The organism is Pseudomonas sp. BN414 (genome assembly GCF_029871275.1).
GTDB classification, from domain to species: Bacteria; Pseudomonadota; Gammaproteobacteria; order Pseudomonadales; family Pseudomonadaceae; genus Metapseudomonas; species Metapseudomonas resinovorans_C.
The window spans coordinates 1-55,433 of record NZ_SSOL01000048.1; the positions used below are offsets into that span (position 1 = coordinate 1).

53 protein-coding genes and 2 pseudogenes are annotated in these 55,433 nt (G+C 64.5%); 29 read left to right on the forward strand and 26 right to left on the reverse strand.

The window, feature by feature from the left end; all coding sequences use genetic code 11:
• The 5 genes from E8E95_RS08645 to E8E95_RS08665 all read right to left on the reverse strand — a co-directional run.
• Nucleotides 1–443, reverse strand: a 443-nt coding sequence (locus E8E95_RS08645; RefSeq protein ID WP_280349464.1) for an OprD family outer membrane porin, incomplete at its 3' end; no start/stop codon positions are given.
• 87 nt (nt 444–530) lie between these two features.
• Nucleotides 531–2,303, reverse strand: a complete 1,773-nt coding sequence (locus tag E8E95_RS08650; protein ID WP_280349465.1) for an acyl-CoA dehydrogenase C-terminal domain-containing protein — start codon at nt 2,301–2,303, stop codon at nt 531–533.
• Between the two features lie 62 nt (nt 2,304–2,365).
• A complete protein-coding gene (locus E8E95_RS08655; protein WP_280349466.1) occupies nt 2,366–4,015 on the reverse strand; it encodes a cation acetate symporter in 1,650 nt (549 codons plus the stop codon).
• Nucleotides 4,012–4,341 carry a DUF485 domain-containing protein gene (locus E8E95_RS08660; RefSeq protein WP_179060937.1) on the reverse strand — a complete coding sequence of 110 codons (330 nt, stop codon included), beginning with the start codon at nt 4,339–4,341 and terminating at the stop codon, nt 4,012–4,014. Before E8E95_RS08660 ends, E8E95_RS08655 begins: the two co-directional genes overlap by 4 nt.
• Nucleotides 4,342–4,483: 142 nt before the next feature.
• Nucleotides 4,484–6,106, reverse strand: coding sequence for an acyl-CoA synthetase (locus E8E95_RS08665; protein WP_280349467.1), 1,623 nt, complete (start codon nt 6,104–6,106; stop codon nt 4,484–4,486).
• A gap of 201 nt (nt 6,107–6,307) precedes the next feature.
• On the opposite strand from E8E95_RS08665, the gene E8E95_RS08670 reads away from it, so the two are divergent.
• The 4 genes from E8E95_RS08670 to E8E95_RS08685 all read left to right on the forward strand — a co-directional run bounded on the left by E8E95_RS08670 (nt 6,308) and on the right by E8E95_RS08685 (nt 12,601).
• Nucleotides 6,308–8,560: a PAS domain S-box protein gene (locus E8E95_RS08670; protein WP_280349468.1), complete on the forward strand. Its 2,253-nt coding sequence runs from the start codon at nt 6,308–6,310 to the stop codon at nt 8,558–8,560.
• Nucleotides 8,561–8,584: 24 nt separating this feature from the next.
• Nucleotides 8,585–9,220 (forward strand): response regulator transcription factor, encoded by a 636-nt coding sequence (locus E8E95_RS08675; RefSeq protein ID WP_280349469.1) that lies wholly within the window; start codon nt 8,585–8,587, stop codon nt 9,218–9,220.
• 603 nt (nt 9,221–9,823) lie between these two features.
• Entirely contained in the window at nt 9,824–11,188 is a 1,365-nt protein-coding gene (locus E8E95_RS08680) for a glutamine synthetase family protein (protein ID WP_280349470.1), read from the forward strand.
• A gap of 99 nt (nt 11,189–11,287) precedes the next feature.
• On the forward strand, nt 11,288–12,601 hold the full coding sequence (locus tag E8E95_RS08685; RefSeq protein WP_280349471.1) for an FAD-binding oxidoreductase: 1,314 nt from the start codon (nt 11,288–11,290) through the stop codon (nt 12,599–12,601).
• A gap of 200 nt (nt 12,602–12,801) precedes the next feature.
• Here E8E95_RS08685 and E8E95_RS08690 read toward each other — a convergent pair whose 3' ends face one another.
• The 8 genes from E8E95_RS08690 to metG form a co-directional block, all read right to left on the reverse strand.
• On the reverse strand, nt 12,802–12,981 hold the full coding sequence (locus E8E95_RS08690; RefSeq protein WP_179060931.1) for a hypothetical protein: 180 nt from the start codon (nt 12,979–12,981) through the stop codon (nt 12,802–12,804).
• 108 nt (nt 12,982–13,089) lie between these two features.
• A complete protein-coding gene (gene nth, locus E8E95_RS08695; protein ID WP_280349472.1) occupies nt 13,090–13,728 on the reverse strand; it encodes an endonuclease III in 639 nt (212 codons plus the stop codon).
• A complete protein-coding gene (locus tag E8E95_RS08700) occupies nt 13,725–14,297 on the reverse strand; it encodes an Rnf-Nqr domain containing protein (RefSeq protein WP_280349473.1) in 573 nt (190 codons plus the stop codon). Before E8E95_RS08700 ends, nth begins: the two co-directional genes overlap by 4 nt.
• Entirely contained in the window at nt 14,294–14,902 is a 609-nt protein-coding gene (locus E8E95_RS08705) for an RnfABCDGE type electron transport complex subunit G (RefSeq protein WP_280349474.1), read from the reverse strand. Before E8E95_RS08705 ends, E8E95_RS08700 begins: the two co-directional genes overlap by 4 nt.
• On the reverse strand, nt 14,899–15,906 hold the full coding sequence (locus E8E95_RS08710) for an RnfABCDGE type electron transport complex subunit D (RefSeq protein WP_280349475.1): 1,008 nt from the start codon (nt 15,904–15,906) through the stop codon (nt 14,899–14,901). The genes E8E95_RS08705 and E8E95_RS08710 overlap by 4 nt, the downstream gene beginning before the upstream one ends.
• A gap of 90 nt (nt 15,907–15,996) precedes the next feature.
• On the reverse strand, nt 15,997–17,373 hold the full coding sequence (rsxB, locus tag E8E95_RS08715) for an electron transport complex subunit RsxB (RefSeq protein ID WP_280349476.1): 1,377 nt from the start codon (nt 17,371–17,373) through the stop codon (nt 15,997–15,999).
• Nucleotides 17,370–17,924: an Rnf-Nqr domain containing protein gene (locus tag E8E95_RS08720; protein WP_280349477.1), complete on the reverse strand. Its 555-nt coding sequence runs from the start codon at nt 17,922–17,924 to the stop codon at nt 17,370–17,372. Before E8E95_RS08720 ends, rsxB begins: the two co-directional genes overlap by 4 nt.
• A gap of 261 nt (nt 17,925–18,185) precedes the next feature.
• Nucleotides 18,186–20,219 (reverse strand): methionine--tRNA ligase, encoded by a 2,034-nt coding sequence (gene metG, locus E8E95_RS08725; protein ID WP_280349478.1) that lies wholly within the window; start codon nt 20,217–20,219, stop codon nt 18,186–18,188.
• 144 nt (nt 20,220–20,363) lie between these two features.
• Here metG and apbC point away from each other — a divergent pair, with 144 nt between their 5' ends.
• The 3 genes from apbC (at nt 20,364) to E8E95_RS08740 (ending at nt 22,456) form a co-directional block, all read left to right on the forward strand.
• Nucleotides 20,364–21,458: an iron-sulfur cluster carrier protein ApbC gene (gene apbC / locus E8E95_RS08730; protein ID WP_280349479.1), complete on the forward strand. Its 1,095-nt coding sequence runs from the start codon at nt 20,364–20,366 to the stop codon at nt 21,456–21,458.
• Nucleotides 21,459–21,551: 93 nt separating this feature from the next.
• Entirely contained in the window at nt 21,552–22,118 is a 567-nt protein-coding gene (dcd, locus tag E8E95_RS08735) for a dCTP deaminase (RefSeq protein ID WP_077527806.1), read from the forward strand.
• Nucleotides 22,119–22,252: 134 nt separating this feature from the next.
• The gene (locus E8E95_RS08740) at nt 22,253–22,456 is read left to right on the forward strand and encodes a hypothetical protein (protein WP_280349480.1); all 204 of its coding nucleotides are present in this window, start codon (nt 22,253–22,255) and stop codon (nt 22,454–22,456) included.
• A 3-nt stretch (nt 22,457–22,459) separates the two neighbouring features.
• Here E8E95_RS08740 and nadE read toward each other — a convergent pair whose 3' ends face one another.
• The 5 genes from nadE to E8E95_RS08765 form a co-directional block, all read right to left on the reverse strand.
• On the reverse strand, nt 22,460–23,287 hold the full coding sequence (gene nadE, locus E8E95_RS08745; protein ID WP_280349481.1) for an ammonia-dependent NAD(+) synthetase: 828 nt from the start codon (nt 23,285–23,287) through the stop codon (nt 22,460–22,462).
• A gap of 11 nt (nt 23,288–23,298) precedes the next feature.
• On the reverse strand, nt 23,299–24,504 hold the full coding sequence (pncB, locus tag E8E95_RS08750) for a nicotinate phosphoribosyltransferase (protein WP_280349482.1): 1,206 nt from the start codon (nt 24,502–24,504) through the stop codon (nt 23,299–23,301).
• A gap of 312 nt (nt 24,505–24,816) precedes the next feature.
• Complete coding sequence (locus E8E95_RS08755; RefSeq protein ID WP_280349483.1) at nt 24,817–27,360, reverse strand: penicillin acylase family protein; 2,544 nt, start codon at nt 27,358–27,360, stop codon at nt 24,817–24,819.
• 192 nt (nt 27,361–27,552) lie between these two features.
• The gene (locus E8E95_RS08760) at nt 27,553–27,747 is read right to left on the reverse strand and encodes an SEC-C metal-binding domain-containing protein (RefSeq protein WP_280349484.1); all 195 of its coding nucleotides are present in this window, start codon (nt 27,745–27,747) and stop codon (nt 27,553–27,555) included.
• A gap of 7 nt (nt 27,748–27,754) precedes the next feature.
• On the reverse strand, nt 27,755–28,255 hold the full coding sequence (locus E8E95_RS08765; RefSeq protein WP_179060918.1) for an LEA type 2 family protein: 501 nt from the start codon (nt 28,253–28,255) through the stop codon (nt 27,755–27,757).
• Between the two features lie 114 nt (nt 28,256–28,369).
• Here E8E95_RS08765 and E8E95_RS08770 point away from each other — a divergent pair, with 114 nt between their 5' ends.
• A complete protein-coding gene (locus E8E95_RS08770; RefSeq protein ID WP_280349485.1) occupies nt 28,370–28,939 on the forward strand; it encodes a hypothetical protein in 570 nt (189 codons plus the stop codon).
• Nucleotides 28,940–28,982: 43 nt separating this feature from the next.
• On the opposite strand, the gene E8E95_RS08775 is transcribed toward E8E95_RS08770, so the two are convergent.
• Both E8E95_RS08775 and E8E95_RS08780 read right to left on the reverse strand, forming a co-directional pair.
• Nucleotides 28,983–29,453: a YchJ family protein gene (locus tag E8E95_RS08775; RefSeq protein WP_077527813.1), complete on the reverse strand. Its 471-nt coding sequence runs from the start codon at nt 29,451–29,453 to the stop codon at nt 28,983–28,985.
• A 2-nt stretch (nt 29,454–29,455) separates the two neighbouring features.
• Nucleotides 29,456–29,953: a DUF6231 family protein gene (locus tag E8E95_RS08780; protein ID WP_280349486.1), complete on the reverse strand. Its 498-nt coding sequence runs from the start codon at nt 29,951–29,953 to the stop codon at nt 29,456–29,458.
• A gap of 130 nt (nt 29,954–30,083) precedes the next feature.
• Here E8E95_RS08780 and E8E95_RS08785 point away from each other — a divergent pair, with 130 nt between their 5' ends.
• The 4 genes from E8E95_RS08785 to E8E95_RS08800 all read left to right on the forward strand — a co-directional run bounded on the left by E8E95_RS08785 (nt 30,084) and on the right by E8E95_RS08800 (nt 32,752).
• Nucleotides 30,084–30,776 (forward strand): OmpA family protein, encoded by a 693-nt coding sequence (locus tag E8E95_RS08785; protein WP_077527815.1) that lies wholly within the window; start codon nt 30,084–30,086, stop codon nt 30,774–30,776.
• 95 nt (nt 30,777–30,871) lie between these two features.
• Complete coding sequence (locus E8E95_RS08790) at nt 30,872–31,597, forward strand: OmpA family protein (RefSeq protein ID WP_280349487.1); 726 nt, start codon at nt 30,872–30,874, stop codon at nt 31,595–31,597.
• A 122-nt stretch (nt 31,598–31,719) separates the two neighbouring features.
• Nucleotides 31,720–31,998, forward strand: coding sequence for a DUF1145 domain-containing protein (locus E8E95_RS08795; RefSeq protein ID WP_280349488.1), 279 nt, complete (start codon nt 31,720–31,722; stop codon nt 31,996–31,998).
• Nucleotides 31,991–32,752, forward strand: a complete 762-nt coding sequence (locus E8E95_RS08800) for a collagen-like protein (RefSeq protein ID WP_280349489.1) — start codon at nt 31,991–31,993, stop codon at nt 32,750–32,752. Before E8E95_RS08795 ends, E8E95_RS08800 begins: the two co-directional genes overlap by 8 nt.
• 33 nt (nt 32,753–32,785) lie before the next feature.
• Here the strand turns inward: E8E95_RS08800 and E8E95_RS08805 are convergent, their stop codons facing one another.
• The gene (locus E8E95_RS08805) at nt 32,786–33,250 is read right to left on the reverse strand and encodes a CopD family protein (protein WP_280349490.1); all 465 of its coding nucleotides are present in this window, start codon (nt 33,248–33,250) and stop codon (nt 32,786–32,788) included.
• A gap of 98 nt (nt 33,251–33,348) precedes the next feature.
• On the opposite strand from E8E95_RS08805, the gene dinG reads away from it, so the two are divergent.
• From dinG to E8E95_RS08835, 6 genes and pseudogenes are all read left to right on the forward strand, one after another.
• A complete protein-coding gene (gene dinG, locus E8E95_RS08810) occupies nt 33,349–35,493 on the forward strand; it encodes an ATP-dependent DNA helicase DinG (RefSeq protein WP_280349491.1) in 2,145 nt (714 codons plus the stop codon).
• A gap of 212 nt (nt 35,494–35,705) precedes the next feature.
• Nucleotides 35,706–38,033 (forward strand): beta-galactosidase, encoded by a 2,328-nt coding sequence (locus tag E8E95_RS08815; protein WP_280349574.1) that lies wholly within the window; start codon nt 35,706–35,708, stop codon nt 38,031–38,033.
• Nucleotides 38,034–38,115: 82 nt separating this feature from the next.
• Nucleotides 38,116–39,264, forward strand: coding sequence for a serine hydrolase domain-containing protein (locus E8E95_RS08820; RefSeq protein WP_280349575.1), 1,149 nt, complete (start codon nt 38,116–38,118; stop codon nt 39,262–39,264).
• 243 nt (nt 39,265–39,507) lie between these two features.
• A pseudogene (locus tag E8E95_RS08825) lies at nt 39,508–40,050 on the forward strand (OmpA family protein); the annotation flags it as partial.
• Nucleotides 40,051–40,167: 117 nt separating this feature from the next.
• A complete protein-coding gene (gene pdxH / locus E8E95_RS08830) occupies nt 40,168–40,815 on the forward strand; it encodes a pyridoxamine 5'-phosphate oxidase (RefSeq protein ID WP_280349493.1) in 648 nt (215 codons plus the stop codon).
• A 132-nt stretch (nt 40,816–40,947) separates the two neighbouring features.
• The gene (locus E8E95_RS08835; protein ID WP_280349494.1) at nt 40,948–42,084 is read left to right on the forward strand and encodes a glycerate kinase; all 1,137 of its coding nucleotides are present in this window, start codon (nt 40,948–40,950) and stop codon (nt 42,082–42,084) included.
• Nucleotides 42,085–42,090: 6 nt separating this feature from the next.
• Here E8E95_RS08835 and E8E95_RS08840 read toward each other — a convergent pair whose 3' ends face one another.
• Nucleotides 42,091–42,324, reverse strand: a complete 234-nt coding sequence (locus tag E8E95_RS08840) for a hypothetical protein (protein ID WP_280349495.1) — start codon at nt 42,322–42,324, stop codon at nt 42,091–42,093.
• Nucleotides 42,325–42,473: 149 nt separating this feature from the next.
• Between E8E95_RS08840 and E8E95_RS08845 the strand changes: the two genes are divergently transcribed.
• The 8 genes from E8E95_RS08845 to E8E95_RS08880 all read left to right on the forward strand — a co-directional run bounded on the left by E8E95_RS08845 (nt 42,474) and on the right by E8E95_RS08880 (nt 49,876).
• The gene (locus tag E8E95_RS08845; protein ID WP_077527826.1) at nt 42,474–42,938 is read left to right on the forward strand and encodes a glycine zipper 2TM domain-containing protein; all 465 of its coding nucleotides are present in this window, start codon (nt 42,474–42,476) and stop codon (nt 42,936–42,938) included.
• A gap of 227 nt (nt 42,939–43,165) precedes the next feature.
• Complete coding sequence (locus E8E95_RS08850) at nt 43,166–45,961, forward strand: monovalent cation/H+ antiporter subunit A (RefSeq protein ID WP_280349496.1); 2,796 nt, start codon at nt 43,166–43,168, stop codon at nt 45,959–45,961.
• Entirely contained in the window at nt 45,961–46,296 is a 336-nt protein-coding gene (locus tag E8E95_RS08855; RefSeq protein ID WP_179060896.1) for a Na+/H+ antiporter subunit C, read from the forward strand. The genes E8E95_RS08850 and E8E95_RS08855 overlap by 1 nt, the downstream gene beginning before the upstream one ends.
• Nucleotides 46,293–47,792 carry a monovalent cation/H+ antiporter subunit D gene (locus tag E8E95_RS08860; RefSeq protein ID WP_280349497.1) on the forward strand — a complete coding sequence of 500 codons (1,500 nt, stop codon included), beginning with the start codon at nt 46,293–46,295 and terminating at the stop codon, nt 47,790–47,792. Before E8E95_RS08855 ends, E8E95_RS08860 begins: the two co-directional genes overlap by 4 nt.
• Nucleotides 47,789–48,286 carry a Na+/H+ antiporter subunit E gene (locus E8E95_RS08865; protein ID WP_077527830.1) on the forward strand — a complete coding sequence of 166 codons (498 nt, stop codon included), beginning with the start codon at nt 47,789–47,791 and terminating at the stop codon, nt 48,284–48,286. The genes E8E95_RS08860 and E8E95_RS08865 overlap by 4 nt, the downstream gene beginning before the upstream one ends.
• On the forward strand, nt 48,274–48,543 hold the full coding sequence (locus E8E95_RS08870) for a K+/H+ antiporter subunit F (RefSeq protein WP_280349498.1): 270 nt from the start codon (nt 48,274–48,276) through the stop codon (nt 48,541–48,543). The genes E8E95_RS08865 and E8E95_RS08870 overlap by 13 nt, the downstream gene beginning before the upstream one ends.
• Entirely contained in the window at nt 48,540–48,887 is a 348-nt protein-coding gene (locus tag E8E95_RS08875) for a Na+/H+ antiporter subunit G (protein WP_280349499.1), read from the forward strand. Before E8E95_RS08870 ends, E8E95_RS08875 begins: the two co-directional genes overlap by 4 nt.
• An 83-nt stretch (nt 48,888–48,970) precedes the next feature.
• Nucleotides 48,971–49,876 (forward strand): DMT family transporter, encoded by a 906-nt coding sequence (locus E8E95_RS08880; RefSeq protein WP_280349500.1) that lies wholly within the window; start codon nt 48,971–48,973, stop codon nt 49,874–49,876.
• Here E8E95_RS08880 and gap read toward each other — a convergent pair whose 3' ends face one another.
• Together gap and E8E95_RS08890 are read right to left on the reverse strand one after the other, a co-directional pair.
• On the reverse strand, nt 49,877–50,875 hold the full coding sequence (gap, locus tag E8E95_RS08885) for a type I glyceraldehyde-3-phosphate dehydrogenase (protein ID WP_077527835.1): 999 nt from the start codon (nt 50,873–50,875) through the stop codon (nt 49,877–49,879).
• Nucleotides 50,876–50,946: 71 nt separating this feature from the next.
• Nucleotides 50,947–51,618: a hypothetical protein gene (locus E8E95_RS08890; protein WP_280349501.1), complete on the reverse strand. Its 672-nt coding sequence runs from the start codon at nt 51,616–51,618 to the stop codon at nt 50,947–50,949.
• A gap of 69 nt (nt 51,619–51,687) precedes the next feature.
• On the opposite strand from E8E95_RS08890, the gene E8E95_RS08895 reads away from it, so the two are divergent.
• Entirely contained in the window at nt 51,688–52,083 is a 396-nt protein-coding gene (locus tag E8E95_RS08895) for a DUF488 domain-containing protein (RefSeq protein WP_280349502.1), read from the forward strand.
• A 6-nt stretch (nt 52,084–52,089) separates the two neighbouring features.
• On the opposite strand, the gene E8E95_RS08900 is transcribed toward E8E95_RS08895, so the two are convergent.
• Nucleotides 52,090–52,689, reverse strand: coding sequence for a short chain dehydrogenase (locus tag E8E95_RS08900; protein WP_179060889.1), 600 nt, complete (start codon nt 52,687–52,689; stop codon nt 52,090–52,092).
• Nucleotides 52,690–52,810: 121 nt separating this feature from the next.
• Here E8E95_RS08900 and E8E95_RS08905 point away from each other — a divergent pair, with 121 nt between their 5' ends.
• Nucleotides 52,811–53,725 (forward strand): LysR family transcriptional regulator, encoded by a 915-nt coding sequence (locus E8E95_RS08905; protein WP_280349503.1) that lies wholly within the window; start codon nt 52,811–52,813, stop codon nt 53,723–53,725.
• Nucleotides 53,726–53,788: 63 nt separating this feature from the next.
• On the opposite strand, the gene E8E95_RS08910 is transcribed toward E8E95_RS08905, so the two are convergent.
• The gene (locus E8E95_RS08910; protein ID WP_280349504.1) at nt 53,789–54,223 is read right to left on the reverse strand and encodes an HIT family protein; all 435 of its coding nucleotides are present in this window, start codon (nt 54,221–54,223) and stop codon (nt 53,789–53,791) included.
• A gap of 198 nt (nt 54,224–54,421) precedes the next feature.
• On the opposite strand from E8E95_RS08910, the pseudogene E8E95_RS08915 reads away from it, so the two are divergent.
• Nucleotides 54,422–55,261 (forward strand): annotated as a pseudogene (locus tag E8E95_RS08915) (TonB-dependent receptor); the annotation flags it as partial.
• Between the last annotated feature and the right edge of the window lie 172 nt (nt 55,262–55,433).

The window sequence follows — 55,433 nt, forward strand, 5'->3', positions numbered from 1 at the left end:
TCGTTGGCCAGCAGCACCGGCAGCTTGGGCATCAGGGTGCCGAGCTTGAGGGTGCTCTTCGAGGCGCGCAGTTTGGCGGTCAGGCCCAGTTCGCCGTATTCGTCCTGGGCGCTCTTGGGGGCTTCGCGATCTCGCTTGAGCAGACCGGAGCCGGCACGGTCGGGGCTGGAGTCCAGCTTCACGCCCAGTAGGCCGATGGCGTCCAGGCCGACGCCGATGCTGCCCTCGGTGAAGCCCGACTCGTAGCGCAGGAGGAAGCCTTGCGCCCATTCCTCGGCCTTGGACTGCGGCGCGGCGTGCTGGCGGAAATCACGATTGAAGTAGAAGTTGCGCAGTTCCAGGCTGGCTTTCGAATCCTTGATGAAGTCCGCTGTGGCGGTGCCGGATAGACCGAGGGCGCCGCCGGACAGCAGTAGGACGGTGGTGAGGGGGTTACGGGTCATCGTGATTCCTCTTGTTGTTGTTTTTTCAGGTACTGCGGAATAAAAAAGCGCGGCCCAAAGGAGCCCAGGCCGCGCCACGCTCAAACGTCAGAACTGTTCGCTGGAAAGGCCGAAGAGCGGCTCGGCGCCAGTGCGGATGCTGGCCTCCAGGGCGAGGGTGCGCGGCAGCAGGCGGCGGAAGAAGAACTCGGCGGTGGCCCGTTTGGCACCGTAAAAGGCCTCGTCCTCGGCTTGACGCGCCTCGGCTACGGCAGCCATGCGCGCCCATAGCCAGGCGTAGGCCACATGGCCGAAGAGCTGCAGGTATTCCACCGAGGCAGCGCCCACTTCGTTGGGGCTGCGGCTGGCCTGGGCCAGCAGCCATTCGCTGGTGCCCTCCAGGCGCCCGAGTGCTTCCAGCAGCTCGGCGGAGTAGGGCGCGGCGGGTTGGCTGGCGAAGGCGCGCACCTCGGCGCAGAACAGCTTGAGCGCGGCGCCGCCATTGGCCACTACCTTGCGGCCGAGCAGGTCGAGGGCCTGGATGCCGTTGGTGCCTTCGTAGATCTGCGCGATGCGTACATCGCGTACCAGTTGTTCCTGGCCCCATTCGCGGATGTAGCCGTGACCACCGAACACCTGCTGGCCGAGCACGCAGCTGTCCAGGCCGGTGTCGGTGAAGAAGGCCTTGGCCACCGGAGTGAGCAGGGCCACCAGGGCCTCGGCGCGCGTGCGTTCGTCGCTGTCATCGGTGTACTTGGCCAGGTCCAGTTGCTGGCCGACATAGCAGGCGAAGGCGCGGCCGCCCTCGGTCATGGCCTTCATGCTGAGCAGCATGCGGCGCACGTCGGGGTGATGGATGATCGGGTCGGCCACCTTGTCCTGCGCCACCGGGCCGGTGGGTGCGCGGCTCTGGATGCGCTCGCGGGCGTAGGTCACGGCGGCCTGGTAGGAGGCGTCGGCGCAGCCAATGCCCTGGATGCCGATGGACAGACGCTCGTAGTTCATCATGGTGAACATCGCCGCCAGGCCCTTGTTGGCTTCGCCGATCAGCCACCCGCAGGCGCCGTCGAAGTTCATGACGCAGGTGGCCGAGGCCTTGATGCCCATCTTGTGTTCGATGGAGCCGCAGGACACGGCGTTCTGCTCGCCCAGCGAACCATCCGCACTGACCATGACCTTGGGCACCAGGAACAGGGAGATGCCTTTCGGACCAGCCGGCGCGTCCGGCAGCTTGGCCAGCACCAAGTGGATGATGTTCTCGGTCAGGTCCTGTTCGCCGCCGGTGATGAATATCTTGGTACCGGTGATGCGATAGCTGCCGTCGGCCTGGGGTTCGGCCTTGGTGCGGATGATGCCGAGGTCGGTACCAGCCTGTGGTTCGGTGAGGCACATGGAGCCGGCCCAGCGCCCTTCGTACATCGGGGGCAGGTAGGTCTGTTTCAGGTCGGCACTGGCGTGGGCGTCGATGGCCAGGCAAGCGCCGGAGGACAGCGCGGAATACAGGGCGAAGCTGGAGTTGGCGGCATAGAGCATTTCCTCGAACTGCACGGCGAGCATCTTCGGCATGCCCAGGCCGCCGAAGTCCGGATTGCCGGAAAGCCCTACCCAGCCACCCTCGATGTAGGTGCCGTAGGCCTCCTTGAAGCCTGCCGGGGTGCTGACCACACCCGCGTGCCACTGCGCGCCTTCTTCGTCGCCGCTGCGGTTGAGCGGGGCGATGAGCTGCCCGGTGACCTTGGCCGCTTCTTCCAGGATTGCGTCGGCGGTATCGGCATCGACCCGTTCGGCCAACGCAGGCAGGCGCGCCCAGAGGGACGGGGCGTCGAAGACCTCATGCAGGACGAAGCGCAGGTCGCGCAGCGGGGCGTTGTATTCGGGCATGGCGAGGAACCTCTGTTACGGCGATTGCGGGAAGGCACGGCCCGCAGGCCGTGCCGGATGGATCAATGGCTGCTGGCGGCCGCAGCTCCCAGGCCGGTCTGGGCGCGGACGAATTGGTCGGCGTAGGCGGCCCGCTCGCGGCTTGCGCGGGCGCTGCGGTCCAGGCTGGAAACCAGAACGATCACCGCGAAGGCCAACGGCATGGAGAACAACGCCGGGTGGTCATAGGGGAAGATCGCCTTGGCATGGCCGAGCACCGTCACCCACACCGCTGGCGAGAGGATCACCAGCACCAGGGCCGACACCAGGCCGACGAGGCCGCCGCAGAGGGCGCCACGGGTGGTCAGGCCCTTCCAGTACATGGCCATGATCAACACAGGGAAGTTGGCCGACGCGGCGACGCCGAAGGTCAGGCCGACGAGGAAGGCGATGTTCATCTGCTCGAACAACAGACCCAGGCCGATGGCCACCAGGCCCAGGCAGACGGTGGCGATGCGGCTCACGCGCATTTCATCCTTCTCGCTGGCACGGCCTTTCTTCAGCACGCTGGCGTAAAGGTCGTGGGAGATGGCCGAGGCCCCGGCCAGGGCCAGCCCGGCGACCACGGCGAGGATCGTGGCGAAGGCCACGGCGGAGAGGAAACCGAGGAACAGGTTGCCACCCACGGCCTGGGCCAGGTGCATGGCGACCATATTGCCGCCGCCTACCAGGGCTCCGCCCAGCTTGCCGTCGACGAAGTACTGCGGGTCGGTACCAACGATGACGATGGCGGTGTAGCCAAGCACGCACACCACCAGGAAGAAGAAACCGATGAAGCCGGTGGCGAACAGTACCGAGCGGCGGGCTTCCTTGGCGTTGGGCACAGTGAAGAAGCGCATGAGGATGTGCGGCAGGCCGGCGATGCCAAACACCAGGCCGAGGGACAGCGAGACGGCATTGATCGGGTCGGCCAGCATCGAGCCGGGGCCCATGATGCCGTTGCCGATGGCATGGGTTTCCACCGCGCGACCGGCCAGCTCCTCGAAGCTGAAGCCGAACTCGCTCATGGCCATCAGCATCAGGGTGGTGCCACCAGCCAGCAGCAGGACAGCCTTGACGATCTGCACCCAGGTGGTGGCGATCATGCCGCCGAAGATCACGTAGACCAGCATCAGCACACCGACCACCACCACCGCCAGTTGATAGTCCAGGCCGAACAGCAGCTTGATCAGCTGACCGGCGCCGACCATCTGCACGATCAGGTAGCAGCAGACCACGGTCAGCGAGCCGAGGGCGGCGAAGCTGCGTACGCGGGTCTGGTCGAGGCGGTAGGAGACGATGTCGGCGAAGGTGTACTTGCCCAGGTTGCGCAGGCGCTCGGCCATCAGGAAGGTGATCACCGGCCAGCCGACGAAGAAACCGATGATGTAGACGAAGCCATCGTAGCCCTTGGTGAATACCAGGCTGGTGAGGCCCAGCAAGGTGGCCGCGGACATGTAGTCACCGGCAATGGCCAGGCCGTTCTGGAAGCCCGAGATACCGCCGCCAGCGGTGTAGAAGTCGGCGGTGGAGCGGGTGCGGCGTGCGGCCCACCAGGTAATCGCCAGGGTGGCGAGGACGAAGACGAAGAACATGCCGATGGCATGCAGGTTGAGCGGTTGCTTCTGCGCGGTGATGGTGTCTGCGAAGGCGCTCAGAGGTGCCAGGGCGAAGAGGGCGAGGAGGGCTTTCATGCCTGGGCCTCCGCGAGGATTTCGGTGCTGAGGCTGTCGAAACGGGTGTTTGCGCTGCGCACGTACCAGGCGGTCAGCAGCCAGGAAAGGACGATGATGGCGGCGCCCAGCGGGATGCCTCGACTGAGGTGGCTGCCCTCGTAGAGTGGCATGTGCAACCAGCCGGGGACGAAGGCCACCAGCATGATGAACAGGTAGTAGACGCCCAGCACCACGGCGCTGAGCGACCAGGCGAGCACCGCGCGTTGGCGTGCCAGACGTTGGAACTTGGGGTTTGACCGGATGCGGTCGCAGCTTTGGACGTGAGGTGTGTTGTGGGTACTCATGACGGGCTCCGCTTGTTGTTGTTGTCGATGCCTGTTGCCGGCCGCCGCAGCTTTTTCGGGCATGCGACGGCCCTTGGTGGCAACCGCTGGCTGCCACCCTGTTCTTGAAGCGCTGCTGTGTCCGGCCGCTGCCGGAAGCGGGTTAGAGGTTCTTCGCCATATCCCGAAGGACGTACTTCTGGATCTTGCCGGTGGAGGTCTTCGGCAACTGGGTGAAGATCACCGTCCTCGGCACCTTGAAACCGGCCAGGTGTTCGCGGCAGAAAGCGATGATGTCGGCCTCACGCGTTTCCTGCTGGTCGGCCTTGAGGGTGATGAAGGCGCAGGGGGTTTCACCCCATTTTTCGTCCGGGCGCGCCACCACGGCCGCTTCCAGTACCGCTGGGTGGCGATAGAGCACGCCTTCCAGTTCGATGGTGGAGATGTTCTCGCCACCGGAAATGATGATGTCCTTCAACCGGTCGCGGATTTCCACGTAGCCATCCGGGTGCCAGACCGCCAGATCGCCGGTGTGGAACCAGCCGCCCTCGAAGGCTTCGCTGGTTGCGCTGGGGTTCTTCAGGTAGCCCTTCATGACGGTGTTGCCGCGCATGAAGATCTCGCCGATGGTCTGGCCGTCCATGGGGGCGGGTTCGAGGGTCTTCGGATCAGCCACCATCACGCCTTCCAGGGTGGGGTAGCGCACGCCCTGGCGGGACTTGATGCGGGCGCGCTCTTCCAGCGGCAGCTCGTCCCATTCCTCGTGCCAGGCACAGACGGTCACCGGCCCGTAAACCTCGGTGAGGCCGTAGACATGGGTCACGCGGATGCCCATTTCCTCTACGGCACCAATCACCTTGGCCGGCGGCGCGGCGCCGGCCACCATGGCGTTCACCGGGTGGTCGATGGCGGCCTTGGCCGATTCGGGCATGTTGACCAGGGCGTTGAGCACGATGGGCGCACCGCACAGGTGGCTGACCTGGTGTTCGCGAATCAGGTTGAGGATTTTCTGCGGGTCGACCCGGCGCAGGAAGACGTGCACACCTGCCAGCGCGGTTACGGTCCAGGGGTAGCACCAGCCGTTGCAGTGGAACATCGGCAGCGTCCAGAGGTAGACCGGATGGTTGCCCATGTTCCAGGTCATCTGGTTGCCAAGGGCGTTCAGGTAGGCGCCACGGTGGTGGTAGACCACGCCCTTGGGATTTCCGGTGGTGCCAGAGGTGTAGTTCAGGGAGATGGCCTGCCATTCATCCTCGGGCCATTGCCAGGCGTAGTCCGGGTCGCCTTCTGCCAGTAGCGCTTCGTAGTCCAGCTCACTCACGGCCACGCCCTCGCCGTATTCCGGGTCCTCGACGTCTATCACCAGCGGTGGGTGGTCGAGCATGCCGATGGCGGCGTGGATCACCTCATGGAACTCGCGGTCGGTGATCAGCACCTTGGCTTCGCCGTGCTGCAGCATGAAGGCAATGGCTTCGGCGTCCAGGCGCACGTTCAGGGTGTTGAGCACCGCGCCGATCATCGGCACGCCAAAGTGCGCCTCGAGCATCTGCGGGATGTTCGGCAGCATCACCGCCACGGTGTCACCCTTGCCAATGCCACGGCCGACCAGGGCCGATGCCAGGCGCCGGCAACGCGCATAGGTCTGCGCCCAGTTGCGGCGGATGGAGCCGTGGATCACGGCCGGGTAATGGGGGTAAACGGCGGCAGTACGCTCGATGAAGCTGAGGGGGGAGAGGGCGATGTGGTTGACGGCAGCAGGGGCGAGGCCCTGATCGTAGATCGACATGCTGGATACCCGGCGGCTGATTATTAGCTCTTCTGCACCGGCGCATCTGGAAGAGGCCGGTAGCTCTCTGGGGTGATTTATATACCAAGTTCACAATGGTATGGAAGTAGTTCTATAGTCATATAGTAAAAGTACTATATTATTTCTGTTCCTTCTGCAGGCCGGTATATCCTTGCCCACCCCCCAGCCGCTGGACTCGCCATGACCCAGACCCCGGTTCGACTTCACACTTGGCTGCGCCTGCAACGCGAGGGCGTGCCCCTGGCGGCCCGCGCCGATGCTCTGTGCAGGGCGTTGCGCGGTTGCGCTGAGGTGCGGCAGGCCTTCTATCTGAGCTGGCAATCCGGTGCGCGCATTTACAGCCATGAGGGCAGTTGCCAGCAGCTACCACCAGGGCAAGGTGATCCGCTGCAGGCCAGCGACGAACGTCTGGTCGAGCGTCTGGCAGAGGATGGGCGGCTGTCGTTGCATCAACTCCGCCAGCTCGATTGCTGGCTGGCTGGCCGCCTGCGCCGGGCCGCGATCAGCCATGGCCAAGCGTTCGACCTGACGCTGGAGATCGGCCAGCAGGGGCTGCTGCTGGTGGAAGTGCACGAAGACGTGGGGCTGGATTGGCTGGGCTGCGTGCACGAGTTACTCACCACTCTGCTCGGCAGCGTCAACGGCCTGTTGCGCGCTTCGCCGTTGCTAGGCCATGACCCGCAGCCGAGCCTGCTGGTGGATGCCGGGGCCGCCCCACTGGAACTGAACGCCGCGCTGCTGGCGATGCTCGGGGAAATGCCCATGGCCGAGGTGCTGCGCTTTTTGCCGGTGAACCATGCCTCCCTGGTGCGTGCCTGCCTGGCCCAGGAGCGCGCCATCGAAGGGGTGGAGGCCCAGTGCGGCGAACGCGTGCTGGTCTGGACCTATATTCCCGATCCGCGGGAGCAGCGGGTGTTGGCGCGCTGCCGCGAAGCGACCACGCAGATCCTCGCCGAGCGCGAGGCGGCACGGGCGCGTCGCCTCTACCGGTTGATCACTGAGAACACCACTGACCTGATTTCCCGGCATACCCCCGAAGGTCGCTTCCTCGACGCCTCGCCGGCCTCCTGGACCCTGCTCGGTTACTGGCCGGAAGAGCTGCGCGGACAGCTCGCCCAGTGCCTCTTTCATCCCCAGGAGCTGGCCCAATTGGTGCAGCGCGCCCGGGATGCGCTGGAGCAAGACGGTTACCACACCATGACTTACCGCATCCGCCATCGTGCAGGGCATTACCTCTGGTTCGAGACGGCCAGCCGCGCTATCCGCGAGACCTACACCGGGGCAGTGGTGGAGGTGGTCAGCGTGTCCCGCGACATCACCGCGCGGGTGCAGGCCGAGGAGAACCGGCGGCGCCTGGCCGAGGTGGTGGAGGCCAATACCGACCCTGTGCTGTTCGTCGACCCCGCTGGGCACATCACCTACCTCAACCCGGCCGCCCGCCGGGCTCTGAGCCTGGAGGCTCGACAGCCAATGCCGGCGCTGGCCGAGGTGATGCTGGCGGACGATCTTGCGCGCCTGCAGCGGGAGGGCTGGCGCACCGCCGAGCGCAAGGGGGTGTGGAGCATCGATTCGCGGCTGCTGCCACCGGACGGCGGCGCGTCGGTGCCAGTGTCCATGGTGCTGCTGGCCCACAGTACGGCGGGAGGCGAACGCTACTACTCGCTGGTGGCCCACGACATGACCGAGCGCGAGTTGCGCGAGGCCCAGCAGCGTCGCCACCAGGATGAGCTGGCGCATACCGCGCGGCTGGTGACCCTGGGAGAACTGGCCTCCGGCATCGCCCACGAGATCAACCAGCCCCTCGCCGCGGTCGTCAACTACGCCAGTGCCAGCCAGCGCTACCTGCAATCCCTGGGCAGCAACCCCAAGGCGGCGGAGCGAGTAGCCCAGGGGCTGGAGCGCATCACCGAACACGCCAACCATGCCTCGGAAGTGATCAAGCGGCTGCGGGCCTTCCTGCGCAAGGGGCAGCGCAAGATGCAGGCGCTGAACGTGGCCGAAGTGGTCCGCGAAGCGGTACGGCTGTGCGCCTGGGAGGCCAGCGCCTGCCAGGTGGCGATCGCCGAGCAATTACCGGACAATCTGCCGCCGGTTTACGCCGATCGGGTGCTGCTCGAACAGGTGCTGCTCAACCTGCTGCGCAACGCCATCGACGCCAACCGCGAGGCTCATCCGGGACGGGAATCGATGATCCGATTGGCGGCCTCGGCGCAGGACGGCCAACTGCTCATCGAGGTTTGCGATCAGGGGCCAGGGCTTGGCGAAGAGGAACTGGGGCGCATCTTCACCCCCTTCTACACCAGCAAGCCGGATGGCCTGGGCCTGGGGCTGTCGATGAGCCGCAGCATTATCGAAGGATTCGGCGGCGCACTGGACGGGATGCCGAACGGGGAGGGCGGGCTGCTCATGCGTTGCCGCCTGCCGCTGCAATAACAAGAAGGCAACAGGAGCGATTTGATGTCCAACAGTGGCGAACAGGTGGTCTATGTGGTGGATGACGACCAGGGCATGCTCGATTCCACGGTCTGGCTCCTGGAGTCGGTAGGCCTCAAGGCGCTGCCCTTCACCAGCGGCCGTGCCTTCCTCGACGCCTGCGATGCCAGCCTCGACGCCTGTGTATTGCTCGACGTACGCATGCCCGGAATGGGTGGCCTCAATGTTCAGGAGGAAATGCGCAGCCGCGGCCTGGACCTGCCGGTGATCTTCGTCAGTGGACACGCCGATGTGCCGATCGTGGTACGTGCCTTCAAGGCGGGCGCCCATGATTTCATCGAGAAGCCCTACAACGAGCAGCTCCTGCTGGATAGCGTGCAGCAGGCATTGTCGCGCGTCGACCACCAGCGCACGGTCTCGGGCGGCCAGGGCCAGTTGCAGGAGTGCCTCGACAGCCTGACTCCGCGTGAGCGCGATGTGCTGCTACCGCTGGTACAGGGCTACACCAACCGCGAGATTGCCGAGCAGTTGGACATCAGCGTGAAGACCATCGACCTCTATCGTGCCCGCGTGATGAAGCGCATGCAGGCCGAACGCCTGCCTGACCTGGTGGGCATGGCCATCGCAGCGGGCCTGGTTGACCCTCTGAAACTGCGTTAGGCCTGGTTGTATGCCGGGCCAGGTGGCGGGGCCCTGCGGTCCAAGAGCCTTGTAGGAGCTAGCTTGCTAGCGAAACGGGGCCATTCGCTGGCAAGCCAGCTCCTACGGGCAATGCAGCTACTTGCAACACTTAATGAAGACGCAGCCATTTCAATCACGGATGATCTCACACCCGCGGCCAGGTTTAATGTTTATCCGTTGCTTAACTAAAGATAGGAAAACCTGAATTTTATTCACCCATCCCGCCGTGCGAGCCTCCAACGCATTCCAATAACACGGCTTTTCCCATGGGTTGTTCCACCGCGCACCAATCGTTGCTGGCCGCCTTGCCCCTCGGGCTGGTTCGCGCCGCGCGCCGTGCTCCGGGAATTGCCCCGACGGTCCAGTTCTCCCGCAAGTGGGCCAGCCACCTTCTGATTTCCCTGCCGCTCGAACTCGCTTTCTGGGCGCTCTGGCATTGCCGTCACGCTCGTCCGCCGGATAGCGCTCTCGTCTGATCGGGCCGCCACCGCAGCGGCTACCTCACCCCAGAAAGAGAAATTCGACCCTTGCCCGCAGCGGCGAGGGTCAGATTGCGTGCCCACGGGCACTAAAGAGAGCGACATGACATTTGCCAGCGTGCAGGAAGCCCGGGATTTCCTCGAACAGAATCCGGATATCGACGCATTCGAAGTCTTCATCCTCGACGCCAATGGTGTGCCTCGCGGCAAGCTGTTGCATCGCGACGAGCTCCTCGCCGTTTACGAAAGCGGCCGTCCGTTACCCAGCACCATCCTCGGCCTGACCATGCACGGCGAGGATGTGGAAAACTCCGGCCTGGTGTGGGATGTGGGCGATATCGACTGCCGCGCCTATCCGCTGGCCGGCAGTTTGGTGCGCATGCCCTGGCGCAAGATGCCCACCGCTGCCGTACAGGTCAGCATGCACCCGCAGGAGGGGATGCCCGCCGCGATCGCCGACCCGCGTCATGTGCTGGTGGAAGTGATCGATCGTCTCAAGGCCGATGGTTTCTACCCGGTAATGGCCTGCGAGCTGGAGTTCTACCTGCTGGACCAGAAGCGCGACGCCGATGGCCGTCCGCAGCCGGCGCTGGATGCCGATGGTCATCGTCCGCGTGGCACCCAGGTCTACGGGCTGCGTGAGCTGGAGCAGATCGAGCCGTTCCTCGCCGATCTCTATGCAGCCTGCAAGGCCCAGGGCATTCCGGCGCGTACCGCGATCTCCGAATACGCGCCTGGCCAAGTGGAAATCACCCTCGAACACGGCGATGCGCTGCAAGCCATGGATCAGGCTGTGCGCTACAAGCGCCTGGTGAAGGGCGTCGCCCACGCCCATGGCATGCAGGCCTGCTTCATGGCCAAACCCTTCGCCGAGATCGCCGGCACCGGCATGCACATGCATGTGAGCCTGGCTGACGCCGAAGGCCGCAACCTCTACGCCAGCGAAGACCCCGCCGGTACCCCGCTGCTGCGCCAGTCCGTGGGGGGCATGCTCAAGAGCCTGCTGGATTCGCTGCTGCTGTTCTGCCCGAACGCCAACTCCTATCGCCGTTTCCAGGCCAACAGCTACGCGCCCCTGGCACCGACCTGGGGTGTGGATAACCGCACCGTGAGCCTTCGCGTTCCGGGTGGCCCGGCCAACAGCCGGCACATCGAGCACCGCATCTGCGGCGCCGACGCGAACCCTTACCTGGCGGCGGCGGCCATCCTGGCCGGCATCCATCGTGGTATCCGCGAGGACATCGATCCGGGTAACCCGATCGAAGGCAACGGCTACGCCCAGGCGACGGAGTTGCTGCCCACCGACTGGCTGACGTCGCTGTGCGCCCTGGAGCAATCCAGCTGGGCCCGCGACGCGTTCGGCACGGCCTTCCTGGGCGTCTACCAGGCGGTGAAGCGCGCCGAGTACCGCCAGTTCATGTCCGAAGTCGGTGAGCAGGACTGGCGCTGGTACCTCAACCAGGCCTGAGCCGGCGAACGACTGTCCGTTTCTGTTTGTGGGAGCGAATTCATTCGCGAATCGCTCCCCGGTATTGAAGGCCCCCAGAGGCCAAAAAGGATCCACCCCATGACCGCTGCAATCAAACACCCACTGCCCGCCGCCGAGCGCGCGCCCTCCTATTACTCCGCGACCCTCAACGAGGAGACCGCCTATCCCACCCTCGACGGTGAGGTGAATGTCGACGTCGCCATTATTGGTGGCGGCTTCACCGGCGTGGCGACGGCGGTGGAGATGGCGGAGCGCGGCTACAAGGTGGCCCTCGTGGAGACCCACAAGATTGGCTGGGGCGCCACCGGCCGCAATGGCGGCCAGGTGACGGGCAGCCTCTCGGGCGATGCGGCCATGCGCAAGCAGATGAGCCGGTTCCTGGGCAAGGATGTGGACGACTTCATCTGGTACCTGCGCTGGCGCGGCCACGAGATCATCAAGAGCCGGGTGGCGAAGTACGGCATCCAGTGCGACCTCAAGCACGGCCATCTGCATGCGGCGATGAAGGCCTCGCACATGGACGAGCTGAAGGCCTCCTATGAGGAAGCGGTACGCCGTGGCCTGGGCGACGATGTGACCCTCCTGGATGCGGCCGGCGTGCGCGAGCACCTGGACTCCGACCTCTACGTCGGCGCCATCAAGAACACCCGCAACATGCACCTGCACCCGCTGAACCTGTGCATCGGCGAAGCCAAGGCCGCTGCCAGCCTGGGCGCGCTGATCTTCGAACATTCCGAGGTGCAGGACATCATCCACGGCGATCGCCCCGCGGTGGTCACCAGCCGCGGCCGGATCAACGCCCAGCAGATCCTGCTGGCCGGCGACGTCTACCACAAACTGGAGCGCAAGAAGCTCAAGGGCATGATCTTCCCGGCCATGGGCGGGATCGTCACCACCAAACCCCTGGGTGACCTGGCCAAGGAACTCAATCCGCAGGACCTGGCGGTGTACGACTGCCGTTTCGTGCTCGACTACTACCGCATGACCGCCGATGGCCGCCTGCTGTTCGGCGGTGGCGCCAACTACTCCGGCCGCGATTCCCGCGATATCGCCGCGGAGCTGCGACCCTGCATCGAGCGCACATTCCCGAAACTCAAGGGCGTGGAGATCGACTTCAAGTGGAGCTGCGCCATGGGCATCGTGATGAACCGCATCCCGCAGCTGGGCAAGCTGTCGAAGAACGTCTGGTACTGCCAGGGTTACTCCGGCCACGGCGTGGCGACCACCCACATCATGGGCGAGGTCATGGCCAACGCCATGAGCGGCAGCCTGGAGAAGTTCGACACCTTCGCCCAATGCCAGCACATCCGCGTGCCGCTGAGCGAGCGCCTCGGCAACCACATGCTGGCGGTGGGCATGTGGTACTACCAGATGATGGAAAAGCTGCGCTGACCGATTTGTTGTGCGTCCTTACAGCCGGCCTCGTGCCGGCTTCTTTTTTTCTGGCTGCACTGAATGTTGCAAGTAGCTGCATTGCCCGTAGGAGCTGGCTTGCCAGCGAATGGCCCCTTTTCGCTAGCAAGCTAGCTCCTACAACCGCTAACGGACAACAAAAAGCCCCGCATTTGCGGGGCTTTTCGGGCAAGGCGCCATTACAGGTCGAAGTCGTAGTCGGAGAGCTGTTTCTGCAGGCGGCGTTCTTCGAGGTAGTTGTCGATGATGCGGCGCTTGGTCAGGTTGGTCTTCGCGGTTTCGGCCGGGGCATCCGAATCGTCGGCTTCCTCGGAGACGAATTCCTCTTCGAGTTCGATTTCTTCTTTGGCAGTGGTCATAAGGTTCACTCCACAATGCGGGGCGCTATTGGCGCACCTTATAACCACAAAGCCAGAGCCGGTAAAAAAGATTTTTTCAATCAGATACCTGAGCGATTCAATAGGACATCAATCGTCAGAAGTCTTCGCCTTGTATTCGCACAGATCTTCGATGCGGCACGCACCGCAGCGCGGTTTGCGGGCTACGCAGACATAGCGGCCATGCAGGATCAGCCAATGGTGGGCGTCCAGCAGGAATTCTTTTGGTACGAACTTCAGCAGCTTTTTCTCCACTTCCAGCACGTTCTTGCCGGGGGCGATGCCGGTGCGATTGCTGACCCTGAAGATGTGCGTATCCACGGCCATGGCGGGTTGGCGGAAGGCGGTATTGAGCACCACGTTGGCCGTCTTGCGACCGACGCCGGGCAGGGCCTCGAGGTCCTCGCGGTTGTCCGGCACCTGGCTGCCATGTTTCTCGATGAGGAGGCGGCAGGTCTCGATGACGTTCTTCGCCTTGCTGTTGTACAGGCCGATGGTCTTGATGTACTCCGACAGGCCTTCAACACCCAGCGCATGGATGGCTTCCGGGGTATTGGCCACCGGGTACAGCTTGGCTGTGGCCTTGTTCACGCCGACGTCGGTCGCCTGCGCGGAAAGGATGACCGCTATCAGCAGCTCGAAAGGCGTGCTGTAGGCCAGCTCGGTGGTGGGGTTGGGGTCATCGTCGTGGAGACGACGGAAGATTTCGTAGCGTTTTGCGGCATTCATTGGGAATCAGCGGTCCGGTTGGTCAAGTGGCGCAGCAATGCCAATAGCGTACCCAGCAGGATAAAGGCTCCGGGCGCGAGGGCGAACAGCGGAATGCCATCGGCACCGAACTGCAGGCGCCAGTCGAGCGCGACAGACCCCAGCAGCCAGTCGAAGTGGGTGAACAGGCTGGCATGTCCAAGGACTTCCCGCAGGGTACCCAGCAACAGGGCGAGTAACGTGAAGACAAGCCCGGCGTACAGGCCATCGACGGCGTCCGTGGACTCCATTGCGGCCAATTGCAGGCAGGGCACTACCAGCAGGTAGAGGTAAGGGCCGAGGGCGCGATGCAACTCGAAGGCGCCAGCCTGTAGCAGCAGGCTGGCCAGGCTCGCCAGCAGGGCGGCCAGCAGCAACGCGCCGAGCCAGTAGCCGGCATCTTGCAGATGGCGGCGCAGGATCGGCAGGACCAGGGCAAATACTGCCAGTACAGGCAAGCCAGCGAGGGCAATCCCCACGCCCTTGATCAGCAGGTCCGTGGCACCCAACAGCAGGGCCAGCCCTATCAGGTCGAAATGCCGGACGCTCATGGCGATGGGCTCCTGAGCAGTATTTGGCGATGGCCATCGAAATATTGCAGCGCGTGCTGGACGGCACTGACCACGGCGCGGGAGGTGATGGTGGCGCCGGCGATCTGGTCGAATTCGCCCTTGTCGGCCTTCACTCGCCATTCCGCTTCGGGATGGCCGGCCAGGGAGGCGTCGGCGAAGATTTTCAGCCAGGCGCTGCGAGCGGGTTCTATGCGGTCGCCAATTCCTGCGGTTTCCCGGTGGCCGAGAACTTTGGTGGCCAGCAGGCGGCCGTCTGGGCGTATGGCCAGCAGCAGGTGGATCGGGCCTTCGTAGCCCTTGGCAGTGGCCGGTAGCAGGACGGCGGTCGGCGTGCCTTCGCGTGTGGCGAGCCAGGCGCGGGTTGGCGCCGGATCGCCCAGCAGTTCGCTGGCGGGCAGTGCAATGGGGTGGGCCAGGGGATGGTTGTCGTAGCTACCTGGCGGGAGCAGGTCGAGCAGGGCGCGCTCATCGGCCGCCTGGCGTTCGGCGTCGATGCGGCTGTCGAGCAGTTGGCTGGTGGCGATCAACACGGCCAGGCAAAGCCCAGCCAATGTCGCCAGCCATGCCAGGCTGCGCCCGTTCATGGCTGCGTCTCCTGGCCGCGCGCGGCCAGGCGGTCGAGGGTCGGCACCACCAGGTTCATCAGCAGGATGGCAAAGGCCATGCCGTCCGCATATCCACCCCAGGTGCGTATCACATATACCAGCACGCCTGTACCGACTCCGAACAACAGGCGCGCGCGATCACTCCCGGCGCCGGACACCGGTTCGGTGGCGATGAAGAAGGCGCCGAGCATGGTCGCGCCGCTGAACAGATGGAGCAGGGGAGAACCATTGGAATCCGAACCGGAGCCGTTCCAGCACAGGAGGCTGACCACGAAGAGACCCGCCAGCAGGCCAACCGGCGCGTGCCAGCGAATCACCTTTCGTTGCAGCAGGAACAGGCCGCCCAGCAGGAACGCCAGATTGACCCATTCCGCACCACGGCCACCAAAGCTGCCAAAGGCGTGATGGCTGGCGAAGAGTTCGTCGATGGTCAGGCGGTTGTTGTGCTTGAGGCTGTCCAGCGCGGTGGCCTGGCTCCAACCATCCACCAGCCCGCCGCCGAAACCCAGCACCTGCTGCAGGGATTCACCCAGGCCGGGGTGCTGGCCGGGCGTGGGCCACTGGTTGAGCTGAGCCGGGAAGGCCACCAGCACCAGGGCATAGCCGAGCATGGCCGGGTTGAACGGATTCTGGCCAAAGCCGCCGAACAGCGCCTTGCCGAACAACAAGGCGAAGGCGCAGGCGCAGGCGGTCAGCCACCAGGGCGAGTAGGGCGGCAGGGCCAGCGCGAGCAGCACTGCACTGACCAGGGCACTGCCTTCACCTAGCAAGGGTTGGTTGAGGAGTGACGACTCCGGTAGGGCGGGCTGCTGGCGCAGGCGGCGCACCAGGGTCTCGCAGGCGAGGGCGACCGGCAGGGCGACCAGCAATTGCAGGACGCTGCCCCAGCCGTATTGCCAGAACAGCGCGAGAAGGCCCGGCAGGCAGGCGACCAACACCAGCTGCATGCTGGGGCGCGGGTCGAAGGCCGGGCGCGTGGTCATGGCCGGACTCGCAAGAAATTGTAGGAGCGAGCTTGCTCGCGAAGAATGCAATTCCACGTCCGTTCGCGAGCAAGCTCGCTCCTACAGGGGCTACAGCCGGGTCTGTTCATGTAACCTTTGCTCAGCCTTGTGCAGGCGTTCGCGGGCCTGGGCCAGCGCTGCCGGGTCGGCGTCGGCCTGGCGTTCCAGCTTGCTGACGTCGGCGCGGGCATAGGCCAGTTCGGTTTTCAGCGCGCGCACGGCCGGGTCCACGGGGCGCTTGTCGATGCGCTGGAGGTCCGGCGGCTGCTTGCCGGAGGCATCCTCGGCGGCGTGCAGGGCGGTTTCGGCATCGGCCAGCGCCTGGCGCAACGGAGCCAGTTCCGCTTCGCCGGCGCCGCGCTGTTCGGCGCCCTTGAGCTCGGCGCGACGGCTGACGAGGGCGATCTTCGCCTGTTTGAGGCGCGTTTCACCTTCCGTGGCTACCGGTGACGCTGGGTCGCCATGAGCAGCGTCCAGGCGTTGCTGTGCTTGGTCCACGGCGGCGCGCAGTTCAGCCAGCTGGGACTGTTGTTCGGCAGTGGGGGATTCGCCAAAGGCTTTCTCGGCCCGCGCCAGCTGGGTGCGGCTCATGGCGGCAGCGATCTTCGCCTGCTTGAGGGTGGCTTCGTCTGCCTGTGGCGCAGCGGCGTCCAGGGCCGCCTTGAGCGCGGCCTGGGCTTTCTCGTTGGCGGCACGCAGTTCGACGACCAATGCCTGCAGGTCGGACGTGCCGTAAACCTCCAGCTTGTCTTCGGCCTTCTTCAGCGCCACCTGAGCCATGGCGGCCTCGATCTTCAGGCGCTTCTGCTGGTCGCTAAGACTGGGGATGGCAGCCTTCTGCGCCTTTACCCGCTCGATGGCAGCCTGAACAGCGTCCAACGGCGCTGCGGTGGTGCTCTGCTGGGCCTGCGCGGCGCGGGCGGCACGGGCCTCGCGATCGGCACGGCGGCGGGCGTCGTCACGGGCGAGACGTGCATTGCGAAATTCGAAACGTTGGCGGAACTGGTCGGCGTGCTGGCGCTGGGCGCTGGCAGCCGGTTCGGCCAGGGGCAGGATGTCGATGCAGTCCACCGGACAGGGCGCCACGCAGAGCTCGCAGCCGGTGCATTCGTCGGTGATGACGGTGTGCATCTGCTTGGCGGCGCCGACGATGGCGTCCACCGGACAGGCCTGGATGCACTTGGTGCAGCCGATGCATTCTGCCTCGCGGATGAACGCGATCTGCGGCGGCACCGGGCCGTTGGGCGCATCCAGCGGCAAGGGCTGGACCTTCAACAGTTCGGCCAGGGCATGGATGGTGGTACTGCCGCCGGGTGGGCACTTGTTGATCGCCTCGCCCTGGGCGATGCCTTCGGCGTAGGGCTTGCAGCCGGGGTGACCACACTTGCCACACTGCGTTTGTGGCAGGAGGGCATCGATGCTCTGGATCAGGTTGGCCTGGCTCATTGCGCCCCCATGCCATTGAAGCCGAGGAAGGCCAGACCCATCAGGCCAGCGCACACCAGCAGCATCGGCGTGCCGCGGAACGCGACCGGCACCTTGGTTTCATCCACTTGCCGCAGCAGATCGTCCAGCAAGGTCAGCACCAGCCAGAAGCCCAGGCCGCCGCCGAGGCCCAAGCCAATCGTCGAGGCGAAACCGCTTTCGCTGCCGATCAGCATGGCGCCTAGTGCCGCACCGTTCGCCAGCAGCAGGGGCCAAAGGCCTTCGCGGGGCAGGTTTGGTCGCACACGGCCGACGCCTTCGAGGCAGAGCCAGGCGAGCGGGGCGAGCAAGGGCAGGTAGATGAACAGACGCAGCGCACCCAGCTCCAGCGGCGCCAGTACGAACTGGTCGAGCAGCCAGGCGAGCGGGGTGGCCAGGGCGATCAGGCCGCCACCCGCCAGGGCCAGCGCCCGGCTGCGCGGCTGACGCAGGCTGTCGGCGCCAAGGGGCAGGCCGAGGATGAGGTTGCTGGCCAGCGCTGCACCGAGCAGGGCGAAGATGAAGTCGGTCATAGGGACGGAGCGTCGCCAGGCTGAAAAAAGGGCCGCGTATTATCCGGAATGCAGCCGGAGCGGTACAGGGGGCAGCCGCGATGGCCGGCGCCCTGATACAAGGCTAGCTCAGGTCCATGCGGATTCGGTCGGCGGGCAGAAGTCAGCGATGGGTATCGCTTCGCTCCAGCGGAGCGCCGCCCGCCACATCCTACGTATGGAGAAGGGGCGAAGCTCTGAAGCAAAAACGCCCGCATAGGCGGGCGTTCTGCTGAGGCGCGTTTACTTCACGCGCTGACCGGGCTTGGCGCCGCTGTCGGGGCTGAGCAGGTAGATTTCCTCGCCACCGGGGCCGGCAGCCAGGACCATGCCTTCGGAGACGCCGAACTTCATCTTGCGCGCCGCCAGGTTGGCGACGTACAGGGTGAGGCGGCCTTCCAGCTTGCTCGGGTCCGGGTAGGCACTCTTGATGCCGGAGAAGACGTTGCGCTTGGCGTCGCCGATGTCCAGGGTCAGGCGCAGCAGCTTGTCAGCACCTTCGACGAACTCGGCCTTCTCGATCAGCGCGATGCGCAGGTCCACGGCGGCGAAGGTGTCGAAGGCGATTTCCGCCGCCAGCGGGTCCTTCGTCAGTTCGCCGTTGCCCTTGGGCGCCGACGCGGCGGCCAGGTCTTCTTTGGAAGCGGCGACCATGGCTTCGATCTTCGCCGGGTCGATGCGGGTCATCAGCGGGTTGAACGGGTTCAGCTGGTGGTCGGCCAGCAGCACCTTGTGGTCGTCCCAGCTCAGCGGAGCAACATTGAGGAACTGCTCGGCGGCGACGGCCAGTTGCGGCAGCACAGGCTTGAGGAAGATCACCAGCTGACGGAACAGGTTCACGCCAGCGGCGCAGACTGCCTGTACCTCGGCCTGCTTGCCTTCCTGCTTGGCCAGGGACCAGGGCGCCTTGTCGGCGATCCAGGCGTTGGCACGGTCGGCGAGCGCCATGATTTCGCGCATGGCACGGGCGAAGTCACGGTTTTCATAGGCTTCGGTGATGCTCGGGGCGGCGGCGGCGAACTCGGTGAACAGCTCTGGCGCGGCGTTCTCGGCCACCAGCTTGCCGGCATTGCCTTTGTGGATGAAGCCGGCGCAACGGCTGGCGATGTTGACCACCTTGCCCACCAGGTCGGAGTTCACCTTCTGCACGAAGTCCTCGAGGTTCAGGTCGAGGTCGTCGACGCTGCGGCTCAGCTTGGAGGCGTAGTAGTAGCGCAGGTATTCCGGCTGCAGGTGATCCAGGTAGGTGCGCGCCTTGATGAAGGTGCCGCGGGACTTGGACATCTTCTGGCCGTTCACGGTCAGGTAGCCGTGTACGTTCAGCGCGGTCGGCTTGCGGTAGCCGGCGCCTTCGAGCATGGCGGGCCAGAACAGGGCGTGGAAGTTGACGATGTCCTTGCCGATGAAGTGGTACAGCTCGGCGTTGGAGTCCTTGTTCCAGAAGGCGTCGAAGTCCAGTTCCGGACGGCGTGCGCAGAGGTTCTGGAAGCTGGCCATGTAGCCGATCGGGGCGTCCAGCCAGACGTAGAAGTACTTGCCGGGGGCGTCCGGGATCTCGAAGCCGAAGTAGGGCGCATCACGGCTGATGTCCCATTCCTGCAGGCCGGCGTCCAGCCATTCGGCGATCTTGTTGGCCACCGAATCCTGCAGGGCGCCGCTGCGGGTCCACTCCTTCAGCATGGCGTCGAAGTTCGGCAGCTTGAAGAAGTAGTGCAGGGATTCCTTGAGCACCGGAGTAGCGCCGGAAATGGCGGATTTCGGATTCTTCAGCTCGGTGGGCGAGTAGGTCGCGCCGCACACTTCGCAGTTGTCGCCGTACTGGTCGTCGGCCGCGCATTTCGGGCAGGTGCCCTTGATGAAACGGTCGGCCAGGAACATCTGCTTGTCCGGGTCGAAGTACTGGGTCACCGGGCGGGTGGCGATGTGGCCGGCGTCGCGCAGCTTGGTGTAGATGCTGCTGGACAGCGCGCGGTTCTCTTCCGAATGGGTGGAGTGGTAGTTGTCGAAGTCCACCAGGAAGTCGGCGAAGTCGGTGGTGTGCTCGGCGCGCACGTTGTCGATCAACTGCTCGGAAGAGATGCCTTCCTTTTCGGCGCGCAGCATGATGGCCGAGCCGTGGGCGTCGTCGGCGCAGACGTAGACAGCCTGGTTGCCACGCATCTTCTGGAAGCGCACCCAGATATCGGTCTGGATGTACTCAACCATATGCCCGAGGTGGATGGACCCGTTGGCATAGGGAAGGGCGCTTGTCACAAGGATCTTGCGGGGCTCGCTCATGGTGCTCGGCTACCGGATATGGAACAAAAGGGAAGTCGGCAACTATATAGGCCCGGCGCGATTTTTTCACCCGTGGACGACCCAGCGGTGAGGTGGTCGGGTAGGATAGCCGCCTGATTTGCTCGGTCTTTCCGGAGTCATGCGATGAGTAGCCTTTCCCGCGCCCAGGTCGAAGCCACCCTGCGCCAGTTCACCGATCCCCACCTCGATCAGGACCCGGTCAGCGCCGGCTGTCTGCGCGAAGTCGACATCCAGGGCGGCAACGTCCGCGTGCGCCTGGAGCTCGGCTATGCCGCCGGCCTGTTCAAGGCTGGCTGGGCACAGATGCTGAAAATGGCCCTGGAAAACCTCGACGGCGTCGACCGCGCCGAGGTTCAGGTGGATTGCGTCATCGAGGCGCACAAGGCCCAGGAGCAGGTGCCTGCGCTGGCCGATGTGAAGAACATCATCGCCGTGGCGTCCGGCAAGGGCGGTGTGGGCAAGTCCACCACCGCGGCCAACCTGGCCCTGGCGCTGGCCCGTGAAGGTGCGCGAGTGGGCATTCTCGACGCCGATATCTACGGTCCCAGCCAGGGCATCATGTTCGGCATTCCCGAAGGCACCCGGCCGAAGGTGCGCGACCAGAAGTTCTTCATTCCGTTGGAAGCCCATGGCGTGCAGGTGATGTCCATGGCGTTCCTGACCGACGACAACACCCCGGTGGTGTGGCGCGGCCCGATGGTTTCCGGTGCGCTGATCCAGCTGATCACCCAGACCGCCTGGGAAGACCTCGATTACCTGGTCGTGGACATGCCGCCGGGCACCGGTGACATCCAGCTGACCCTGGCGCAGAAAGTACCGGTGGCCGGCGCGGTGATCGTCACCACCCCGCAGGACCTGGCGCTGCTGGATGCCAAGAAAGGCGTGGAGATGTTCCGCAAGGTGAACATCCCCGTGCTGGGTGTGGTGGAGAACATGGCTGTGCACATCTGCTCCAACTGCGGTCACGCCGAGCATCTGTTCGGCGAGGGTGGCGGCGAGAAGCTGGCGGCCCAGTACGGCGTGGATCTGCTGGCCTCGTTGCCGCTTTCCATGGCCATCCGCATGCAGTCCGATGGCGGCAAGCCCACCACCATCGCTGACCCGGAAAGCCAGATCGCGATGATCTACCAGCAGGCGGCCCGCTGCGTCGGCGCGCGTATTGCGCTGTCCGACCAGGCCGCGACCGCCATGCCGAACATCACCATCAGCGACGACTGACGCTCCGGCCATCCGGCGGGGCCTTTGCCGAGGCTTCCGCCGGACTGTAAGATTCGCGGTCAAATTTTCAGCCCCCCTCACAGGACGCCCGCCATGACCATCAAATCGGATAAGTGGATTCGCCGCATGGCGCTGGAGCACGGCATGATCGAGCCGTTCGTCGAGCGCCAGGTGCGTGGTGCGGACGATAACCGGGTGATTTCCTACGGCGTTTCCAGCTACGGCTACGACGTGCGCTGCGCCGCCGAATTCAAGGTGTTCACCAACATCCATTCCGCCGTGGTGGACCCGAAAAACTTCGACGAGAAGAGCTTCGTCGACATCAACAGCGACGTCTGCATCATCCCGCCGAACTCCTTCGCGCTGGCCCGCACCGTGGAATACTTCCGCATTCCTCGCGACGTACTGACCATCTGCCTCGGCAAGAGCACTTACGCCCGCTGCGGCATCATCGTCAACGTGACCCCGCTGGAGCCCGAGTGGGAAGGCCACGTGACACTGGAGTTTTCCAACACCACCAACCTGCCTGCCAAGATCTATGCCCACGAAGGTGTGGCGCAGATGCTGTTCCTGCAGTCGGACGAGGCTTGTGAGGTTTCGTACAAGGATCGCGGTGGCAAGTACCAGGGCCAGCGTGGCGTGACCCTGCCCAAGGCCTGAGGCCGATCGGCAATGAAAGAACCGGGCTCGATGCCCGGTTTTTTTGTGCCCGGCGTCCGCAGGTCGGAAAGCTTGAATGCCCTGCGGTGGGAGGGGCTCTATGCAGGGAACTCCCTTCCACCGAGGAATACGGGATGCAAATCGACAAACTCATAGAGGCACTGTCGCCGGAATCCAGCTTGCTGCTGGGGACCGTTCTGCATGAGCTGCTGGCCGGACGGGATCCCTTGCATGAGGAGGGGCCGGGCGATCCGGATCAACCCGGCGAACCGGGCCAACCCCATGAGCCGGGGGAGCCCACCATTCCGGATGAGCCGCCACCGGCACCGGTGGTCTGAGGATCAGGGCACCAGCGGCAGGACGCGCTTGTGCTGGCTGTTGTCGTAGGTGCGGACGATGATGGCGTAGGCTTCGGGGCTGACCGGCTGGCCATGCAGGAAGGCGTCGATCTCGACGTAGGTCACCCCGTGGGCTTCTTCGTCGGGCTTGCCGGGGCGCAGTTCTTCCAGGTCGGCGGTGGGCACCTTGTGGACGGCGCTTTCCGGCGCGCCCAGGTAGCGGGCGATGCTGCGCACCTGGTGCTTCACCAGGCCGGAGAGCGGGGCGAGGTCGCAGGCACCATCGCCGAACTTGGTAAAGAAGCCCATGACCGCCTCGGCCGCGTGATCGGTACCGATCACCAGGCCGTTGTTGGCGTTGGCGATGGCGAACTGGGCGACCATGCGGATGCGCGCCTTGATGTTGCCGGCGACGAAGTCGCGGCGGGCATCGCTGAGGTGGTTCAGATGGGTGACCTGCTCGGACAGGCCGATCACGCTGTCGGCAATGTTCACGGTTTCTTCTTCGTCGGCGCGGATGAAGTTCATCGCCACCTGGGCGTCCGCTTCGTCGTGCTGGACGTTGTAGGGCAGGCGCACGGCGATGAAGCGGTAGCCGGCATCACCGGTCTCGGCGCGCAGTTCTTCGACGCTGAGCTGGGCCAGGCGGCCGGCGGTGGTGGAGTCGACGCCGCCACTGATGCCGAGCACCAGGACCTTGAGGCCGGACTTGCGCAGGCAATCCTTGATGAACGTCTTGCGGCGCTCGACTTCGGCCACCAGGGCTGCTTCGTCGGCAAAGGGCGGGACGACATCCAGGGCTTTGGCGATTTCTTGCTGGCGGTTGCTCATGTACGGAGTCCTTACTGGGCGTCGGTGACGCGGAAAACGTGTTTCAGGTAGGCGACGAAGTTCTCGTCGCGGCATTGGGTCTTGCCCGGCTCATCGGAAATCTTCGCCACCGGCTGGCCGTTGCAGGCGGTCATCTTGATCACGATGTTCATGGGGTCGACGCCGGGGATATCGCAGGTCAGGTTGGTGCCGATGCCGAAGCTGACCTGGATGCGCCCGCGCAGGGCGCGGTAGAGCGCGAGTGCTCGGGGCATGTCGAGGCCGTCGGAGAATACGAGGGTCTTGGTCTGCGGGTCTATGCCCAGCTTCTCGTAATGCGTGATGGCCCTTTCCGCCCATTGCAGCGGCTCGCCGGAGTCGTGGCGCAGGCCGTCGAAGAGCTTGGCGAAATACAGGTCGAAGTCGTTGAGGAAAGCCTGCATGTTGATGCAATCGGTCAGGGCGATCCCCAGCAGGCCACGGTATTCGCGGACCCAGCAGTCGAGGGCGGCGATCTGGCTATCGATCAGGCGCGGGCCGAGCTGCTGGTGGGCCATCAGCCATTCGTGCGCCATGGTGCCGATCGGCTTGATGTCGTATTCGCGGGCCAGGTGCACGTTGCTGGTGCCGACGAAACGGCCCGAGAAGTCGCGCTTGAGGATGTGCACGACTTCTTCCTGGACCCGGTAGGAGAAGCGCCTGCGGGTGCCGAAATCAGCCAGTTGGAAACCGGCCAGTTCCTCATCGGTGGCATTGGCGCTGAGCCAGTCGAGCTTGCGGTAGAGCCGCTCACGGGCCTGGATCAGCTTGACGTCGCGGTAGCGGTAGCGGTTGCGGACTTCACTGATGATCGCCAGCAAGGGGATCTCGAAGAGGATCACGTGCAGCCAGGGACCACGCAGGCGCACGCAGAGCTGGCCGTTGTCGATGCCCAGTTGCAGATAGCGCAGGTTGAAGCGGAACAGGCTGAGGAAGCGGATGAAGTCCGGCTTGATGAAGGGGATGCGCTCGAGGAAGTTCAACTGGTCGGGCGTGATCGAGATGTCCGCCAGCTGTTCGATCTGGAAGCGGATTTCCGCGAGGTAGGGCGTCAGGTCTTCATCGTTGCGGCAGCGCAACTCCCACTCGACTTCTGCGTTGGGGTAGTTGTGCAGCACCGCCTGCATCATCGTCAGCTTGTAGAAGTCGGTGTCCAGCAGGTTCTGGATGATGCGGCCGGAAAAGGCGCTGTCGGGCATGGTCGGTTCTCGGGGCTCCGGGCAAACCGTGGAAAGGGCGCAGGATGCGGCACGGGCGGGTGATACGCAAGGTTGCGGGAATGCTTGTTGTGGGGGCGAATTCATTCGCTGAACGGACCGAAGGGCCGTCTTGCGGAGTTGCAGGGGACGCTGCGCATCCCTTGCGAATGAATTCGCCCCCACAGGGAAAGCAGCCCTTGCCGGCGTGCAGACAAAAGAAAAGGCGCCCGGGGGCGCCTTGAAATGTGATCTATGGAGTAAGTCCACCAGATCAGAGCGATGGGGCGGTGGGAAGTTCCAACGCCGGCCAAATCATTTTTGCGGGGTCAGCATCAGGCGCTTGGTGCCGTAGATGGCATCGAGGTTCTGCGGCTGGAAGGGGAATTTCACGTAGCGTGCCTTCAGCCAGGCATCGATGCCGTCGGCGTAGTGCGGGCTCGCCGGGTTGCCGGACTGGCCGGAGCTGTTCACGCCGATCATGGGCTCGGGCTGGCCGAAGTCGACGACGATACGCATGGCCGGGATCAGCCAGGTGTCGAAGCCTTCGCCCCAGTGATAGGCCGAGACGTTGAGGGTGGTGTGATCACCACCGGCAGGGTAGGGGCCGCGATCCAGGTAACCCTTCAGGGCGTTGAGGCCGCTGCGTTGGGTCGCACTCATGTAGGGCGCGAGCTGGGTGCTCTCGGTAACCCATTCATAGGTATGCAACTTGCCCCATTGCCAGGACTTGCGGTCCGCTCCCAGGCGGCTTTCGGCGTAGCTGACGGCGGCGGCCAGGATGCGCGCGAGGATGGCCGGCTTGTCTTCCTTCTGCGGGGTATTCACGTCGTCCCAGAACGGGCTGTCGACCCGGCCCAGCAGGTGGTCAGCCTGGGCCGAGTAGGACAGGTCGGCCGTCTGCACCAGGGCGCGCCAGGCCGGATTGGTCTCCGGGCCCAGTTCGTCGAGGAAGATCTGCCGGGCGCTTTCGTGAAGGAAGGCGCCGTAATAGGCGGCGTCGGCGGACGTCGGGCTGAGACGACCGTCGAAGGCCAGCAGGCGGTCGAAACCTTCCTGTGCCTTGGCCCGGTCGGCGGGCGGCAGGGCATTGATCGCCTGCTTGAGCGGCTGGGTCATGCCGGGGTCTTGCAGCATGGCCTTGAGTTTGACCGGGAAGGGGCTGGTCTGGTCGTACTGCATGGCGATCATGCTCTGCCAGTCGTGCTTTCCACTGCCGCCGGCCAGTTCGGCGATGCGCTCGGCGCGTTCCGGGTAGTACCAGGAGTTGGACAACTGCACGCCATAGCCGCCCTGAACGGTACGGTGGTTGGCGGTGCCGAGCCAGCCCTGTGCCGGGTCCTGGTCGTACGGATGGAGCATCGGGTCGGCATAGCCGTCCCAGTCATAGCGACCGTCCCAGCCGGGCGACGGCAGCAGGCCGCGGCCTTCGCGGCGATTCGGGTAGCGGCCGGTGACCTGCCAGGCGATGTGCTTGTCGTCGGCGTAGAGGATATTCAGGCCCATGGCGCGGATGGAACGGGTGGCCTCGTGAGCCTGCTCCACCGATTGCGCGCGGGACAGGGCGAAGAAGGCGTCCAGTGACTGGTCGGCCTCGAGCTGGCTGGTCTGCAGGGCGATGCCGTAGCCGCTCTTGATTTCCAGTGGCTGCATCGGGTGTTTACGCTGGCCCAGCACCGAGTTCAGCAGCGGACCGTGGCGGGTCTCGTAGATCACCTCGCGTACCGGGCGCTCGCCCTTCACGAAGAAGGTTTCCATGCGCTCGCTGGCAGGTACCCACTTGCCGTTGGCCTGGTAGTAGAGGCGGCTGCCTTCGCGCTTGATCTTCTCGAGGAACAGGTCCTGGTTGTCGCCCATGACCATGGTCATGCCCCAGGCCAGCTTGCCGTTGTAGCCAGCGACTATGGCCGGCACGCCAGCGACGGAGACACCAGCGGCCTGGAATTTCGGCGAGCGGATCTGTACGAAGTTCCACACCGAAGGCATCGAAATGGGGAGGTGGGTGTCGTTGGCCAGGATGCTGCGGCCGGTTCGGCTCTTCTGCGGCGCGATGGCCCAGTTGTTGGACGCGGCGACACCGAGCATGTTGAGGGAGGCGATCTGGCTCGCGGCATCCTCAAGTGCGCTCAGGCCCGGAATCTGGCCACCCAGTTGCAGGCCCTTGAGTTTCTCCGCTTCTTCGAAGGGCAAGGGTTCATCCGGATAGATGGGTGTGAGCCAGGCCAGCTTGTCGGCACCAACCTTCTGCGCCAGGACCAGGGAGGCGATTTCTTCCTGCAGGTTCACGGCCAGGCCGAAGTTCAGCAGGGTGAACACCAGCACCGAGTCTTCGGGCTTCCAGTAGGCAGGTTTGTAGCCGGACTCGGCCAGGTCCATCGGCAGCTTGTCGCGGTAGCGATAGAGGTAGGCGTTGACCCCACGGGCGTAGACCGCGAAGAACTCCTTCAGGCGCGGCGAGGCGTTCTTGTAGAGGATGTCGGCGCTCTTGCGCAGGTTCACTGCGCGCATGAATCGGTCGATTTCCAGCACGCCGGGGCCGGCCATTTCGGCGAGTCGGCCTTCGGCCATCAGACGCAGGCCGACCATCTGGCTGAGGCGGTCGGACGCGTGCACATAGCCGAGAGTGAATAGGGCGTCGTGGAAGGTCGTGGTTTCGATCAGCGGCATGCCCAGCGGGTTGCGGCGGATCGACACGCTCTGCGCGAGGCCCTTCACCGGCTGGAAGCCGGAGGTGGGCGGCAGGCTGTCCGAGTAGCGGCTGTCCAGCCAGGACTGGCAGCCACTGAGGGCGATCATGGCGCCAGCGGCGGCGGCAACGCAGAACCGGGGAAGGAAGCGCTTGAAGGCTGGCGAAGCCATGGAACGGGCTCTCCTGAGAGGGGGCAATCGGATCAAACGCGCTACGTTAGTGAGCCGCCCCGCGCCGTGCAAGCACCGCCCGGACTACTTTTTCATAGCCGCGGGGTCACCTGCCCACGCCGTGCGGGGGCACGGACGCTGGCCGGAAACGAAAAGGCCCGCACTAGGCGGGCCTTGATGAGTGCTGCGGCATCAGGCGCCGTGGCACTTCTTGAATTTCTTCTGGCTGCCGCAGGGGCAGGGATCGTTGCGGCCCACTTCCTTCAGCGGGTTGCGCACCGGCTCCTGGGCACCATGGTTGCAGTGCGGGCCGTGAACATGGTGGTGATGATCGTGGTCATGGTCGTGGTTGCAGTTCGGACCGTGGACGTGGGGTTCTTGACTCATGAAAGTACTACTCCGGGATGTAACTGCCGGGGATTATCTCGCCATTGCGGCTCAGGTGCACGCTCTTGCCGAACATCAACCCGGTCTTGACCTCGCCCTGCAGGCGGTACTTGATCGGCTCGTCGGGTTTTTCCAGCAGCTTCACGATGTACTTCATGTGGCGCCACAGGTTGGTGCGAACCGGGACTTCGAAGGTCTGGCTGCCATGGGCGGGCACGGTGAACCAGGTGCTGGATTCGCCGGATGCCAGTTTCACCTCGTTGAGGTGAACGGTGTAGATCAGTCCGCGCACGGGCAGGCTGACATCGTTGGGGTTGTCTATGCGAAAACGCAGCACGAACTGTTGTTCCAGCAGTTTGGCGCGTACCACGTCCACCTTGATCAGGCGCACGTCGGGGTCCTGGAAGCTGCCGCTGATCCAGGTAGAGCATCCACTGAGGCCCGAAAATGGGAGGGCGAAGAAAAACAGTAGGCTGAGAATTCTTATCGTTTGCGCCTGGTAAAACATTGCAATACTCCAAGTGACGCTCCAGTGTAACAAGCAACTGCTCGGCCGCAACCAGTTGTGGGGGTAAAAAAAGCTGCGCCATACTGCTAGGTAATTTGGACAGGAGTGTTACCAATGGGGCGTTATGAGATCGCCTTCTCCGGGAAGTTGGTACCGGGGGCGCAACTGGAACTGGTGCAGGCCAATCTGGCCAAGCTGTTCCAGGCTGACGCCCAACGCGTTGCCATGCTTTTCTCCGGGCGGCGCGTGATTCTCAAGAACAACCTGGACGAAGCCTCTGCGGAGAAGTATCGCTCGACCCTGGAACGCGCCGGTGCGCTGGTCGAAGTGATATTCATGGAGCCGGAAATAGAAGAGGTGGAGCTGGCGCCGCCGCCAGAGCCCGAACCCCAGGTCCAGCCCGCACCCGCGATGAGTCCCGTGCAGCCTGCATCACCCGGCCGCTTGAAGGTGGTACCGCGGGATGAGTACATGGCGGCTTTCGTCGGCGTGGACGCGCCGGACTTCGGCATTGCGCCGGTTGGCGCCGACCTGCAGGATGCCAAGCCTCAGGCATCGGCACCGCGTTTCGACTTTTCCAGTTTCAGCGTGGCGCCCGTAGGCAGCGACATGGGGCAGCAGAAGAAGTCCCCATCAGGGCCGCCGCCCGACACCTCCCATCTGCGACTCGAAGAGCACAAATAGATAGAAGAAAGGCCCGCTATTGCGGGCCTTTTCTGACGTCGAATCAGAAATAACTCGCACAACATTTCTTGAACTTGAGACCGCTTCCACAGGGGCACGGATCATTGCGGCTCGCTTTCACCGGCACGGTCGGGTCGAGGAAGTACCAGTGGTTATCCGCCTGGACGAACGCTGAACGTTCACGATGGCTGTGCTCTCCACTCTGGTCATGCCAGCGCGCCGTAAAGGTAACGAAGGCGTGCTCCGGCTGGCCGCCGAGTAACTCATGGTTTTCCACCTCCAGCCCGAGCCAGGTGCTGCCGAGGCTCCAGGCGCGTATAGCTTCTATATCCAGCCCTGAGCGCTGGGCGGGTAGGGTGGTCTCCACGAGGTAGTCCACCAGGCCCAGTACATAGGCGCTGTAGCGCGAACGCATCAGCGCCTCGGCGCTGGCGGCAGGATGGCCAGCGTGATGGCGGCCACAGCAGACCTCGAGGAGATTGCCGCTTCCGCAGGGGCAGATTGCAGTGCTCATGGCTACCACCAGTACTTGCCGAAGTTTTGCGGGTTGGCCCAGAACTTCGCATTCAGCCAATCGGGGACCTGCTTGTACTCGCGTAGGTCGTAGGTGAACAGGGTGAGGGTTTGCTGCTCGCGGCGAAAGCGCTCGCTGGCCTGCAAGGCGAGGGAAAAGAAGTCGGTGTCCTGCCAGCCGCAGGCGCCGAGGTCTGCCAGCACCGCCACCCGGCTGGCATTCAGGTTGCGGATGCCGCCGAGCAGTTGCAGCCCGCTTCGCTTGGGCAGGTGCTCCAGGCAGTCCGCCAGCAGGGCAAGGTCGAAGCGGCGCGCGGCCTGTTCGGCTGGAAGCGTTCCGGCGGGCACGTGCACGATCTCGCTGTCAGGGTGCGCAGCGGCGAAGGCTTCCAGCGCCGGAAGCGGGCTGTTGCCTACCAGCAGGAGACTTTGCGGGGCATAGCGTTCGAGCAAGGCCGCAAGAGCCTGCTGCGGGGTGCGGGAAGAAAAGCTGTCAGTCATCGAAAATCCTCGAACAAGTGGAGCAAGACTAGCCCGAAGGCGAGTCATGGCCTAGTGCTGGCGGTTTCCGAGGCTGGCGTCTTTACTCCCTTATTGTCGGTATGGGCCGATTCTAAGAGGAGACTCGCTTATGAGCATTACACGGACAGCTTTACCCCTAATCCTGGTGACCAGCTTGTTGACCGGTTGCGCCGGTCTGCAGAAGACCGACTGGCCCAAGTGTGCAGCAGTAGGGGGTGTGGTAGGTGCGGGACTGGGTGCGATCGAGAGCAGTACATACGCTGGTTGGGGCGCCTTGATCGGCGCCGGCACGGCAGCTGCCTATTGCTGGGTACACGGCGATGGCGACGAAGATGGCGATGGTGTATTCGACAGCCGTGACAAGTGCCCTGGCACTCCGCCCGGCACCCAGGTCGACGCCGACGGTTGCCCGCTCAAGGCAGAAGAGCCTGTGGTGGAAGCAGTGGTCGTCGAGCACGAAACCATCGTTGTCCGTGACCTGCTGTTTGCCTTCGACTCCTCGAAACTCGATGCAGCGGATGAAGCCACCCTCGACAACGTAGCTACTCGCCTGAAGAACGAAGCACCTGACGCCAAGCTGACCATCACCGGTCATACCGACAGTGTTGGTTCCGACGCATACAACCAGGGACTCTCCGAGCGCCGTGCCCATGCGGTGGCTGACTATCTGGTGCGCAGCGGCATCTCGGCTTCCAATATCGTCGGTGTCGGTGGTGCGGGTGAAAGCCAGCCGGTGGCTGACAACTCCACCAAAGACGGTCGTGCCATGAACCGTCGCGTAGAGATCCAGATCGATCGTTAAACCCCGGTAAGCCTGCGGCGCACGCCTTGTGCGCCGGGGGTCTCGGGTCTTTACTCCTGTGTTACCGGCCTGGCCGGTGGCACAGGAGAATCATCATGGGCAACCAACTTCCCCGGGTTGCGATTTCACTTCTTCTGGTCAGCAGTTTCCTCTCTGGTTGCGCGTCCACGTCCAGCGATGGCAGTGCGGCGTTGAATCAGGGGAATTGGCCAATCTGTAGTCTGGTCGGTGGTCTCGTAGGTGGTGGGTTGGGCGCCGTGGAGAGTTCTGCCTGGGCAGCCGGTGGTGCCGCGGCGGGCGCCATTGTCGGTGGCCTCATCTGCTTCGCGCAGGACGGTGATGCTGACAGCGATGGTGTGTTCGATCGTCGCGATACCTGCCCCAACACACCCGCCGGAGCGACTGTCGACAGCCGCGGTTGCCCGCAACGGACTTATGCCCAGGCACCGGCGGAGCCTGTGCCGCCGCAGGACGAAGTCATCGTCCTCAGCGACATGGGCAATGTGCTCTTCGCTTTCGATTCCGCTGAATTGACCTCTGCCGCCAAAGATCAACTGGCAGCCGTTGCCAACCGGCTGACTGGCGCCAACCTAGTCGGCGCCAAGGTGATCGGCCACACCGACAACGTCGGCTCCGACCCTTACAACCAGGGGCTTTCCGAGCGCCGGGCGAGGAGCGTGGCGGACTTCCTGGCCAGCCAGGGCGTGCCGGCTGACAAGTTGACGACTGAAGGCATGGGCGAAAGCCAGCCGGTGGCGGACAACGAGACGGAAGCCGGGCGCGCGCAGAATCGCAGGGTCGAAATCCGGGTCGACCGCTGACGGATTTCCTGCGCTGTATCAACGAGTCTGTTGCAAGCCGATGCTTTTCCCGGCGACGCTCTGGTGCGTCGCCGGGCTTCGGCGTATGGTCCGCAAAACTCGAACAATGCCAGGAGGGAGGCATGCGTTTATTCATGGGGCTGGGCAAGGTGGTTGCCCTGTTGTTCTGGTTGGTCGTCATTGCCAACATCGCTTCACCGTTCACCAAACCATTCGACATGCTGCTCAACGGTGCCGGCATCCTGCTGATCCTGGTCCACCTGTTCGAAATCATGCTGTTCAATTCCTTGTTGCGCGGTCGTGCCAATCCCTGGCTGGATCGCCTGCAACTCCTCCTGTTCGGCGTCTTCCATCTGCTGACCATTCCGCGTCATCGCGGCAAGGAGGTACGCCATGCGTAAGCTTGGACTCCTGCTTGCACTGATCGCCCCTGTCGCCTTGGCCGAGGGCCAGGTGAAGGTGGACGCACACAACTTCCTCAAGCTGCCAACCCGAACGGGCAGCCTCAGCCTCGACCAGGTCGACGTCGCCGACTACGCCACGCTGCTGATTCCGGCCGGCGTGACCGAGCTGCGCATCGGCGAACTGCGTATGGGGCGCGAGGCCCGACTGGGTATCGCACCGTCCGAGAAGGCTTTTCGCCTTGAGGTGCAACGTGGCGAGATCGGCCCAGGCAGCCATATCACCGCATCGGGCGCGGCCGGCAGCATGAGCAAACCGGCCAGCGCGGGACGCAATCTCGAGCTGCGCCTGGTGGATGTCCATGTGAATGAAATGACCCTGGATGTGCGCGGCGGCATCGGCGCGCCGGGACGTCCGGGACTGGCTGGCGCCGACGGCGATGCTGCCGGTTGCCTCTGGGGTTCGGCTGGCCGTGGCTGGGATGGTCAACCCGGCGACGATGGCGAGGCCGGTGGCGCTGGCGGTCAGGTGCGCCTGGAAGTGCCGGAGTCCTTCCCGGTGGATCTGGTTCGCGTGCGTCTTGATGGCGGCGTCGGCGGCGCGGCAGGCGAGGGCGGCGCCGGTGGCCACGGCGGAGCCGGCAAAGGCTGCCTGCTGTACAAGGCCGACGGCGCCAAGAGCGGTCGCGCCGGGCAACCCGGCAAGCCCGGCACTGCCGGCAATACCGGCAGCGTCAAGGTCGTACGTTTCTGATCGAGGGAAGGCGCACAGGGATGTGCGCCTTATTCAGAAAGTCGGGCGAATGGCGACGATGGTCACCAGCGCCAGCCCGATCAGCAGATTGAACCCCACCACGCGACGGATGCGACCCAGCACCGCGCCACCTTCCGGCCAGTTTTCCGCATTCACCGCTGCACGCAACTGCGGCAGCAGCAGGGCGCTCACCCGCAGGAACAGCGCCAACATCGCCACATACAGCCCGATCATCATGTGCACGTAACGCGGCGCGGCTTCCATGCTGGCGTAGGACATATGCAGCATGCCCACACCGGAGAAGGGCAGTACCAGCACCGCCGGCCAGACCCAATAAAAGAAGCGGCGGAACACGTCCAGCCAGAGGCGCAGTCTCGCCGGGGGCTCCAAAGTCGCGACGGCGGCCGGTCGCAGGATCATCCAGGCGAAGAACATGCCACCGACCCATACCAGGGCGGCCAGCAGGTGCAGGGCGTAAAGGGCTGCGTGGGCAGTCATCCGGTCAACTCCATTCGGCGGGTAAAAGAAGGCGCGCTATCATAGCCGTCCTGTTAAAGTACTGAAAATTTATCCAGCTCTTCCCGCCGCAGTCACCCATGCTCAGCACCGAACTCAAGTCCCAGATCCAGGGCGCCTACAGCCGTTTTCTCGAAGCCAAGGGGCTGAAAGCCCGTTATGGCCAGCGCCTGATGATCGCCGAGGTTGCCAAGGCCCTGGGCGCCATTCCCGTGGATGACGAAGGTCACCGCGAGGGCGAGCCTGCCGTGGTGGCGGTAGAGGCGGGTACCGGTACCGGCAAGACCGTTGCCTACAGCCTGGCGACCATTCCCGCTGCGAAGGCCGCCGGCAAGCGCCTGGTGATCGCGACTGCCACCGTGGCGTTGCAGGAGCAGATCGTCCACAAGGACCTGCCCGACCTGATGCGCAACAGTGGCCTGAACTTCAGCTTCGCCCTGGCCAAGGGGCGCGGCCGCTATCTGTGTCTGTCCAAGCTCGACATGCTCCTGCAGGAAGGCCAGGCACAGAGTGCCACGGCCCAGCTGTTCGCCGACGAGGGCTTCACCATTGACGTCGACGAGAAGGGACAGAAGCTCCTCAACCAGATGATCGAACGCCTCGCCGGCAACCGTTGGGACGGCGATCGCGATTCCTGGCCTGAAGCCATCGAGGACCAGGACTGGGCTCGCGTCACCACTGACCACAGCCAGTGCACCAAGCGCCATTGTCCGAACTTCCAGCAGTGCGCCTTCTATAAGGCACGGGAAGGCATGACCAAGGTGGACGTCATCGTCACCAACCATGACATGGTGCTTGCCGACCTGGCGCTGGGGGGCGGCGCCGTGCTGCCGGACCCGCGCGAGACGCTCTACGTATTCGACGAAGGCCATCACCTGCCGGACAAGGCCATCGGCCACTTCGCCCATTACACCCGCCTGCGGTCCACCGCCGACTGGCTGGAACAGGTGGCGAAGAACCTCTCCAAACTGCTCGCGCAAAATCCCCTGCCTGGCGAGTTCGGTCGCCTGGTGGAAGGCGTGCCCGAGTTGGCCCGGGAGATTCGCACCCACCAGCAGTTCATGTTCAACGCCTGTGAAGAAGTCGCCGATTTCCGTGCCGGCGAAGACATGGAAGGCCGCGACCGTCCCCGCCATCGATTCGAGGCCGGCGTGGTGCCCGAGCACCTGCGAGATCTGGGCATCGAACTGAAAAAGGGTTTCTCCAGGCTGCAAGACGTTTTCACCCGGCTTACCGAGTTGCTCAAAGAAGCCATGGACGGTGAGGCCAGCACCGGCGTCGCCAGCCATCAGGCGGAAGAGTGGTATCCGCTGTTCGGCAGCCTGCTGTCTCGTGCCCAGGGCAATTGGGAGTTGTGGACGGCCTTCACCGTCGAAGACCCGGAAGACAGCCCACCCATGGCGCGTTGGCTGACCCTCGCCGAAAGCGGCGCGCTGCATGACATCGAGGTCAATGCCAGCCCCATTCTCGCCGCCGAAACCCTGCGCCGTAACCTGTGGAATGTGGCCTACGGTGCGCTGGTTACTTCCGCAACCCTCACCGCGCTGGGCAAGTTCGACCGCTTCCGGATGCGTGCCGGCTTGCCCAAGGTTGCCGTCACCGCCGTTGTGCCGAGCCCGTTCCAGCATGCCGATGCCGGCCTGTTGCGTGTCCCCGATCTGAAAGCCGACCCCCGCGATGCGACTGCCCACACTGCCGCCATCGTCCGTGAACTGCCCGCTCTGGTGGAGGGTGCGCGCGGCACGCTGGTGCTGTTCGCCTCCCGTCGGCAGATGCAGGACGTGTTCGAAGGCCTGGACCGTGATTGGCGCAAGCGCGTGCTGATCCAGGGCAACCTGTCCAAGCAGGAAACCCTGAACAAGCACAAGGCGCGGGTCGACGACGGCGAGCCCAGCGTGCTTTTCGGGCTGGCGAGTTTCTCCGAGGGCGTCGACTTGCCGGGTGCCTACTGCGAACACGTGGTGATCGCCAAGATTCCCTTCGCCGTGCCGGACGACCCGGTGGAAGCGGCGTTGTCCGACTGGATCGAGGCCCGTGGCGGCAATCCCTTCATGGAGATCGCCGTGCCCGACGCTTCCCTGCGCCTGGTGCAGGCCTGTGGTCGCCTGCTGCGTACCGAGGCCGACCGCGGCACCATCACATTGCTGGATCGGCGCGTGGTCACCCAGCGCTACGGCCGCGCGATCCTCGATGCGCTGCCGCCATTCCGTCGCGAGATTGCCTGAAACAGGACTGCCCTTGACGCTGAGCGCCCCCCATCTGCGATGATGCCGGGGTTTTTGCGGGTGCCCAGCGCACCTGCCTTGTCCCGCTTCGTTTTGTCGCACCGTTGGCGAGATACGAACTTTTGGCGGTCTATGCTCAGCATTCTCTTGGGAACTCCGGTCCGATGCTTTCGATACCAAAACGCCCCCTCGCCCTGGCCATCCTTTTCGGCATGTCGGGAATCCCCCTGATTGCCCAGGCCGAGACCCTGTTCAACTTCGTCCGCCCGCTGGATGCGGTGCAGGTGACCACCCAGGATGCCAGTCTGCCGAGCGTGACTGCTGAAACCACCGCCAATGGCGAAGTTCTGCGTCGCCTCACCTTCAATGCTGCCGAGAAACCGAGCCTGCGTCTCACTCCGCAAAACGGCAGTTGGGACTGGTCCAAGGCCGAGGCGATGAGCCTGCGCATCCAGAGCGCCCAGGATTGGGCGATCACGCTGGATGTCGCCATCGAGAGCACCGATGGCAAGGTCCTGACCACCCAGGTGGCCCTGCCAGCCGGACCAGCGCAGACCTTGCTGATCCCGCTGGCCGCGACGTCGCCCAATGCCCATGGGATGCGTGCGGCTCCACCGTTGCCCTGGACTGTCGATGGCAAGCGCTTGCTGCCGGCCACGTTGGTCAACGGCGAAGTCGACCGCAGCAAGATCGCTTCCGTGACGCTTTCCCTGAACCAGCCGACCGCCGCGCAGAATGTGTTGCTCAGTCGTTTTGGCACCGAAGAAAAAAACCAGCAGGAAGCTCTCTACCAAGGCCTGATGGACGCCTACGGTCAATACGCCCGTGCTGACTGGCCGGGCAAGGTGAAGAGCGACGAGCAACTGAAGAAGGGCGCCGGGGACGAAGCGAAACAGCTCGTCGACTGGATGGGCAAGTTGCCACAACAGGACACCTACGGTGGCTGGCTGGGTGGTGAGACCTTCGAAGCCAGCGGCTTCTTCCGTACCGAGAAGCGCAATGGCCGCTGGTTCCTGGTCACTCCGGAAGGCCATCCGTTCTTCTCGCTGGGCGTCAACGCGGTGACCCCTGGCCTGAGTCAGACCTACGTCGAAGGCCGGGAAGCCATGTTCAAGGCGCTGCCGAAGGACAACGAGCCCCTGGCCAATCATTTCGGCAAAGGCGACGACCGCGCCGAAACCGATGCCAACAAGGGGCGGGCGTTCAACCAGGGGCGGTGGTACGACTTCTACGGCGCCAACGTGGAGCGCACTTACGGCGGCAACGACCCGCAGCGCTGGGTCAGCCACAGCCTGGAGCGCCTCAAGGCGTGGGGCTTCAACACCGTCGGTAACTGGAGCGATCCGGCCTTCAACACCAGTGAGCGCATGCCCTACACCCTGCCGCTGTCCATCCATGGTGACTTCGCCACCATCAAGACGGGCTTCGACTGGTGGGGCGGCATGCCTGACCCGTTCGATCCGCGATTCGCGATGGCGGCGGAGCGCGCAATTGCCATCGCCGCACGCGATCATCGCGATGATCCCTGGCTCCTGGGCTTCTTCGCCGATAACGAACTCGCCTGGGGCGGCCACAGTGAAGACCCGCGAGCCCGCTACGCATTGGCCTACGGCACCCTGCGCCTGACGACCGACGTGCCCGCCAAGCGCGCCTTCCTCAAGCAACTTCGCGACAAGTACCGCAACCAGCAGGGCCTCTCGAAAGCCTGGGGCATCGATCTGCAGGCCTGGGAGCTGATGGAAGACCCGGGCTTCGAACCGCCGCTGCCGAATCCGGAACATCCGGCTATCGAGGAAGACTTCAAGCGCTTCCAGCGTTTCTATGCGGACACCTACTTCAAGACCATCGCCGACTCCATGAAGTGGCATGCGCCCAACCACTTGCTGCTGGGCGGTCGTTTCGCCGCCACCGTGCCGGAGGCCATCGAGTCCTGCGCGCAGTACTGCGACGTGATCAGCTTCAATCGCTATACGCGTGAACCGCAGCAGGGCCTGGACATGGACCTGCTGCGTCGCCTCGACAAGCCGCTGATGATCACCGAGTTCCACTTCGGTTCCCGTGACCGGGGTCCGTTCTGGGGTGGCGTCTCCGAGGTCTACAAGGAAGAAGAGCGCGGTCCGGCGTATGCCGCCTACCTCAAGAAGGCGGCTGAGGAGCCGCTGATCGTCGGTGCCCACTGGTTCCAGTACCTCGATCAGCCGGCCACTGGCCGCCTCCTCGATGGTGAGAATGGCCACCTCGGCCTGGTCGGCATTACCGACCGCCCATGGCAGGGCTTCGTCGAGGCCGTGCGCAAGGCGAACCTGGCGCTGGCCGCTGATATCAGCAAGCGTGCCCAGCCGCAGGCGCCCTCGAAGGAACAGCCCAAGACACCGGTGAAGGAACAGCCCAAGGAAACGGCCAAGCCTGCGCCGGCGGAAAAGCCAGCGGAGCCGCCGAAAGCGGCTGAACCACCGAGCGCCGAACCGGCCGATCAGCCTAAGGCTGACGAACCCGCCCAGCCTGAAGCGCCCAAGCAGGAGGAAGCCGGGAAGCCCTGATGGGCGACCCGTCTTCGGCACGGTTCACAAGGGGCGGCAAGGCTGGAACAATGCCGCCTCCATTTCTTTCAGGAGCATGCCGGTGCAGACCCAGGGCTATTTCGACTTGCGCTTCGAGGCGGCGAAAGACGCGTTCGCCGAACTCTTCGCTGACCCCCAGGAGCGCGGTGCGGCCCTTTGCGTTCAGGTGGGCGGCGAGACCGTGCTCGACCTCTGGGCCGGTGTGGCCGACAAGGATGGCCAGCAGGCTTGGCACAGCGACACCATCCTCAACCTGTTTTCCTGCACCAAGACCTTCGCCTCCGTAACCCTGTTGCAGCTGGTAGGCGAGGGCAAGCTCGAGCTGGATGCCCCCGTGGCGCGTTACTGGCCCGAGTTCGCCGCAGCCGGCAAGGACCGCATCAGCGTTCGTCAACTGCTCTGCCACCGCGCCGGCCTGCCGGCAATTCGCGCCTTGCTGCCGGCTGAGGCCCTCTACGATTGGACGGCGATGACCACCGCACTGGCTGCCGAAGCGCCCTGGTGGACCCCCGGTGAGGCTCATGGATATGCACCGATCACCTACGGCTGGCTGGTCGGCGAGCTGATTCGCCGGGCGGATGGCCGGGGGCCGGGCGAGTCCATCGTGGCCCGCGTCGCTCTACCCCTGGGACTGGATTTCCACGTCGGCCTGGCCGACGAGGAGTTCGATCGCGTGGCGCATATCGCCCGCGCCAAGGGCAACATGGGCGACGCTGCGGCGCAGCGCCTGCTCAAGAGCATGATGACCGAGCCAAACTCACTGAGTACGCGCTCGTTCACCAATCCGCCGTCGATCATGACCAGCACGAACAAGCCGGAATGGCGACGGATGCAGCAACCCGCGGCCAATGGCCATGGCAACGCGCGCAGCGTAGCGGGCTTCTATGCCGGCTTGCTGGACGGCGAGCTGCTGGACTCCGAGCTGCTCGCGGAGCTGACCCGCGAACATGCCCAGGGCGAGGACCTCACCTTGCTGACGTCCACCCGTTTCGGCCTCGGCTGCATGCTCGACCAACCCGACGTACCCAACGCCACCTATGGCATGGGCCGATACGCCTTCGGCCATCCCGGCGCAGGCGGCTCCACCGGCTTTGCCGACCCGGAACGCGAGCTGGCCTTCGGCTTCGTCACCAACACCCTCGGCCCTTACGTTCTGATGGACCCGCGCGCCCAGAAGCTGGCCCGTGTGGTCAAGGACTGCCTGGGCTGAGCCACTCGTCACCTCGACCGTTTTTTTCTTTGCTGAATAAAGGCTTGGCGCGAGAATTTAAGCTCGAATGAGAGATTAAAACGCCATCACTATTCGTGCTGGCGTGCGGCATTCAGCGACTACGGAATCCTGCCCATGAAGCTGTTAAAGATTTCCACCCTGATACTCTGTGTGTCTGCCTCCGGCTGCACCATGCTTGGCCCGCAGAAGGCCGAGGTGCCTGCCAAGCCCGAGCAGACTGTCTCTGCCAGCCAGTCCTGGTGGCCCTTCAGTGGCGATAAGAAGGCTAAACAAACCAAGGTCGCCAAAGTCGATAGCAAGGCGACCCAGGCCTGGCTCGATCAGTACGAACCGCGTCTGCGCGAGGCGGTGAAAGGCAGCAAGCTGGAAGTGGAGCGCCGTGAGAACGTGCTGGTGGTGACCCTGCCGGTCGACCCGTCGTACAACCCGGATCGCCCGAGCATGCTGCTGCCCGCCACTCTGGGCCCCATCACCAAAGTGGCGAAGCTGGTGGAAGGCGATACCAAGACCGCAGTGCTGGTCCTTGGCCACGCCGACAGCTCCGGCAACACTGAAACCAACCGCAAGATCAGCCAGGAGCGCGCCCAGTCCGTTGCCGCGATCTTCCGCCTGAGCGGCCTGCAGCGTGATCGCCTGCACCTGAAGGGGCTGGGTTCGGATATGCCGCGCGCCGCCAACGACAGTCAGCAAGGTCGTTCCCTGAACCGCCGTGTCGAGATGATCCTCACGCCGCAGGAAACCCTGGTTGCGCTGATTGCCCAATACAGCAAGCCGGCCACGCCGGAACAGTTGGGCAAGACCGAGAAGGTGGTTGCGGCAGATCAGGCCAAGTAAGCACGCCTTGGGTAAGCTATTGGCTTTCCGAACACAGGACTGCCAATCATGACCCAGACCCTGGCCGATATGCGCCGTGACTATGCCCGCGACGGGCTCAGCGAGGAGCTGGCTCCCGCCGAGCCCTTCAGCCTGTTCCAGAGCTGGTTCGGCGATGCAGTGAAGACCGAGCAACTGCCGGTCGAGCCTAACGCCATGACCGTTGCCACGGTCGACGCCGAAGGCCGTCCACATTGCCGGGTGTTGCTGCTGAAAGGGCTGGATGAACGCGGCTTCACGTTCTTCAGCAACTACGACAGCGCCAAGGGCGAACAACTCTTGGCCAATCCATTCGCCGCCATGACCTTCTTCTGGCCCGCCCTGGAGCGCCAGGTCCGTATCGAGGGCCGGGTAGAACGGGTAACTCCGGCCGAATCCGACGCCTACTACCAGGTACGCCCGCTGGGTAGCCGCCTGGGCGCCTGGGCATCGCCGCAGAGCCGGGTAATCAGCGATCGTGCGGAGCTCGAGGCCCTGCTGGCGGAAACCGAACAGCGGTTCCTCGATAACGCGCCGAGCTGTCCGCCGCATTGGGGTGGGTATCGCTTGCTGCCCGAGCGCATCGAGTTCTGGCAGGGGCGTCCGAGCCGCCTGCATGACCGCCTGAACTACCGGCTCGTGGACAACGCCTGGATTCGCGAGCGACTGGCTCCCTGACCTTTCCCGGGTAATGGCGCAGCTCATCGTTGGCTGCGCCCTCCGTCATCCTGCCCTTCGTCGCCATCTCTTCCGCCGCCTGTAACACCTACCATTAGCCTCGTGATTCCCGGCCCAGCCTGAGGTACGTCGATGAAAGTCGTCATTGCTCCCGATTCCTTCAAGGAAAGCCTGAGTGCGCCCGAGGTGGCCGCTGCCATCGCTCGGGGCTGGCGCTCGGTATTTCCCGAAGCCGAACTGGTGCAGAAGCCCATGGCCGATGGCGGTGAGGGCACAGTGGACGCAGTACTGGCCGCCACCGGCGGCGAACGCCGTGACGCGCGGGTGCAGGGGCCGCTGGGCGACCCAGTGCGCGCGCATTGGGGATGGCTGGGGCAGGGGCGCGCCATTATCGAAATGGCGGCCGCCAGCGGCTTGCACCTGGTCGCCCGCGACACCCGCGATGCCACGCGCACCAGCAGCTTCGGCACCGGCGAGTTGATTCGCCAGGCCCTCGATGCCGGCGCGACGCGGATCATCCTCGGTCTCGGCGGCAGCGCCACCAATGACGGCGGTGCGGGCTTGCTTACGGCACTCGGGCTGCGCCTGCTGGACAAGTACGGTGCGCCGCTACCGGCTGGCGGCGCGGCCCTGGCCCGGCTGGCGACGGTCGATCCGTCCGGTCTTGATCCGCGTCTCGCCGGCATCGAGTTCGAGGTGGCGGCGGATGTGGATAACCCGCTCTGCGGACCCCGCGGCGCTTCCCAAGTCTTCGGCCCGCAGAAGGGCGCCACTCCTGCCCAGGTCGAATCGCTCGATGCAGCGCTGCGGCACTACGCCGAGGTGATCGCCGCTCACCTCGGCGAAGACCATAGCCGGCATCCGGGCGTAGGGGCGGCCGGTGGCCTGGGGTTCGCCGCACGGGCCTTTCTCGGCGCGCGCTTCCGACCCGGTATCGAACTGGTGGCGGAAGTGGCCGGGCTGGCCGATTCGGTAGTGGACGCCGATCTGGTGGTGACGGGAGAGGGCCGCCTCGACTCCCAGAGCCTGCATGGCAAGACCCCAGTGGGAGTGGCGCGGATTGCGGGTGCCGCCGGCGTGCCGGTGATCGCGATTGCCGGGAGCCTGGGAGAGGGCTACCAGCGCCTGCGTGAAGTTGGCATCGAGGCCGCCTTCAGCCTGGTTCCCGGCCCCATGGAGCTGGAGCGGGCGATGGCGTGCGCTGCGGTGGAACTGGAAGCGCGTAGCGCGGATATCGCCCGGTTGTGGAAGCTGGCCGCCCGCGTCTGACCGTACTCAGGCGGTGTAACGCTGCGCCGCCCGTTCCAGCCAGGGCTGCAAGTCCTTGCGCTTGATGCCTTCAGCGTGAGCGACCTTCAGCTGCTCCAGCATGAACGCCTGCTTGTCCTTGTCGCCTTCGGCCAGGGATAACGCGAGGTCGCGATCCATCCAGCGTTTGATGCGCACGTACAGCCACCAGTGGAAGTAAAGGCCGGCGATGGTGGTGATTGCGATGATGAAGTAGTCCATGGGCTAACCTTGAGTGACAGGGAGCTTGTAGGAGATTTCTTGTGAGGCTGTCGGAAAGCTGAACGATGGCTGAGTAGTCGGCCTGTTCAGGTGACAGCCTACGCAGCGCGGAGTCTAATGGACGGGTAATTAATTCTGGAGGAATTGCTATGCGTAAACCCTATCTGCTGGTTGCCTCTTTCACGGCAGTGGCACTGGCGCTGGGTGGCTGTCAGTCGAGCCTGACCGGAGACACCTATTCCCGTGACGAAGCTCGGCAAGTGCAGACCGTGCGCATGGGCACCATCGAATCGCTGCGTCCGGTGAAGATCGAAGGCACCAAGACGCCGGTCGGCGCCGGCGCTGGCGCTGTGGTCGGCGGCATTGGCGGTAGCACCATCGGCCACGGTCGTGGCAGCGCAGTCGCAGCCGTGATCGGCGCGGTAGCCGGCGGCCTGCTGGGGGCGGCGGCCGAAGAAGGCTACACCCGTACCCAGGGTGTGGAAATCACCGTGCGTGAAGACGATGGTTCGATGCGCGCCTACGTTCAGGAAGTCCAGCCCAACGAAGTCTTCCGCGTTGGTGAGCGCGTTCGCATCATGACGGTCAACGGCACCAGCCGCGTCGCTCACTGAAGCTAAGCTGTCCCCATCGGGACAGCTTGTCGTTTTCCCCATTCCAGAATGACGGCGATAGCGCCTGGGTGCTATCGCCGTTTGGAGTGGGCGTTCTCTGCAGTTGCTAGCGTTTTGAAATAATTCAATCTATCGCGATGAATCGATAGTAATGGATAATCGCTGGGTTTTTTTCTTGCCATTTCCGTTACTTGGAGGAAGGTGGCGCTGACCTAGGGGAGATATGGATGATTCTGGCGCTCATTGTCGCGCTGCCCTTTCTCGGGGCACTTCTTCCGCCGCTGGCCGAGCGCCTTGGCCGTTCCGTTTGCGCGGCCGTCACCGCACTGGTACCGCTGGCCGGCCTAGTTCTCCTGCTGACTCAGACCGATAGCATCTTCGCCGGCCACACCCTCAATTTCGCCCAGACCTGGTTGCCAGGCTTCGGGCTCAGCTTCAGTCTGCGGCTGGATGGTCTGGGCTATCTGTTCGCCCTGCTGATTCTCGGCATCGGGCTGCTGGTGATCCTCTACGCCCGCTACTACCTGTCTACGGAAGAGCCCATGGGGCGCTTCTTCTCCTTCCTGCTGCTGTTCATGGGCGCGATGCTCGGCGTCGTGCTGTCCGAGAACCTGCTGCTGATGCTGGTGTTCTGGGAGCTGACCAGCCTGTCCTCATTCCTGCTCATCGGCTTCTGGGGGCACCGCTCCGATGCGCGCAAGGGCGCGCGAATGGCGCTGGCGGTTACCGCAGGCGGGGGCCTGGCGCTGCTGGCCGGGATACTGCTGGTGGGGCATATCGCCGGCAGCTTCGAACTGACCCAGGTGCTCGCCGCAGGCGAGCAGATCCGCGCCCACAGCCTTTATCCGGTGGCGCTGGTGCTGGTATTGCTGGGTGCGTTCACCAAGTCCGCACAGTTCCCATTCCATTTCTGGCTGCCCCACGCCATGGCCGCGCCGACCCCGGTGTCCGCCTACCTGCACTCGGCCACCATGGTGAAGGCCGGCGTATTCCTGCTGGCGCGCTTGTATCCGGCCTTGTCCGGCTCCGACCTGTGGTTCTACCTGGTCAGTCTGAGCGGCCTGGCGACGCTGCTGTTCGGCGCTGGCATGGCGCTGTTCCAGCACGACCTCAAGGGCTTGCTGGCCTACTCGACCATCAGCCACCTCGGCCTCATCACCTTACTGTTCGGCCTCGATTCGCAGCTCTCAAACGTCGCGGCGGTGTTCCACATCATCAACCACGCCACCTTCAAGGCCTCGCTGTTCATGGCCGCAGGGATCATCGACCACGAAACCGGCAGCCGCGACATGCGCTTGATCAACGGGCTGTGGCGGTACATGCCGCATACGGCGGTGCTGGCGATGGTGGCGTCCCTGGCCATGGCCGGCGTGCCCTTGCTGAACGGCTTCCTCAGCAAGGAGATGTTCTTCGGCGAGACGCTGCAGCAGGACCTGCTGGGCAGCTTCAGTTGGGTGGTGCCGGCGGCGGCGACCCTGGCCGGGGTTTTCTCGGTGGCCTATTCGCTGCGCTTCGTCCACGACGTGTTCTTCAACGGCGAGCCCGCCGTCCTGCCCAAGTTCCCGCCTCACGAGCCGCCGCGCTACATGAAGGTCCCGGTGGAAATCCTCGTGTCCCTCTGCCTGCTGGTGGGCATGCTGCCGGGCATCACGGTGGCGCCACTGCTGGCCACTGCGGCCTCGGCCAGCCTGGGCGGCACGTTGCCGGAATACGATCTGGCGATCTGGCATGGCTTCAACCTGCCGTTGGCCATGAGTCTGGTGGCGCTGGTTGGCGGCGTGCTGATCTATGTGCTGCGCAAGCCACTGTTCCGCTGGTACGCCGACCTGCCCGACACCGACGCCAAGGAAGTGTTCGAGCAGCAGGTGCAGCGCGCCGTGGTGGCCGCCCGCTGGATTACCGGGCACCTGGAGAACGGCTCCCTGCAGCGCTACCTGTCCTTGTTGCTGGGCGCCGCCATGGTGATGGTGGCCCTGTCCCTGGCGCCCCTGCCGCAGATCGCGGGCGAACGTCCGCTCACGCCACTGGACGGCATCACCACCCTGGGATTGGCAGTGCTGGCGCTATCGGGGGTGCTGACTGCGATTTTCCATCGCCAGCGGCTGATCGCGCTGATGATCCTCGGCGTGGCCGGCTTGCTGGTGGCGCTGGCATTCGCCCGATTCTCCGCACCTGACCTGGCGCTCACGCAGCTGGTGGTGGAAGTGGTGACGCTGGTCCTGCTGATGCTGGCGCTCTACTACCTGCCGTCCCGTACGCCGGGTGAAAGCTCCAGCCTGCGTGGACTGCGCGATTTCATCCTGGCCTGCGCAGTGGGGGTGATGGTGGCGTTGCTGGCCTATGCCGTGCTGACCCGACCCTACGACGGCATCGCGGATTTCTTCCTCGCCAACAGCGTATCCGGGGGCGGCGGCACCAACGTGGTCAACGTGATCCTGGTGGACTTCCGCGGCTTCGATACCCTCGGCGAAATCACTGTCCTGACGATCGCCGCCATCGGCATCTTCGCCATGCTCTCGGGGCTGCGCCTGGAGAATCCGACCTGCGACCCCCAGGGGCGCAACTGGGCCGGCGCCAAGCACCCGCTGATTCTCGAAACCCTGTCGCGCCTGATGCTTCCCCTGGCCTTGCTGATTTCGGTGTTCATTTTCCTGCGTGGGCACAACCTGCCGGGTGGCGGCTTCATCGCCGGCCTGATCACCGCCGTGGCCCTGGTGCTGCAGTACATCGCCAGTGGCATTGCCTGGGTGGAGCAACGCCTGCCGTTGAATTACCAGCGCATGGCGGGTGCCGGGGTGCTGATCGCCGGCCTCACCGGCCTCGGCAGCTGGGCATTCGGCCGCAACTTCCTGACCTCGGCGTTCGGCCATTTCGAGCTGCCGCTGGTGGGTGAATTCGAACTGGCCACCGCCATGCTGTTCGACCTCGGCGTCTACCTGGCCGTGGTCGGCTCGACGTTGCTGGTACTGGTCAACCTGGGACGTCTGAGCCTGTCCCCGGCTGCGAGCAAGGAGATTCATTGATGGAGGCGCTGTTCGCCGTAACCCTCGGCCTGCTGACCGCCAGTGGCATCTACCTGCTGCTGCGCGGCCGGACGTTCCCCGTGGTACTGGGCCTGACCCTGCTCTCGTACGCCGTCAACCTGTTCCTCTTCGCCATGGGCCGGCTGGCCGGTGAAGCCGTGGTGCTCGGGCGCGACGTGCAGTATGCCGATCCCGTGCCGCAAGCCCTGGTGCTGACCGCCATCGTCATCGGCTTCGCCATGACTGCCTTCGTGGTGGTGCTGGCCTTGCGCGGGGTAGGCGATCTGAACAGCGATCATGTCGATGGCCTCACCGACGAGGAGTCGGCGCCATGATCCACCTGACGATCCTGCCGGTCCTGATTCCGCTGTTCACCGGTGCGCTGTTGCTGGTGCTGCCGTCCAACGAGCGCCTGAAGCGCAGCCTTTCCGTGCTCGCCACCCTCGCCCTGGTACCCCTGGCGTTGTACCTGATTCAGCAGGCTGGCGATGGCCAGTTGCGCGTTTATGCGCTGGGCAGTTGGCAGCCACCCTTCGGCATCGTCCTGATGCTCGACCGGCTTGCAGGGCTGATGCTGCTGGCGACCGCCGTGCTGGCCTCTGCTGCCGTGATCTATGCCGTACGTGGCGATGATCGTATCGGCCTGCGCTTCCATGCGCTTTTCCAGTTCCAGCTGCTGGGGATCAACGGCGCCTTCCTGACTGGCGATCTGTTCAACCTCTTCGTGTTCTTCGAAATCCTGCTGATTGCCTCCTATGCGTTGCTGCTGCACGGCGGGGGTGGCGAACGGGTGAAAGCGGGGATGCACTACGTGATCCTCAATCTCGCCGGTTCGGCGCTGTTCCTGATCGCGATAGGTGCCCTCTACGGCATCACCGGAACCCTGAACATGGCCGACATGGCCCGCCAGGTGGCTGCGGCCGGGCCGGAGAATGCACCGGTGCTGGCCGCCGCCGGACTGGTGCTGCTGCTGGTGTTCGCCCTCAAGGCGGCGCTGTTGCCGCTGTACTTCTGGCTGCCGCGTGCCTATGCCGCCGCGAGTGCGCCGGTGGCCGCACTCTTCGCGATCATGACCAAGGTGGGCATCTATTCGATCCTGCGGGTGTACAGCCTGGTCTTCGGCCCGGAAGCCGGCGAGCTGGCCAACCTGGCGCAGCCCTGGCTCTGGCCGCTGGCGCTGGCCACGGTGTTGCTCGGTGCTGTGGGCGCCCTGGCTGCCGCTACCTTGCAGGGCTTGCTGGCTTACCTCGTGGTGGTCTCCGCCGGCACTCTGCTGGCAGCCATCGCCCTGGGGACTCCCGAGGCCCAGGGCGCGGCACTGTTCTATCTGCTGCACAGCACCTGGGTGGCCGGAGCGCTGTTCCTCCTGGCCGACCTGGTCAGCCGGCAGCGGGGCGAGAAGGCGGGCCACCTGGTGCAAGGGCCGGCCCTGCAGAATCCGAGCATCCTCGGCGCGGCGTTCTTCTTCGGTGCCATCGCCGTGGCGGGCTTGCCGCCGCTGTCCGGTTTCTTCGCCAAGCTCCTGTTGCTCCAGGCTGCGCCGCCGGGCGCTGGTGCACTGCCGTTGTGGAGCGTGCTGCTGATCGGTGGTTTCGTCAGCCTGGTGGCCCTGAGCCGCGCGGGCAGCACGCTGTTCTGGCGTACCGGCCATCAGGTGTTGGGCAGTGCGGAACTGGATGGCGGCCGGCTGTTCGCCACCCTTCTGCTGCTGGCCGGCAGCCTGGTGCTGGTGGCATTTGCCCAGCCGCTCCTGGACTACACCCAGGCCACCGCCGTGCAGCTGCATGACTTGAACCTCTACCGCGCCATTCTCGAGGGGACCGGAGCATGATTCGACGAATCTTTCCTCACCCCGCTGAAAGCCTCTTGCTGCTGTTCGTCTGGCTGCTGCTGGTGGACTCCTTCGCCTTCAGCCACTGGCTGCTGGGGGGCTTTCTCGGCTGGGCAATTCCGTTCTTCTTCCAGCCGCTGTTGATCGAGCGCCCGAAACGCTGGCATCCGCTCAAGCTGATGCGCTTCCTGCTGATGGTGGTGGGGGACGTGCTGGTGGCCAATTTCCAGGTGGCACGCCTGACCCTCGGCCGCGTCGAAGCGCTGCGTCCCGCCTTCGTCGAAGTGCCCATCGAGCTGGACAACGAACTGGCCATCAGCGTGCTGGTGAGCGTGGTGTCGCTGACACCGGGTTCGTTGGCCGCCGACCTCAGTGCCGACCGCCGGACCCTGCTGGTGCATGGCCTCGACGTGCCGGACAAGGTCGCCATGGTGGCTGAGATCAAGTCGCGCTACGAGGCACCGCTGAAGGAGATATTCCCATGCTCGGCCTAGTGATTCCGCTCTGCCTGGGCATGCTCGGGCTGGCGCTGCTGCTGACGCTCGCGCGTCTTATGAAGGGACCCTGCCTGCCGGACCGAGTGCTGGCGCTGGATACCCTCTACATCAACGCCATCGCCATGCTCGTGCTCTACGGCATCTGGAAGGGCAGCAACCTGTTCTTCGAAGTGGCGCTGCTGATCGCCGTGCTCGGCTTTGTCAGCACCGTGGCGGTGGCCAAGTACATGCTGCGCGGAGACATCATCGAATGACCGGCGAACCCCTGTCCCTCTGGGTAGAAATCCTCGTCTGTGCGCTGCTGCTGCTCGGCAGCGCCTTCATGCTGATCGGCGCCATCGGCCTCTATCGCCTGCCGGACTTCTTCATGCGCCTGCATGGTCCGACCAAGGCCACGACACTGGGCGTGGGCGGCGTGGTGATGGCGTCGCTGGTGTTCTTCTCGGCCGATGCCGGCGGAATCAGCCTGCACGAGTTGCTGATCAGCCTGTTCCTCTTCATCAGCGCCCCGGTCAGCGCCTACATGCTGGCCAAGGCCGCGGTGCTGCAGCAGTTGCCGCTCGACCAGAAGACCCGCGGCAAACCCTGGAACCAGTAAGCACTACAGTTTTTCCCGCCTGCTGTGCCTGTCTGGCCCCATGGACGGCCTCGTAGACTGGCGGTTTTCTCCCGGAGGTGAACATGGCGCAGCAAGGTCGACTGGTGGCGGTGGCCTGCCTGGTGCTGGCCATGGCGCTCTGGGGCAGCTCCTTCATCGCCCTCAAGCTGGCCTTCCAGGAAGTCGCCCCACATTGGGTGATCTTCGCGCGTATGGCCCTGGGCAGCCTGATCTTCCTGGCCGGCTGGCGTTGGCGGGGCAACCTCGACTACCAGCCTGGAGACTGGAAATACCTGCTGGGCCTGGCCGCTTGCGAACCCTGCCTCTACTTCATCTTCGAAGCCCTGGCGCTGCAGCACACCAGTGCCTCCCAGGCCGGCATGATCACCGCGCTACTGCCGTTGCTGGTGGCGGTGGGTGCCTACGCTCTGCTGCATGAACGGATCACTCGCGGCACGCTGGCCGGCTTCTTCCTCGCCGTGGTCGGCGCTGTCTGGCTGAGCCTGGCCAGCGACTCGGACAGCCATGCGCCGCAGCCGCTGCTGGGCAATTTCTACGAGTTCCTCGCCATGCTCTGCGCCACCGGCTACACGCTGTTGCTCAAGCATCTGTCATCGCGCTACTCGGCCTTTTTCCTGACCGCCATGCAGGCCTTCATCGGCAGCCTGTTCTTCCTGCCCCTGGCCTGGGTCACTTCGCCCTTGCCGGAGTCCGTCAGCCCGCTGGGCATCGGCGCCATGATCTACCTCGGCACTGTGGTCACGGTGGGCGCCTACGGCCTCTACAACTTCGGCGTCTCGCGGATGCCGGCGAGCCAGGCCACCGGCTTCATCAACCTGATTCCCGTGTTCACCCTGGTATTCGCCTGGGGCTTCCTGGGTGAGCGGCTGACAGGGGTGCAACTGCTCGCCGCCGGCCTGGTGTTCGTCGGCGTGGCGCTGAGCCAATGGCAAAGCGCATCGCCGGCGCCGGCAGGGGTCCTGGATTGATCAAGGGTTCAGCCAGGCCAGGACCACATCCAGCATCCGGTTGGCAAAGGCCCATTCGTTGTCGTACCAGGCCAGCACTTTCACCAGCTCCCCTTGCACGCGGGTGTGATTGAGGTCGACCACGCAGGAAACCGGATAGCCATTGAAGTCGCTGGATACCAGCGGCAATGCGTTGCACTCCATGACCCCTGGCGGCAAGGCTGTCACCCCGGCTTCGAGGGCCGCGTTGAGCGCCTCGCGGCTGGTCGGGCGTTCGGCGATGAACGAGAAATCCAGCAATGACACGTTCGGCGTTGGCACCCGTATCGCCATGCCATCCAGACGGCCGGCCAGTTCCGGCAGTACCAGCCCGATGGCCTTGGCCGCGCCAGTGCTGGTGGGAATCATCGAGACGGCAGCGGCGCGGGCCCGATAGGGATCACTGTGGCTCTTGTCCAGCAGGTGCTGGTCGTTGGTGTACGCGTGCACCGTGGTCACCAGGCCGCTGCGGATACCGACTTCGCGGTGCAGCAACATGGCCAGCGGCGCCAGGCAGTTGGTGGTGCAGGACGCGTTGGAGACGATCTGCTGGCTGCCCAGCTGCTCATGATTGACCCCGTACACCACGGTGAGGTCGGCGGTGTCGAGGGGATGCGACAGCAGCACGCGTGGTGCCCCGGCGGTCAGGTGCTGCTCCACCTGCGCACGCTTCTTCATCTTGCCGGTGCATTCCAGCACCAGGTCCACGCCCAACTGCGCCCAGGGCAGGTTGACCGGGTCGCGCTCGCGCAGCAGGTGGATGGTCTGGTTGTTCACCTGCAGGCGGTCGTCGCTCAGGTGAACATGACCGGGGAAGCGGCCGAAGGTCGAGTCGAAACGGGTGAGGTGGGCCAGCGATTCGAAATCGCCGAGGTCATTGATGGCTTCGATACGCAGGCGCTGGTCGAGACCCCGCTCGAACAGCGCACGAACCAGAGCGCGACCGATGCGCCCATATCCATTCAGGGCGATACGCAGCATGGTGTTCTCCCTCCTTTGATCCTTCCCCAAGCTTAGTGGGGAAGGGCGAGGATGGAGATTGCGGCCAGTCGTCAGTTGTCGCGGGCACCACCGAAGGAGGCACAGCCACGTTGCACGTTGCCGTTCAGGCGCAGCTCGGCGGTCAGGTGCTGGACCGCGCCGCTCATGCTGTCGACGCAGCGTTGGGGCGCGACCCACAGTTCCAGGCGCTGGCCATTGGCCTCGCTGGACAGGTTGAAGCGGCCGTCGGGCAGTTGTTCTTCCATGTAGGGCAGGGCCAGGGAAGGCTGGCCGGGACGGTCGAGGATCAGGCCCTTGCCACTGACGCTGACACTCCAGTCGGGCTCATGGCCGCTGGCGCGCAGCAGCAGGCGCTTGAAGTTGAGGTCATCGCAGCCATGCCCTTCGCGCTGCAGGCGGTAGAGGGTCTTCAGGTCCAGCTGGCCATCGGCGTCGGGCAACTTCGTTGCGCCCATGCGGGCGCGAATGTCGGCGAACAGCTTGCCGGGACCATCCGCGGAGAGGTTGGCGGCTTCCGGCAATAGCCCGGTGGCGCCGCTGTCGACCAGGGCGAAGCGACGCTTCTCGCCGCACGGGCTGAACATCACCTGCCCAGAGACTACGCTCAGCTCACCCTGCAGACGCACCAGGTTGGCGTCGGGAGCGGGGGCTTTTTCGGCGAACATCTGGCAGGCGCCGAAGAGGGGCAAGAGGCTGAACAGCAAGGGGCGGGCGAAGCGCATCGTGGGTCTCCTTCAGGGAGCGGCCACGTTACCGGTGCACAGCGCCCGGCTCAAGGGCGGAGGAGAGGGATGATCCAGTTCAAGCGAGTCTATGAGGCGGCAAAGGCCGATGATGGCCAGCGGGTGCTGGTGGATCGCCTGTGGCCGCGTGGTATCCGAAAGGAGTCACTGGCCCTGGCCTCCTGGCTGAAGGAGGTGGCGCCGTCAGACCAGCTGCGCAAGCAGTTCTGCCATGACCCGGCGCTGTTCGACGAATTCCGCCTGCTGTACCGCGCGGAACTCGCGGCCCATCCCGAGCACTGGCAGGGCTTGCTGGAAATGGCGCGCAAGGGAAATCTGACCCTCCTGTACGCCGCCAAGGACGAAGCGCACAACAATGCCCGGGTGCTGGCGGAGTTTCTCGAAGAAGAGCTCGAACGCAGCGGTCCGCCCAGTTCGCCGGTGTGTTACGCCGGCGAACTGTAGGGGCCTTCAGCCCACGTGATAGGTCTGGCCGGTCTGCGCGCCTTCTGCGCTTTTGGCGTAGGCCAATGCCGCATCGGCCGCCGATACTGCCTTGTAGCCACGGAAATAGGGACCGTAGCTCGGCAGCGCTTCCTCGATCACGGTCGGGCTGACGCTGTTGATGCGCATGCCGCGCGGTAGCTCCAGGGCGGCGCTGCGTACGAAGGCATCGATGGCGCCGTTGACCATGCTGGCCGATGCGCCGTAGCGGATCGGATCGTGGCTCAGCACCCCGGAGGTGAGGGTGAACGAGGCGCCGTCGTTGGCGAATTCGCGGCCGATCAGCACCAGGTTGACCTGACCCATCAGCTTGTCCTGCAGGCCCACGGCGAACTCGGCTTCACCCATTTCTGCCAGGGCCCCGAAGTGCACCTTGCCGGCGGCGCTGATCAGGGCATCGAACGAACCGACCTTCTCGAACAGGCTGCGAATCGACGCGACGTCGGTGATGTCCGCCTGCAGGTCGCCACTGTTGCGACCGACGCGGATGACTTCGTGGCGCTCCTTGAGCTCCTGTTCGATGGCCTTGCCGATGGTGCCGCTGGCACCGACGAGGATGATTTTCATGGGTTGGAATCCTGTGTGGGGGAATGAATGACAGGTCCAGTGTAGAGTGCGGTCTATTGTCGATAATCCATGTAATTGGAAAACTTTGGTTTTCGATTGGAAACAATAGGGCCGCAAATCAATGAGCGAAATGGACGACCTGGCCGCCTTCGCGGTGCTGATGGAAGCCGGTAGCTTCACCGCTGCAGCCGAGCGGCTGGGCTGCAGCAAGGGGCAGTTGTCCAAGCGCATCCGCTCGCTGGAACAAGGATTGGGCGCTTCGTTGCTGCATCGCACCACGCGACGATTGGGCCTGACTGCCGCCGGGGCAGCCTTGCTGCCCGAGGCAAAGGCCCTGGCTGCGCAGGCGGAGCGGGCCAGGCAATCGGTGCGGCGCTTGCAGGAGGAGCTGACCGGCTGCGTGCGCCTGACGGTACCGGTGTCCCTTGGCGAGACCTTTTTCGATGCGCTGTTGCTGGACTTCATCCGGCAGTACCCGCAGATCCGCGTCGAGCTGGATTTGCACAACGGTTATCGCGACCTGGTGGCGGAAGGCTTCGACCTCGCCATCCGCTCGGGCATGGACATGGATGATCGCCTGGTGGCGCGGCCGCTGTTCTCCCTGCAGGAAATCACCTGCGCCACCCCGGCCTATCTCGGCACCCACGGCGAGCCCGAGCAACCGGCGGACCTGGCGCGCCACCAGTGCCTGCTCAACACCCACTACAGCGGTTTCGAGGAATGGCTCTACCACCGGCAGCACCGGTTGGAGCGGGTCAAGGTGGCGGGTGCGCTGGCGAGCAATCACTACAGCCTGCTGAAGAAGGCGGCCCTCTCCGGTGCCGGCGTCGCGCGACTGCCTTCCTACATGATCTACGACGAACTGGCCGATGGCCGTCTGGTGTGGTTGCTGCGGGATTACCAGACCCGTCAGACCCCGGTTTTCCTGGTGCACCCCTGGCAGGGCGGGTTGCCGCGACGCACCCAGGTGCTGGCGGACTACCTGCTGGCCTGGTTCGAACGCAGTCGGCTGAAACTGGACAAGGCGGGGGAGTAGGGCAGGGCGACGACGAAGGGTAGAACGGCGATGTTCATCCCGCGTCGCGCCCCGGAGGAGCCGTCAGGCCAGGTGCTTCAGCAGACGAGCCTGCAGGGCTTCCAGCTCGTTCGGGTCGGCCTTCTTGCTGGCGTGTATAGCCAGCGATTCGCCGTCGAAGCGCGGCACGATGTGCATGTGAATGTGGAACACCGTCTGGCCCGCCGGTGCGCCGTTGAACTGCGCCACCTGCACGCCGGCCGGTTGCAACTCCTGCACCAGCACGTGGGTCAGCCGTTGCACAACGGCCATGACCTTGGCCAGGGCATCGGTTTCGATGTCCAGGATGTTGCGCGCGGCAGATCGCTTCGGGATCACCAGGGTGTGGCCAAACGACTGCGGGAAAATATCGAGGAAGGCGAGCACGTCGTCGTCTTCGTAGAGTTTGTAGCAGGGGGCCTCGCCGCGAATGATCTGGGCGAAAACGTTCTGCGGATCGTAGGTGCCGTGCAGGCTCATCGAAGGCTCTCCATTTGCCGATTTGCGAGCCGTGCACATTAACGCCCGACGCGGCGCCGGAAAACCCCGGAAGCGCCTCATCGGCCACATCGGGCGTTGTAGGCGATCTCGAATCGCCGTCCCCACCTTCACCATTCGTCGGCTTCTGCCTGTAATTAGACGGTAAGAAAGAGATTGAGACGCGTATTCGTCTTGCTCGATGACCGCCTGTTGCTGACGCTTGGCGTGCGTCGCCAGTCGATTCGGCTGGAAACGTACAGCTATGACGGCGGCAATTTCGGAGGCGACGGCAATCGCACCAGCAAGTCTGACAAGTCCATCACCACGCCGGTCTATGGCGTCGTGTTCAAGGCCACGGAACACATCTCCCTCTATGCCAACCGCATCGAAGGCCTGGCCCCCGGCCCGGTGGCGCCCAACGACCCGACGCTGGTCAATCCGGGTGAAGTCTTCTCGCCCGACCGCTCCAAGCAGATCGAGGCCGGGGTCAAGCTGGACATGGACAGCTTCGGCGCCAGCTTCGGCGTCTACCGTATCGAGCAGCCGGCCGACGGCGTGCGGGTGGGCAACGTCTTCACCCGTGACGGTGACCAGGTCAACAAGGGTGTGGAGCTGAACATCTATGGCGAGCCGCTGGATGGCCTGCGCCTGATCGCCGGCGCCACCTACATGGACACCGAGCTGAAGAGCACCGAGACCGGCGCGAATGACGGCAACCGCGCGGTGGGTGTGCCTGAGTTCCAGTTCAACGCCTCGGTGGACTGGGACATCCTCGGCGTACCCGGCGCGGCGATCAGCGCTCGCATGCTGCGCACCGGCGGCCAATATGCGGACCCGGCCAATGAACTCAGCATCCCGTCCTGGAACCGCTTCGACGCAGGCGCCCGCTACAGCTTCCGCGCCTACGAGAATCAGCTCACGATCCGTGCCAACGTCGAGAACATCACCGACAAGAACTACTGGGCCTCAGCCAACGGCGGCTACCTGACCCAGGGGGAACCCCGCACCTTCAAGCTGTCGGGGTCGGTGGATTTCTGAAACCGTGAACCAGCCGTGTCCATTCGTGGCCACGGTCGCCGATACCGCTTGTCTCCGCACCACGGCTGAAGGCGAGCTGGCGGCCTGGGGGGTTGTAGGGGCGATCCTCTGCTTCAACTTGTCTTCGCAGAGCGATACTACGCTTTGTCACCTGAAGGTCGCAAACTGACTA

Coding starts and splice junctions, on each gene's coding strand:
- E8E95_RS08910 (WP_280349504.1), bottom strand. CDS start 54,223: ATGAGCCTGCACGGCACCTACGATCCGCAGAACGTTTTCGCCCAGATC.
- E8E95_RS08680 (WP_280349470.1), top strand. CDS start 9,824: ATGACATTTGCCAGCGTGCAGGAAGCCCGGGATTTCCTCGAACAGAAT.
- E8E95_RS08845 (WP_077527826.1), top strand. CDS start 42,474: ATGCGTAAACCCTATCTGCTGGTTGCCTCTTTCACGGCAGTGGCACTG.
- E8E95_RS08900 (WP_179060889.1), bottom strand. CDS start 52,689: ATGAAAATCATCCTCGTCGGTGCCAGCGGCACCATCGGCAAGGCCATC.
- dinG (WP_280349491.1), top strand. CDS start 33,349: ATGCTCAGCACCGAACTCAAGTCCCAGATCCAGGGCGCCTACAGCCGT.
- E8E95_RS08840 (WP_280349495.1), bottom strand. CDS start 42,324: ATGGACTACTTCATCATCGCAATCACCACCATCGCCGGCCTTTACTTC.
- E8E95_RS08760 (WP_280349484.1), bottom strand. CDS start 27,747: ATGAGTCAAGAACCCCACGTCCACGGTCCGAACTGCAACCACGACCAT.
- E8E95_RS08895 (WP_280349502.1), top strand. CDS start 51,688: ATGATCCAGTTCAAGCGAGTCTATGAGGCGGCAAAGGCCGATGATGGC.
- E8E95_RS08850 (WP_280349496.1), top strand. CDS start 43,166: ATGATTCTGGCGCTCATTGTCGCGCTGCCCTTTCTCGGGGCACTTCTT.
- E8E95_RS08790 (WP_280349487.1), top strand. CDS start 30,872: ATGGGCAACCAACTTCCCCGGGTTGCGATTTCACTTCTTCTGGTCAGC.
- E8E95_RS08655 (WP_280349466.1), bottom strand. CDS start 4,015: ATGAAAGCCCTCCTCGCCCTCTTCGCCCTGGCACCTCTGAGCGCCTTC.
- E8E95_RS08860 (WP_280349497.1), top strand. CDS start 46,293: ATGATCCACCTGACGATCCTGCCGGTCCTGATTCCGCTGTTCACCGGT.
- E8E95_RS08890 (WP_280349501.1), bottom strand. CDS start 51,618: ATGCGCTTCGCCCGCCCCTTGCTGTTCAGCCTCTTGCCCCTCTTCGGC.
- E8E95_RS08815 (WP_280349574.1), top strand. CDS start 35,706: ATGTCGGGAATCCCCCTGATTGCCCAGGCCGAGACCCTGTTCAACTTC.
- E8E95_RS08650 (WP_280349465.1), bottom strand. CDS start 2,303: ATGCCCGAATACAACGCCCCGCTGCGCGACCTGCGCTTCGTCCTGCAT.
- nadE (WP_280349481.1), bottom strand. CDS start 23,287: ATGAGCAACCGCCAGCAAGAAATCGCCAAAGCCCTGGATGTCGTCCCG.
- E8E95_RS08690 (WP_179060931.1), bottom strand. CDS start 12,981: ATGACCACTGCCAAAGAAGAAATCGAACTCGAAGAGGAATTCGTCTCC.
- E8E95_RS08665 (WP_280349467.1), bottom strand. CDS start 6,106: ATGTCGATCTACGATCAGGGCCTCGCCCCTGCTGCCGTCAACCACATC.
- metG (WP_280349478.1), bottom strand. CDS start 20,219: ATGAGCGAGCCCCGCAAGATCCTTGTGACAAGCGCCCTTCCCTATGCC.
- E8E95_RS08780 (WP_280349486.1), bottom strand. CDS start 29,953: ATGACTGACAGCTTTTCTTCCCGCACCCCGCAGCAGGCTCTTGCGGCC.
- E8E95_RS08770 (WP_280349485.1), top strand. CDS start 28,370: ATGGGGCGTTATGAGATCGCCTTCTCCGGGAAGTTGGTACCGGGGGCG.
- nth (WP_280349472.1), bottom strand. CDS start 13,728: ATGAATGCCGCAAAACGCTACGAAATCTTCCGTCGTCTCCACGACGAT.
- dcd (WP_077527806.1), top strand. CDS start 21,552: ATGACCATCAAATCGGATAAGTGGATTCGCCGCATGGCGCTGGAGCAC.
- E8E95_RS08660 (WP_179060937.1), bottom strand. CDS start 4,341: ATGAGTACCCACAACACACCTCACGTCCAAAGCTGCGACCGCATCCGG.
- E8E95_RS08755 (WP_280349483.1), bottom strand. CDS start 27,360: ATGGCTTCGCCAGCCTTCAAGCGCTTCCTTCCCCGGTTCTGCGTTGCC.
- E8E95_RS08805 (WP_280349490.1), bottom strand. CDS start 33,250: ATGACTGCCCACGCAGCCCTTTACGCCCTGCACCTGCTGGCCGCCCTG.
- E8E95_RS08685 (WP_280349471.1), top strand. CDS start 11,288: ATGACCGCTGCAATCAAACACCCACTGCCCGCCGCCGAGCGCGCGCCC.
- E8E95_RS08880 (WP_280349500.1), top strand. CDS start 48,971: ATGGCGCAGCAAGGTCGACTGGTGGCGGTGGCCTGCCTGGTGCTGGCC.
- E8E95_RS08720 (WP_280349477.1), bottom strand. CDS start 17,924: ATGACCGACTTCATCTTCGCCCTGCTCGGTGCAGCGCTGGCCAGCAAC.
- E8E95_RS08705 (WP_280349474.1), bottom strand. CDS start 14,902: ATGAACGGGCGCAGCCTGGCATGGCTGGCGACATTGGCTGGGCTTTGC.
- E8E95_RS08795 (WP_280349488.1), top strand. CDS start 31,720: ATGCGTTTATTCATGGGGCTGGGCAAGGTGGTTGCCCTGTTGTTCTGG.
- E8E95_RS08785 (WP_077527815.1), top strand. CDS start 30,084: ATGAGCATTACACGGACAGCTTTACCCCTAATCCTGGTGACCAGCTTG.
- rsxB (WP_280349476.1), bottom strand. CDS start 17,373: ATGAGCCAGGCCAACCTGATCCAGAGCATCGATGCCCTCCTGCCACAA.
- pncB (WP_280349482.1), bottom strand. CDS start 24,504: ATGCCCGACAGCGCCTTTTCCGGCCGCATCATCCAGAACCTGCTGGAC.
- E8E95_RS08905 (WP_280349503.1), top strand. CDS start 52,811: ATGAGCGAAATGGACGACCTGGCCGCCTTCGCGGTGCTGATGGAAGCC.
- apbC (WP_280349479.1), top strand. CDS start 20,364: ATGAGTAGCCTTTCCCGCGCCCAGGTCGAAGCCACCCTGCGCCAGTTC.
- E8E95_RS08675 (WP_280349469.1), top strand. CDS start 8,585: ATGTCCAACAGTGGCGAACAGGTGGTCTATGTGGTGGATGACGACCAG.
- E8E95_RS08710 (WP_280349475.1), bottom strand. CDS start 15,906: ATGACCACGCGCCCGGCCTTCGACCCGCGCCCCAGCATGCAGCTGGTG.
- E8E95_RS08740 (WP_280349480.1), top strand. CDS start 22,253: ATGCAAATCGACAAACTCATAGAGGCACTGTCGCCGGAATCCAGCTTG.
- E8E95_RS08775 (WP_077527813.1), bottom strand. CDS start 29,453: ATGAGCACTGCAATCTGCCCCTGCGGAAGCGGCAATCTCCTCGAGGTC.
- E8E95_RS08800 (WP_280349489.1), top strand. CDS start 31,991: ATGCGTAAGCTTGGACTCCTGCTTGCACTGATCGCCCCTGTCGCCTTG.
- E8E95_RS08870 (WP_280349498.1), top strand. CDS start 48,274: ATGCTCGGCCTAGTGATTCCGCTCTGCCTGGGCATGCTCGGGCTGGCG.
- gap (WP_077527835.1), bottom strand. CDS start 50,875: ATGCTGCGTATCGCCCTGAATGGATATGGGCGCATCGGTCGCGCTCTG.
- E8E95_RS08700 (WP_280349473.1), bottom strand. CDS start 14,297: ATGAGCGTCCGGCATTTCGACCTGATAGGGCTGGCCCTGCTGTTGGGT.
- E8E95_RS08670 (WP_280349468.1), top strand. CDS start 6,308: ATGACCCAGACCCCGGTTCGACTTCACACTTGGCTGCGCCTGCAACGC.
- E8E95_RS08875 (WP_280349499.1), top strand. CDS start 48,540: ATGACCGGCGAACCCCTGTCCCTCTGGGTAGAAATCCTCGTCTGTGCG.
- pdxH (WP_280349493.1), top strand. CDS start 40,168: ATGACCCAGACCCTGGCCGATATGCGCCGTGACTATGCCCGCGACGGG.
- E8E95_RS08855 (WP_179060896.1), top strand. CDS start 45,961: ATGGAGGCGCTGTTCGCCGTAACCCTCGGCCTGCTGACCGCCAGTGGC.
- E8E95_RS08835 (WP_280349494.1), top strand. CDS start 40,948: ATGAAAGTCGTCATTGCTCCCGATTCCTTCAAGGAAAGCCTGAGTGCG.
- E8E95_RS08765 (WP_179060918.1), bottom strand. CDS start 28,255: ATGTTTTACCAGGCGCAAACGATAAGAATTCTCAGCCTACTGTTTTTC.
- E8E95_RS08865 (WP_077527830.1), top strand. CDS start 47,789: ATGATTCGACGAATCTTTCCTCACCCCGCTGAAAGCCTCTTGCTGCTG.